We start from the raw sequence: 57671 nt of genomic DNA on the forward strand, positions 1-57671 counted from the left end.
AAATTTTATATTGCCCTTTTTATTATATATGTAATTTTTTGATTTTTCAATTACTTTTTCCCAGTAAAGTGTTTTTGAGGCTTTAGCACTATTTAGTCGCTGAATTTTATAGGTCTATTGACTTATGTCAACAAACAACGATTATCTAACCGGAAAAGATAATAAGAAGAGAGGCCTTCCCTAAATCTAGGGAGCCCTCCTTTTTATCATTCTCATAAATTTATTTTTTATTTCTTAGTTGCGATTATAAATCATCTCCACCGCATCTTCATCAGGGTGGTGGTAAATCAGTGCCAAACGGTCCTCATCCACCCAGTGAATACTATAGTGGTACCTGGCATCAAGATCACCTTCAAAGGTGGTTCCACTCTCTCCGGTCTCCAGTACGGGGGATACCACAAAGTCGTAATCCGCCTCCTCGGAGCTTTTTACTTCCATTACCTTTTCCATCGGGAAAAAGGCGGAGCCCGGGTATCCGAAACGAATGTACTCAAAAGCCTCTTCCTGATCCTCGGCTTCCTCCGCCTCGGCCATGCCGATTTCCAGAATCAATGGATCTCCCGTTTCCTCTGTGGCCTCCTGTTCCCATCGGCCGTAAAAACTTTCTAAGTTCAGCTCCCCTTCAGCGGTGTCCCTTTCCTCGGGATCCTCTTCCGGATCTTTCTCGGTTTCCTCATTTGTATCCTCTTCATCGGTATCCTCTTCCTCGGAGACCTCTTCTTCCGTATCATCCGCCGGTTCTTCCTCTTCTTCTGCTACTTCTTCCTCGGCCACCCCGTTTTCATCTTCTGCTTCTTCCCCGGGATCCTCCGTGGTACTGTTACAGGCGGCTAACAAAAGCATGAACCCCACAACTAGCAAAACTAAAATTTTTTTTATCAATGTCATCGCTCCTCTATTTGTTTTTCATCATGAATTTTACTCATAGATCTTATTAATGAATTTTATCATAGGCATCAATCATTACCCGATTACTGATGGCTCCCTGTCCTCCGAGTAAATAAAAATGCTCCCATTGTTCCAAGTAGGAAGTCGCCGATTCATACAGCTCATTGCTGCGGGTATAAAGAATGGGTTTTTGAAGAATGGATCCCGCCACGGCGTCCACAAAGGATGTGCCGTTTACCAGTAACACCTCCGGCGCTTCGGAAAAATACTTATCCGCCATATGAAGGCTGGTTAGGTAGCGGTTATCTCCACTGATCCGTTCCACCGTTCCCGGAAGCAGATCCGTTAGCTCTTTTTCCACAGTTTCCGACACCACCGACGCTCCTCCTACAATCTTGGCATTTTCCACCCTCTGCTCCGTTAGAAAATCCTCCAGGGACGCCCCCACTTGATCTCCAACCAGTAGGATCGGGTACCCGTTCTTATGGGATAGGGGTCCGGCCACTAAACTGTCCACCAAGGCATGGCCTCCGGTTATGATCACGGTTTCAACCAAGGGTTTTATTTCCTCTTCTTCCTTCGATTCTTCTTCCTCCAAGGCCTCTTTCTCTACTAAGGCCTTATTCTCGGCTTCTGTAACCGCCGTCATCTCCTTTGCCACTTTAAGGGCGGTGGCGTATCGATTTTCGCCGCTGATTCGGGTGACTTTAATCTCCCTATCTTCCAGGGTGGCGCTTACCTCTTTTGACACTGCATTTTCCCCTCCGATGATGATCACCTTTGATGCTTCTAAGGACTCCATCGTCTCTTTTACCGAGTCCGGCAAACGTTGAGAGGGGGTTAACAGTATCGGCGCGTCCAAGGCTCCCGCCAAACCGCTGGCGGATAGTGCGTCGGCTACCTGAGGAATATCCTGGTCACTGTCTCCACGAACCAGCAGTATGGTCTCTGCCTTCTGGTACTGTTTTTGGGCGATGGCCTCGGCGGTTCGGTAGCGGTTGCTACCGAAAATTCGGTAGTCCTCTTCGGGAAAATCCGGTTCTGGCTCCGGTTCCGGCAAAGTGGGATCCCTGTGCTCCGGCGGTCCGCTGTACTCTAATACATATCCGCCAAACTTGTCCGCCTTGGCTTCCGCGTATTCCTTTAGTAAAAAGTCCCGGACGTATTCTCCGTCCCGGTACAGTTTATAGTCATGATAACCGGTGCACTGCCCTTCTTCCCATAAATAAAGGGGTAAGTGCCGAATAGCCCGGTACACCCCGCTGTACTTGCTTCGAATCGTAGGCAGGACCGATTGGTGGGAGGTGGTCTCCACGGTGACCGTGGGTTTGAAGGTCATGGCGGCGGTAAAGTCGGAAAAATAACCGCTGCCCCTTCCGCTGGAAAGCCCCGCTACGGTATAGCCGTTAACGGAACGAATGATATTTGCCATCCTTCGGGTTTGATCGTTATAGGCACTGGGGTAAAAATATTTATGCCAGTAGGTTAAATTTCCCCGGGAATGAAAGCTTACGAATTGGCGAAAATCATACTGTAAGATATATTCCATGTTGGCCTTAACTTCCGGCTCCGAGGCGGCATAGGGGCCACCGTAGTAGGCCTCGGAGGGCTGGTGATTATCGAGCCAACTGGGATATTTCCCCCAAATATCTCGCCACTTTCCACGGTCAAAATCATATACCAAAGCGGGATAGTTTCGATTATGGTCCACCCCGCTGAGGCCGGACTTAAAATGGGAATACCGGGTGCTGTTTACCCTTCTGATGGCCTCCCATCCGGCATCGGTCTCAATGGAACTGGTGCCGACCTTGGCCAGATCAAAACCGTCGGGATTGGGTAGGGGGAGGAAATGAAAAACCGAGTCCTGTAAAATGCTTTCCAAATCAAAGCCGCTAATATTGCTGATATTATAATAATCCCGGGCATAGTCCTCCACCATTCGAAGGACCAGGGGAGGATTTACCGTTTCCCGGGCATGGTTTCCTCCGTCTATGTAATAATGGGTTCTTTCGGTGTTGGCCTCTTCCTTTTCCATATACTCACCGATGTTCTCCGTCATCTGTACCGCAAATAAGGGTTTGTCATCTAAAGACCTTCCGTATTCCACCACCCGCACAATTTCAGGATAGCGCTCCTCTAACTGAAGTGCCCGCCGGTGTAGATCCTTGGATAAATAATCATAGCTTTCATCCACCCGAACGGACCAGGTATACCCGAAGACCGCCACCGTACTCAGAAGAAATAATACGGCTACCGTTACAATCCCTTTTTTCATCCCATCCACCCCTTATAGTTTTTCCTCATCTTCAATTCTTTACCTGCAATCTTTTTTTTGAAGAAATTTGAAAATATATTTCCATTATATCTTATCCCCTTAACCATTGCCATGTCAAAGGTTAAAAGCAGACTTTTTTCCTAGATTATTGGGTTTTACTAATTTTTTTAATTTTTTGTGTTTTAAATATGATTAGTTAGGTATATACTTAATAAGCGATAATAGTTATCACTACAGATTAAGTCTTACTACAATTTCATCTTTGTACGACACACTTGTCAAAGGCAAACCCGCCGAAAGACGGGGACGCAAAGTTTAGAGTCTACCGTGTATTTACTACACTATGACTGTCTGGCTGCCATGGTTATCCATCGGCAGTCTTTTTTTATTCTCACATCGGAAAATTTTAAGCGAAGGCATACCAGGGAGGGATGTTATGGAGGAAGGGTATTCGCAGGCATATCATGTAGAAAGGTTCGTTATAACATAGGATATAAGAAAGAGGTGACGATGATGAAAAAGATATTTAGAAGCAAGAGTATCGCCGTTTTAGTGGCTGTGGCAATGGTATTTACCATTTCTCTATCACCGGCATTTGCAGCTGAAGGTTCCTCCGATGATTCAGAGGCCATGGACAACAACGGTGAAAACAACGTAGAATCAACAACGTCAAGTTCCATTAGTCTTAATAGTGATCACAAAAACACCTATAGCAACGATACTGATATTAGCGTCAAACCCGATGATGACAACGGATTATTAGATGAAGATGATATCTCGGTTGTTTGGCACTTTGTTTTAACCAGATCAGAAAATGAAGATATTTCAGATATCAAGTTGCATGCCGAATTCGAAAATTCCGGTTCCATAACCGCAGATGCTGAACGGCATGGCGATGGAGGCGGAGCGGTTCACTTCTATATTGGAACCAGTGACCATGACACTCTAATCGATGCGGAAGCCACCGGCGTTATAAAACCGGACCAGGGAAATACCAAACTAAACTTAAGCCACTTGGCCTACGATGAGGTGGAACCGGATCCTGAAGGCACCTTAGAAATCACTAAGGAAGTCAATGGAGAACCCGGTGATATCGATGACTTTGAGATCACCATCGAAGGAACCGGCGATGTTGAATACTATGAAGAAACAGAACCCATCTCAGAAGATGAAACCATTAGTATAACCCTTGCACCGGGCACCTATAAGGTTTGGGAAAGTGATGCACAGGGTGCGGATATGGTAGAGTATGATGGGGACATCGAAGATACCAACGATGATTACGTAGAGGTAGTAATTTCAGATGACAGTACTACTGAATTGACTGTGATCAATACTTTTGAAGAACCGGAGGATCCTGAAGGCATCCTAAACATCGAAAAAATCATCGAAGACTTATCCGAGGAACTTCCCGGGATTGCGATTATAGACCCGATAGAACCGGAAGAAATCTTCGAAGTTACCATCGAAAGCCAAGATAACGATGATACTTGGGTTAAGGAAATCGAAGAAGGCGATAACGAGTTTACGTTACCGGAAGGTAGCTACACCCTATGGGAAAGCGAAACCCTAGGCGCCGACCCCTACTATGAAAATGATTCCGATGGTACATCCGATAATGAAGAAATCGCCTTTACCATTGAAGACGGCGAAGTAACGGATATCATCATCACCAATACCTTCCCAGCAGAGATCGTGGAAGGAGAAATTGAAATCGAAAAAATCGTTGACGGCGACGGACCGGAAGAATATGAGGTCTCCATGCAGTGGTACCCCTTCCTAGAAGGCCCAGCATCCGATGACTTCGATGAAGGATTCGTAGCCGCAGAAATGCCCGAGCTAATCCAAGAGACCATCACCGAAGGAACCAACACCTTTAACCTAGAGCCGGGACTATATCACATTTGGGAAAGCGACGACGGCGGCGCCGATGAGGTGGCCTATAACGGAGACATCGAAGACCTTGATCCACCGGAGGCAGAAGAAGGGGTTATGGTCATGGTGGACCCCGAAGGAACAACCTCCATTTCCATTATCAACACCTTTATAGATGATACCACGCCACCGCCAACGCCCACACCGGACCCAACCGGAAGCATTACCATTGAGAAGATCCTAGTAATGGGAGATGGCGTCATTGAAGAAATCGATCAGGACTTTACAGTAAACGTTACCGACGATGATGAATACGACGAGGACCACACACTAGTGGTTGGAGAACCACTAACCATCAATGACTTGGACCTTGGAACCTATACCATCGAAGAAGTGGACATTCCTGAAGGTTTCGAATTCGTAGAAATCAGTGACGAATCCGTAGAAATCACTCCAGGAAACTTAAACCCCGAGGTCAGCGTAACCAATGAAATGATTTTGGACGACGATCCCGATGATCTCACCGGTAGCATCAACATTGAAAAGATCCTTTTGGATAACGGAGAAGAAGTAAGTGAAAACGACCAGGAGTTCACCGTAAACATTACCAATGGTGATGATTACGATGAAGATCATACCTTCGGAGTAAACGATCCCCTATTGGTAGAGGATCTGGACTTTGACACCTACACCATTGAAGAAGTAGACATTCCTGAAGGCTATGAATTGGAATCCATCAGTTCCGATGAAGTTACCCTGGATGAGGAAAATCAATCGGTTATCCTGTTTATCACCAATACAGTGATACCGGAAGAACCTACCGGAAACTTAACCGTTGAAAAAGCCTTAACCAATGATGAGGTTTCCGATGATGACATGGACCAGGAATTCACCGTACGGATCACCGCCGAAGATGGCTCAGAAGAAGAGTACACCTTCAGTGTCAATGACCCCGCTGAAATATCCGGATTGGAACTTGGAACCTATCAAGTAGAAGAGGTCAACCTTCCAACAGGATATGGTTTCGAATCCATCAGCGAAAGTGAAGTCACCTTCACCGAAGACCTGTTAGACATCACCGTGGTCATTGAAAACAGCATCGCCGAAGAAGATATCGACGATCTGGATCCACCGGAAGGACCTGAAGATGACGTTGATGAACCTGATGATGAGGACGAAGACATCATCCTGGATGAAGAAACTCCTCTTGGTACCGACGAACTACCAAGAACCGGCCAGTATCACCACGCAGTATACGCAGTGCTGGGACTTATGATCACCAGTTTTGGAGTATTCTTAAAACGACGACTAACCTAAGTACACTAGTACAATAGCACAAAGGGGACGGAGGTATTCGGTTCATATTATAGCCCGAATACCTCCCTATATAATCTTAAATATGCTTCGTTTTCCTCGCAATAGCTTAGATTTTCATATATATCAAACAGGCGACTTTATGAATAACAGTCATTTCAGTGAGAAGGGAACTACATCATGGGTTTTTTTGCACCACAAATAAGCGTCCTTACCTACTTATTTGGCGGTATAAACCCACATTCACTTATGGAAGCAAACCTCCCATGTCTAACCGGATCATTCTCTGTCGAGACGTCCTAAATTCCCTCGTTCTGCCTATCCATAAAGTGGGCGTCCTCCTGCTCCGTTACCGAGTCATTGCTCTAATGGTGTACGATGGACTACCTGCCTGTTTTGATAACTCTTTTGGTACTTCCGATTGCTAGGTTCTCCAAGACGCAGCCTAGCGCTACATATTCATTTTCAAACGGTTATCCTGTCAATTAATCCTAATACTTTCTGTTTCAATCATCTATTGGTAAGAGATCCTAATCGGCTACTTTTATTGGGGAAACCTTTATTATGCGGCGAGTGGAGGAGATGGTCTTTGAATATCCTCCAGCATTTTCTCCCCGTCAAAAGCAATATCTTTGGTCAGTATCGCATAAAATACACGAATAAGTTTACAACAAAGGGCCACAATCGACTGTTTCTTCTTCATCGGGTTCGGTTTTTCTTTGATATTGTATTGATGCAGGGCTTGAAAAGCTTCATTGTTGGAAACAAGGGAAAGTACCGCCTGGAACAGGGTGGTTCGAAGAAGTTTTCTTCCACGACGATTAATTTCCGTTTTTCCTTGATGATCCCCGGAACTGGATTCTTTGATCCCAAAACCTGCATACTTTTGAATCTGTTTCGGTGATTGGAACCGTCGAATATCTCCGACTTCTGCCAGGAAGCCGGCGACGGTAATCGGTCCAATCCCTTTGATCGGAGATAACGTCTCTGCCGATGGAATGCTCTCACAAAGGCTTTCCATCAGTTGTTCAATCTTCTCTATTTGCTTTTCTTTCATACGATATTCATCGATCAGCATCTCGATTTCCATGCTTGCTGCCACCGGTTCCGTTTTACGGCCGATACTTCCTTTAGCGGCCTCAATTAGGCGCTGGGCACGCTTAACTCCTACCGCTCGTATCTTCACATCTCGAAAGATTTGATTGATGGACCGGGCGTCCATTTTCTTGATCTGTGAAGGCAGTGCCAACCGGGAGAGTACTTCGATACTGGCTTCACCAAAAGGATCTTTAAATACCTCTTTATACTCCGGAAAGTAGATCTTTAGCCAGCGCTGCACTTTGTTTTTCATCCGGCTTATATCCCTTTTTAAGCGAACATGATTGTTGTTGGCAATCCGCAGCTCGGCGTAGACTCCTTCCGGGATATGGGGATAGCTGTACCGCCCATCAATTACTAGTTTTGCGATGACTTTCGGGTCTTTTTTATCACTTTTGGATGGATTATTATCATCCAAGGCTTTACTCTGCTTTACATGGGTAGAGTTCACTAAAACCAAGGGGCTCTTTTTAGCTTTTAAATGATCCGCCAAGGCGTACCAGTAATGTCCGGTAGGTTCAGCGCCGAGCAAGAACTCAGATAAGTGATGTTTTTTCTGTAACTCTGCAATCCACCGATCCAATACTTTAAAGCCTTCCGCGGTATTATCAAAGCGTAGATATTTGGTAAGTTCAATGCCTCGCCAGTTGAAGGCACGGGCATAATGCGTCTTACTTCCAACATCAATCCCTACGACCAACGTGTTTTCTGTAACTTGATTAATTTTCTCATTTTGTGTACAATACATTAAGAATGACCTCCAATAGTTTTAGATTTGTCCTTCTCGGGAACACTTATCTAATTCTATCGCGAGGTCATTCTTTTTTCAAATCCTATTTAAGACGATTACGGGAATGCTCCGTCCCCTTTGTGCTAATTTTCTTTGACAATTTTTATCAATTTCTGTTTAAATCATCCGGTTTAGGATATATATCTATTACATAAACACGGTCACAAATAGTTTCCTTTTTATCATTTATTATATTTTTGATAAAGGCAAACTCATCGAAAGATGAAGACGCAAAGTCAAGAGTCTACGGTGTAACCCTCTTTTCGTTACACTAGGATCGTCCGACTGCCAAGGTTATTCCTGGCGGTCTTTTTTAGGTCCTGATTTAACTATTCAATGGGAAGTTTCCAACAGGACCCTTAAGGGAGGGATGTTATAATACAAACAAACATAATCTTACAAAAGGCTAAGATCATTTAAGAAAGGTTGGGTTTTATCCATTGGTTCCTCTGAAAGGGGTGAAAAATAATGAAACTTACTAAAAGTAGATTCATAGCATTGACCCTGGTGTTTTTGATGGCATTCTCCTTTAGCCTGTTCAGTGCTTTTGCAGTATCCAATGGCAATGGAGACCAGGAAATTAAAGCAATAAAAGTTGATAATTATCCCGAAGGCAATAATGAGATTAAGGATTCCAATCAACCCCAAGCTCTGATCCCATGGTTGGAAGATAAGTTTGAAATAGAAATTGAAGCCTATTATATTAAAGCCGCTTCCGAACAAGCAGGCGGCGGGATTTTCACCAGCCAAGGTATGCTAATTGATGACCCTGTAAACGATCCTATAATTGGAAAATATATTGATAATCAAGGTCAGGCCTTTAACCGCAACCTCCATGCTACTGTAGAGTACAAAGATATTCCTTCCGAGGCATTCGTAGCTTTTGATCCAGGCGAACCGATTCCCTTTGGCATCTCCCATGTATTGTTTCTAGGGAAGACTCCCACGGATCCGGAGGATCCTGAGGGCATCTTGAGAGTTATCAAGCGTGTTGAAGGTGAAGGACCTTCGGAAGGCTACGAGATAGCTATCGAGGCCTATGAATCCGGTAATGGATCTGAAAATATGAAGACGACTTCAAACAACGGTCCTATGTTTGTCCCCATTGTGAAAAATACCAATGGAGATACGAATCCGGATATTATATTAGCGCAGGGTACGTATCGTGTTTGGGAAAGTGATACTCAAGGAGCGGACCGCGTTGAATACTCCAAGCCCGTCCCTGAAAATAATGACGGCCCCGATTACGTTGTGGTGGAAATCAAGGAAAATATGGTAACCGAGCTTACCATCACCAACATCTTTGATGAACCGGTGGTTCCGGAGCGAGGGGTAACAGTAACCAAGGTGGTTGAGGGAACGCCCACCGAGGATGGAGATTTTGAAGTGAGTATCGAGCCCTTTGAGATGTGGGAAAGAAACGGCAAAGCATTAGATTTCACAGAACCGGACGACTCCTTCCCCATTGTTGAAGCCATTGAAGTAGATGCCCCTAACACCATCGACTTAGAACCCGGATTATACCGACTTTGGGAAAGCAACACCCGTGGAGCGGACAACGTCAGCTATAGCGGTGACATCGAGGAGATTTCCCTTCCCGATGAATTAGAAGGGGTTGTTATTCGAATCCCCGAGGATGGCTACAAAGAGATTACCATCACCAATACCTTCGATGCTCCCCCACCACCTCCTGTCTTACGAGGCTCAGTAACCGTAGAACATGTGGAAGTGGATGGTGATTTTAATGTCATCAGCATCTTACAACCTCGAAGCAATGTGGTAACCAACGCTGTTGTAGGTACCTCCTACAGCACAGAATCATTGGATTTCCCCGGATTCCAATTTGTACGGGTGGATCCCAATGGAGCCGCAGCCAGTGGAAATGTAACCGTAGCTACGAAACACGTGGTGTTTCAGTATACTCGCATTGATGATGAACCACCGGAAACCGGCTCCGTAACCGTGGAATACGTGGAAATCGACGATGACGGGGAAATCGTAAGCATTCTTCAGGAAAAAGAATTCGTCGTGGAAAATGCGGAAGTGGGCACCCCCTACGACACCTTAGAGCTCTCCTTTGAAGGTTTCGAATTCGTACAAGTGGATCCCGAAGGAGCCCCTGCATCAGGTACCGTTACTGCAGAGGATCAACACGTAGTTTATCAGTATATTAGAATCGATGACGTTACGCCTCCCGAACTGGGTTCCGTAACCGTGGAATACGTGGAAGTTAACGAAGAATGGGAAATCGTAAGCATTCTTCAGGAAAAAGCCTTTGTAGCGGAAAACGTGGAAGTGGGAACTCCTTACGAAACCACAGAACTGGCCTTTGAAGGTTTCCGTTTCGAACGAGTGGATCCCGAAGGAGCCCCTGCATCAGGTACCGTTTCAGCGGAAGACCAGCATGTGGTCTATCAATATACGAAAATAGTAGAACGGATCGATGATTTGGATCCACCGGAGGCGCCGGTTGACGAAGAACCTCCCGCCGATGAAACTCCAATTCTCGATGAAGAACCGCCCCTTGGTATTGATCAGTTACCAAGAACCGGCCAGTATCACGTCGCAGTATTTATGGTATTCGGGCTTATGATATCCGGCCTAGGAGTTGCATTAAAGCGTTTCTTAGCCTCATAGTATAGCACAAAGGGGACGGAGGTATTCGGTTCAAAATATGAACCGAATACCTCCGTCCCCTTTGTGCTACTATTTTTCTAATATCTTAGAAAAATGGTTCGTTGTCGATCAAATATTTTATGGGTGTTGGATAGTGCTTCAATGCTTATGTCAAAATAAGTACTTCGAATAGAACCGCTGGTTAATTCTCCGTTTTCATATTTGTTTGTGGAGTTCCACGTAGCGTCCATAACGATCCATCGACCGTCTACATAGGCTTCGTTCCAAGCATGGTTCGAGGAGCTTAAATCCGCGGTTTCCCAGGTAGCGCCCCCTGCTGATGCGCCCAGCGCGTAACCGTTGGCCATTCTTGCGGGGATACCGATGCTTCTTAGTAAGGATGCGGTCAGCTCGGCGTAGCCTTGGCATACGGCGATTCTTCGATCCAAAGTATCCATGGTGTCGTTTCTTCCCCGTTGGTTATACCGTACTCCGTCATGATCATAGTAGATATTTCCCGCTACCCAGTCGTGGATGGCTTTTACCTGATCGTATTCATTATTGATGCCTTCCGTAATTTCTTCCGCTAGCTCTTTAATGATTACTTGGTCTTCCGGCTTTAGATGATTCAAATCCAGATCCTTTGCTACCACTTCATTATTCTCCTGGAAAAGCTCCAGGTTTTCTTCGTATACAAAAGATCGTTGGAATACTAACCCTTCTGATGATTCCTCAAGCATAATGTTCCAATGTACGGAGTTATAGGTGGTGTATCTCTCCGGTGCTGTGAAAATCATAACCTCATACTCTTTACCGCTTCCATTACGGATTCCTAAATCTCCTAGGGAAAACTCTTCTTGATAATTACCGCTCCCACTGATGGAGAAAAATTCGCTTAGTACCCGCTCTCCCGATGGGGTTCTTAATTGGAACCACCCAAACTCATGGCCACTATTGATTTTTCCCTCTACTTCAATTCGGTCGTTGTTGGTAATTTCCATGTTTAGATACGTATCCTGTGCAAAACCGCTTTGGTACTGGGTAGCCTCGCTGCCTACCAGGGTTTCACTGCTGGAAGAAGGTGTATCGCTTACATTGGATAAGCCACCGATTAACCGCACATTACCTTTGCTGGAAATCATTCGACTTATTTCATCGGTAATCCCGTGTCGTTGATTGTAGTAAACCACCGGTCCACCCAAGGAGGAAGCCGCCACGGCATCCACGTATTCATGACCATCCAATAGGGATACGGAGGTCGCGCCGGAAAAGTCCTGATGCTCTCCTAATAGTAAACTAGTCTCTACTCTATTTTTTCCGCCGAAGCGCTCTTCTACGGTAATGCCTGAAATCCGGTTTAACTGTTGTTCCACATCCGCTGATACTACAGCGGTGCCTCCGACTATGATCACACGCTCGATACCTAGGTCCCTTAATGCTTCCTTTGTAACTTCCGGTACAGTTCCCCGGGCATTATTGATCATTAGTATAGGGTACCCTTTATAGGCAAGAGGTCCGGCGACTAAGGAATCCACTACCGCGTTTCCATCTACGATGATGGCGGTGTTATCTTTTGCGCTTCCCATTTCCCTGGCCACATTGGCTGCTGTCTCATAGCGATTGTTACCATAAAAACGGTCGGTATCGATTCCTAAGCTTTTGATTTGATTTTCTACGTTATTACTTACTGCTGCGCTTCCTCCGATAATGACCACTTTTTCAGGATTTAAGCTGGTTAAGGCTTCTTTTGTGGCTTCCGGAATATTGTCCTGTTCCACCAATAGGGTAGAGGTATTTTCTAAGCCTGCGATCCCGCTGGCGGTTAATCCGTCAATTACCTGGGGTACATTTTCGATCTTATCTCCTCGAACCATTACTACCGTATCAGGGTTTTCGTCCTTTTCCTTCGCTACCTGGTAAGCGGTTTCATACTGATCCGAACCTGCAATCTGATGCTCAATACTGCTGATTTCCATTTGTCCGTAGGCTACATCACTAAAGCCTGTCATTACCGCGGTAAACACCATGGCTGCAACCAATACTTTACTGACAAATCCCATTTTTTTGCTAGCATTCTTTCCCTTCAAAGTATATGTATTCATTCGTTTTTCCTCCTTTAACTCCTGTAAGAATCACTGACCAATCGCCATCTTTCACGATAGTAAGGGCAATGACTCTACATTTGCTAAAGGGGTTGTCCACCGATTTTTATGTTTTATTCCAAAACACAAAAAACTAGTCTTTCGGTAGCTGGCTGCCTTATACGGCCCTTTAGCTTTGCGTCCCACAGTTTCCCATGGTTTGCCTTTATCGTGAATAGTTTTTTTCATTAAAAAAGCAGATCTTTCGGTAACTGGCTACCTTATACGGCCCTTTAGCTTTGCGTCCCACAGTTTCCCATGGTTTGCCTTTATCGTGAATTGCTAAGATATTCACTCTATGAATTTTTACGTTTTACTGCTTCTATGCAGGTGTAGTTCTTTTTAGTATTTGCGAATTTTTCTTAGTAGTACATTATGTATATCCATTATATCACCTTTAATCCCATTTTTCAATGAAATTAATAAGTAATTACGTCAACTTATTTAATAGATCGACTTTTTAAAAGCCTGTTTACCGGATAACGGTTTTTCCGTAGGTCTGTCGCCTATTCTACCTGCTATTTGGTAGGTCTCTCAGCATTGAAAAATGAGGAGTTCGGGTCAAAAAAGGAGGGGGTTGAGTCATATTCCTTTACTGATGACTCAAAACCCTCCGTCCCCTTTGTGCTAAGTTATGAACCAAATACCTCCGTCCCCTTTGTGCTATGAACCAAATACCTCCGTCCCCTTTGTGCTATGAACCAAATACCTCCGTCCCCTTTGTGCTATTAGTTTCCTTGTAACCAGGGTAGGGGATCAAAATGATTGTTGTTGTGTCGAACTTCAAAATGCAGGTGATTTCCGGTAGAACTACCGGTGGTCCCTACTAAAGCGATGGTTTCTCCCTTTTCCACCCAATCTCCCACCTTGGCGATATTGGAGGAGTTATGGGCGTAACGGGTGGTGATGCCGTTTCCATGATCGATTTCGATCCAGTTACCGTAGCTTGCTCCGTAATGGGAAACGGTAACCCGCCCCGCCTTGGCGGCAACGATGGGGGTTCCCCCCGGTGCGGGAATATCGATTCCGATATGCATTCGGTGGTCTCCTGTTATGGGATGAATTCTATATCCATAGGGAGAAGAAATTCTGGTATGTCCCGGTACCGGCCAGGCCCGAGTCTTATATACCGATATATCGAAATGCAGACTTTCTTTATCCAGTATTCTATAGGCTTCATGAATTCTTGCTCCAATTTCATCCGCCCACTTTATATTACTGCTGAAGGGATTTTTACCGTTTCTTCCCGGATCCCAACGCATTTTATACAGGGTATCCTGAGGGTTTCTGGGATGGTTGATAAAGTTTTCCGATATCCACTTTGTCCCTTCTAAAATGGCGGCTTCCTTTGTGGTCCAGCCCTGTTCGTAGGCAAATTCCGCTCCGGACTGTACCGGATCGGTACCGTTGGCCTCTATTCCGAACACATTATATACGGTGGTGGGGGCCACACTGCTTCCCTCCACTTCCGTAACTTCAATCCCTTCTAAAAGCACGCTGTTGGGCCCTTCACTTTCTTTTAGGGCATGAACGGTTAAATACAGCTCATTGATGTTATTTTCCCGCCCGGCGGTTCTAAGGGTGTTGGCATAGCCGGTGAGGTTCGGGTCCCCGTCGATCAAGGTGTTAATCTCACTGGCTCTGGCAGGTACTAACCCTTGCAGTTCTAGGAACTGGAAAGTTCTTGCGGGCACATCGTATACCGGTTCCGCAAAATTACCGCTGATCCAACCTTCGGTTCCGAAGTACTGAATTTTGTGCCAGCCGTTTTTATGCTCTCGCAGGGTAAATTCCTCTCCGTCGCTGACCGTTCCGATTCTTTGGAAATTGGTAGAAGGACCGGTTCTCACATTCAAGGTCCCGGTATTCACACGGACACGCACATTGGACACCCCGGTATTTTTACCGATTCGATGTACGTGACTCCCGGCTACCCAACCGTCCTTACCATCCTTTCGAATACGAAACCATCCGTTGGATTCTCCCTTTACGGGATAAATCTCCTCCTGATAGGCGATGCTTAATATATCGTTGCTGGTTGAAGGGCCTTCTCGAACCCTAAGGGTATTACTGGCGATTTGAATGAATTCCGGATCCCTATCCTCTTCCAACCAGTTGGGGATGTAGAAGTTTTGAGGATTTAAGTAGTAAGCCACATCCTCCTCCGAGGGACTTTTCCAATCCGATGCAGACCAAACCGTATGTCTGTTTTGTTGTATCTGCTGTCCTAAAGCGTCCCCAAAGGACTCTCTGTAACGGCTAAAGCGCATATTTAAATCCTGAGAATTCCAGACTACTCGTTGATTTGCGAGACTTGAGTAAAATCTCGCTTCCCCGGCCAAGCCGTCTAAAAGTTCATGTTGGTTACTGCTCTCAATAATCATATTATACCGACCGATGGCTTCATCGAAACTTTTATCCTCATGACGGGCCAGTCCCCAGTTCAGTAGGTCCTCCGCCGCCTTCAGGTATCCGCTGCCGTACTGACCGTGCCAGCCATATACCGAATATCCTTCGGCAAAAGCATTGAATTTCGACGTGACGCTGGTGATGCCCTCCGCTTCTTTCAGGGCCTCTTGAATCGTTTGAATCCCTTCCCGTTCCAGAGCCTTTTGTCGGCTACTTGTGGTAACACTTTCCATATTATCCGGCAACAGATCCCGCTGGGTAAGTAGTAAGTCATAGCTCTTTAGCGCTTTGTCAAAGTCTCCTTCACTGTGGTGATTCTGAGCCGTTAACAATAGGTTCATGGTATTATGGACAAATCCGGTTTCATACCGTCGGATGTTGGGACTTCGTCGATGGAGACTTCCATAGTAGCGAAAACCGATGGCCGGTGTGGCCTTTTGTAACACTTCATCGGTAATAACCGCTTCTCCCCCAATGGCCAACAGCTCTTCCTTATCAAACAGATAATCCTGGATATCGGGATTAATTCCTCCCCGCTCCGTAAAATACACCACGGGTTTTCCCAGGGTAGAGGCCGCCACCGCATCCACATAGGCTCCTCCATTAACAAGACTGACGCCGCTATTGTTGCTAAAGTCCGGATGAGACGCCAGGGATAGACTGGTTTCCACCCGGTTGCTTCCCCCATAGCGCGCCTTTACCGTTACCCCTTCCATATCATTTAAGTCTGTTTCCAGCTCTTCCGATACCACGCCGGTGCCACCGACAATAATCAGGTTATCAATATGTAAGCTTTTAATGGCTTTTTCCGTGGCTTCGGGTATGGTCCCCCGTTGATTGTTTACCATCAGTATGGGATATCCGCGGTGGGCTAAGGGTCCGGCAACTAAGGAGTCCACCTCGGAGTTTCCGTTGACAATGATTGCGGTGTTGTTTCTGGGAGCAGGAACCCGTAATCCCACCTCGGCGGCGGTCTCAAAACGGTTACTCCCTTCAATTCGTTCGGTGCTAAGGCCCAGGCTTTGTAAATCTTCCTTTACCGACCGGCTAACCGCGGCTTCCCCTCCTACGATGGTGGCTTTGGTTGCATTAAGATCTTTAATAATCTTCTCAGTGGTATCCGGCAGACGGTCCTTGGTTACCAACAGGATTTGTGCATCCCGTGCTCCCGCTAGGGCACTGGCCGTCAATCCGTCCACCACCTGGGGGATTCCCTCTACACTATCCCCTCGGACGATGATCACCTCTTTTGATGTGGTGCCGTTTCTTTTCGCAATTTCACCGGCGGTGGCAAAACGATTATCCCCTGCCAGTCGAAAATCCCGATCATCGTAATCTTCAATATAGGCCCGGGAAATCCTCCCCGGTTGATTCACCGGCAGAAATCCTCCCACCACAGCGGATAGAACCATTACTGCCACTAATGCTTTGCAAATCTTTTTCTTCATCCTTCGTCCCTCCTACTCTCCTTAAATAGCTTCCATCCATTTCTCCAAGACTCCCATTACAGTAGTCCCTGTTTTTATAATCTTAAAACCTTTCCATCCGCCCTCTTATTATATCGACGGCTCCCTCTCCTCTTTATAGAGGGCTAAGGTCCTGAAATAATTTCTAGGGCCCGGCGATAGATTTCCTCGGACAGCACACTGGGTCCTCCGATAAAAGAGAAGGTTTCCATTACCCCTAAAATTCCCTGGGCTTCCCGGGATATTTCTTCTTTTCGGGTATATATTATGGGAACCTCTAAAATCGATGCCGCCACTGCGTCCACATAACTGGCTCCGTTCACAAAATTCACTCGGGATCCTTCACTGCCGTAGGCGTTAAACACCATTAGGCTGGTCCCGTATCGATCCTCTCCGTATACCTGATCTCCGGCTATACGCTTTACCTCTCCCTCTACTAAATCCTCCAGGGATTGTTGTACCTCTGGGGATACCACGGCCTCTCCCCCAATGATCACCAGATTTTCAATCCCCTCTTCCCGAATCACCGATTCGGTTGCCTTCGGCACCCCGTCGGATACCAACAGAATCGGATACCCCTTTTTATGGGCAATGGGCCCTGCTAATAGGGCGTCCACCAGAGCATCTCCCCGGGTAATCATTGCGGTTCTTTCCCCTAAGTCCTGTCGGTTTTCCTGCTGCTGTAGACTCAGGGTTTTCTTTGTCACCTCTGCGGCGGTCGTGTATCGGTTGCCTCCTTCAAGGCTTATCCTCTTGGTTTTAACGCCTTCTAGCTGGAGGAAAGTCTCCACCGAGGGCTCTAAGGCCTTTTCTCCGCCGATGAGAATCACTTTCTCCGTACCCAGGTCTTTGATGCCCTGCAGCACACTGGGATGAAGGCTTCCGGCGGCGGTTAGGAAAATCGGTGCCTGAAGCTCACCGGCCAAGGCACTGGCCGTCAGTCCGTCCACCACATTCGGCCGATCTTGGGGACCGTCTCCCCGGACCAGAATTGCGGTGTCTGCTCCTTGGTCTCCGTATTTCTCCAAGGCGATCTTGTAGGCGGTTTCGTAGCGATTTGCCCCGGAAATCCTTCGGTTTTCAGATTCTTCTGTCGGCTCATGGGGCCGTAGGGTCCGTAGGGCGGAGTAACTATCCAGAATTCCCTGGCCGTAATCCAGTTCATTGTACCCCTCGCCCCGGGTAGTATGATCCCGAAGAAGGTTTCGAATCTCCCCGGGGGTAAGATCCGGTTCCATACTTTTAACCAAGCCCACCACTCCACTAATCTGTGGAGCCGCCATGGAGGTTCCGCTGTTGAATTCATATTTTCCCTGCAACACCGTGCTGTAAATCCCTTCCCCCGGTGCCATAACATCCAGTCCCTCTCCGTAATTGGAAAAGACCGACCGTATTCCCTGGGGATTCACGGATCCTACGGAAAGCACCGTGGGATAAGCCGCAGGATACTGCAGCCCTTTTAACCCGTCATTTCCCGTAGCCGCCACCACAGTGATGCCCTCTTCCTCCGCTAATTCCAAGGCACCCTGGATAAGTTGACTGGGTTGTGTGCTTCCGAAGGATATATTAATCACATCGGATTCAATGTCAATGGCATGTAAAATCCCTTCATAAATCCAGTGATTCTTTCCCTTTCCTTCGTCATCCAAAACCTTTATGGGAACCAGGGTAACCTGCTCCATCACCCCGGCGGTGACACCGTAGCCTCCGATAATCCCCGCCACATGGGTGCCGTGTCCGTTGCGATCCATGGGATCCTGAAGAGCCCCGTCATCCACAAGGTTTCTTCCCAAGCTCCGATCAATTCGGTCTCGAACTCCCGGATGAGTATAATCTATGCCGGTATCCAGTACGGAAACCTTTACGGACTCCCTACCGGTTTCAATTTCCCAGGCTTCCTTAAGAAAGAGCATGTCATAATGCCAGCGCTGACTGGGATGAATCGTTCTTCCCGACTCTTGAGAGACCACCACCGACCGATTAGCCTCCACAAAGTTAACGGGAACCTCCTCGGCCTTGGCCGTGGCCTGAAAATGATTTTTTGCCTCTTTCCAGTTCTTCCATCCTTCGTCAAAATCCACTACATATGTAAAACCCATTCGGTTTGTGATTTTTTCCTTTGCTTCCCGGTTTCGGGAGCTGCTTTGCAGTTGAAATCCTTCCTTCTCAAGACTTCTAATGAAACCCTGATAGGATCCGTCTTCAAGGTTACCCGCGGTATTTACAATCAGCTGGGTAATTTCTTTTTCTCCCTGTTCTGCCTCTTCTAGGTTTAGATCCCATTGGTGAGCCTTTTCCCAGTTGTACTCCGCTCCGAAGGGAAAGCCAATGGATGTAAGTAGAAATAGGGTTACAAAAAGAACCATCCACTTTTGTCTTGTTAACATAATCAATCACCTCAAGTATTACTATAGCACAAAATCCTCTTCGGTTTATCTATTTTTTGTAAATTTTTATTATTAATTTAAAAATTGTGACCAATGACTTAGGATGAAAGAGGTGACAAGCAAAAGACCCCACAGCTTTCACTGCAGGGTCTTTAATCAGGAGGACACATCCAAATGATGCCTATGTGTCATATTTCCGTATAAGCTTTTTATATTCCTATATTCTTTCTCATAAATCTACTATATATAGTGTATCATTCTTCCTAAGGTTACACAAGGGGCTAGTCCTAAAAACCTAAGTATCCTTCAAACTGTTTAAGTGTTCTAAATACAAATAGGCCCCGGCTAAAAAAATCGCTCCTGCCATCAACTCTAAAGATTCTTCAAATACAAAGTCCATTAAAAAGAAACCGGGGATGCTTCCACCGAAAAACAGGTCGCTGATTCGATTGCCCACCCGCTGATAGAAGTTATTGATCCACCGAAACAGTGAGGTCCCGGCGGCGGTGGCATAGAAAAGCCCCCCAAGAATTAAATACATACGGGTTTCCACGAAGCGAAAGGCTTTATTCCAATACCGGAGAAAGCCAAAAATAATTGGAAAAATCATCACCCCGAAAAATCCGGCCTCCACAAGATTTCTATTCATATCCCAAAAATGGACGAAGTAACGCCCTTGGATATGTCGGGGGTCTCCCGCATCTTCAATAATCATCATGGCAAAGGTGGCGGCGATCAACAGCCAGAGAATCTTTCCGCTTCGGTCCTTACGCTCTTCATAGATCCCGGCGATACGCCCGCTGGTAACCACCACTAAGGACATCACCGCCCACTGACCGATTTCCACCGGTCCCCGATTACGAAAGGCATGCCACCAAAAACCCCGGTCCGAGGAAATGCCAAAAATGTTTTGAAAATCAATAAGGTACATCCCCGCCCAAAAGATTGATAAAAAGGCCAGACCCATGGCAATGATCCCCAGGGCTTTTTTATGAACGGAAAGCTGAAAGGTGGTAAAAAAGTCTGTGAAAAAAGATAGGGCTTTTCTCATCATTGTGGGCTGTTCTTTTCCGTTGTTTTTTCCATTGTTCTGTTCCGTCGCTTTATTATTCATTATTTCCTCCCGTTTCCTCCATTAATTGAGGCCTTGTTTTATTTTATAAACCCTCGAAGCTTTGCAAGAACCCCTTGGGTAAGAAGAGCCACCTCTTCGATTTTCAGTAGCCTGGCGACAATATAATAAACCACTGCCCCTATAAAGATCGTGGAAAATAGAGCGCTAAACTCTTGCATCCTTCCCTGATAAAGAAAATCCGTAATCCATCGATTGAAAAAATACACCACGGGAAGCATGACCAGGGCGGCGGTGGCGCTTTTAAAGAAACATCTGAGGATTTTTTTTCCCATAATGTGTCCCATTTTCCTTCGAAGGCTCCACAAAAGCAGGGCACTGGCAATAATCCCGGAAAGTCCTGTCGCCAGAGCCAATCCCCCATGGCCTAAGGGTCCGATGAGAATAAAGTTCAAAATAATATTTCCCACCACGGCGATAATCCCCATATTCATGGGAGTTTTGGTATCCTGCAGGGAATAAAACACCCGACTGACAATATCCTTAAAGCTAAAGCCCATCAGTCCCACGGTATAAAACCGAAAAGCCCGGGCGGTCATTGCCGTCGCCCGACTGTCAAACTCTCCCCGCTCAAAGAACAAATAAATCATAGAGGGAGCCAACACGATAATCCCCACCATCACAGGAAGCACCACAATCATGGTGGTGTTTAGGGAACTGCTCATTATTTCCAGGGTGGTATTTTTATCCTCTTTCCGGGTTTCCTTCGATAGCATAGGAAAAATCACCGTTACCACCGCTAGAACAAATACGCTTAAAAATAAAGAGTTGAGCTTTGCCGCATAGTTCAGGGCGGAGATACTCCCCTCGGCCAATCGAGAGGCTAAAGTCTTATCCACCACCGTATTCACGTGAAAGGCCATGGTACCGATAATTACCGGCCCCATCAGTGCGAAAACCTTTTTTATGTAGGGCTTATACTCGGGAAACTCCAATCGGAATTTCAGCCCCAGCTTTCGGGATTTCGGCACCTGAATCAACATTTGTACCGCTGCCCCTAATACTGCGGCGATCATAAGTCCCGTAATACCGAACTGGGAAAAACCCAGTAAAAAGAAGATGTAAACTAAATTAAAGGGCACCCCCACAAAGGCGGGGAGGAAAAAATGCTCTTTATTGTTTAAATAGGCATGTAACACATAGTTGGTGGATAAAAACATCACCATGGGATAGCCGATCCGGGTAAGGCGCACCGCCAAATCAAACTGTTCTCCCTCGAAGCCCGATCCTAAAATCCTGATGATTATAGGAGCGAAGATGATCCCGAGGATACTAAAGGCCATGGAAAGCCCTAAAATAATAATCAAAAGCCACCCGGAAAAAAGGTTTTGTTTCTCCTTCCCTAAGCGGTCTTCCACCTCGGAAAGGACTGGTATCAACGTGGTTTTAATCGCGGCTCCCACCACCGACATCACAATGGTACAGGCGGTCATGGCGATGAAAAAGGCGTCGGTCTCCATACCGCTTCCGAATTGGGCCGCAATTAATATCTCCCGAAGAAATCCTAAAAATTTACTGAGCAACGTAAATACCATAATCACCACTACGGATTTCGCTGCTTTCTCCCCCATACTCATAAGCATCCTTCTTTCTTAATCAGAAACACTTCTTTTTCGAACACGATATCCGTCGTAAATGGCTATGAAAATCACATAGGCCGGAAATAGTTGTAGGTGGTAAAAGCTCCCCGCCATAATGTTAAAGGCCATTAGGGCCGCCGTGGCGGAAAATAGGAAGGTGTAGTACCACTGTTCATCCTTCTCCTTGGGAAATTTGAAAATATTATGGAGATACAGGGCGATAAACAGCGTCAGGCCGATTATCCCGTATCGTCTCAGAATCAACAGATATTCGTTATCCACCGCCGCTTCCTGATACTCCCCTTTTTCCGGACCGTTTCCGATGATAATGGAGCCCTGGGCAATGGCAAAATGCTCTTCCCATACGTTGAACCGAGCGAAAATACTCAGTCCCTCATTGACCGTATCCTGCATTCGGTAAGCCACCCCGTGACTTCCTCTAGAACGCTGGCGATCGTCATCCCGGTCGGCCTTATCCTGATCCCGGTCCCTTTCTTCGTCATCAAAGAAATGATCCCAGGCGGATACCACCGCATCCTCTACGGTATAGCGCACCGCAAAGTATGCCGGGCGTAAATAGTCTTCGTAAGTCGCCATGGTAAAGGTTATAAAAAAGTTGCTGAGAAGCCCGATGATCAAAAAGGCGGCAACCATCCTTCCCAGACTCATAAGGTTCTTTCCTTTTTTCAGGACAAGGTATACCAGGGCTGCCACAAACAGTCCTCCGGTGACCGCAATAATGGCGGTTCTGGAAACCGTAAGCAGTAAGCTCATCCATGTGGCCGCCACTAAGGCGATGTTTTTTCTTCGATCATTCCAAAACCCTTCCCGGTCAAAGAGGAAGTAGGCAAAGTAATAAAGCAAAAACAACATCATCAAGCCCCCGAAAAAGTTGGGGTTCCCGATGGTTCCAATTACCCGGGAGTTTCGAATGATTCTTTCCACATGATGGGCCGGTCCGAATAAGGGACTGAACCATCGATTGAAATATAGAAAGTTAAAATACTGGGCCCAGTTAATGGCCAGTAAAATTCCCACGGTATAGTTAACAAAGGTGGTAATCTTTTCAAAATTCAAGGCTTCTTTTTTGATATCCTTAAACAACACCACAATAAAGGTATACATTACCAAATACTTAAACACCCGGACAAACTCCATCAAATCCCCCATGCGAAGGGGATCTCCAAAGCGGATAATCGCATTCCCCAGGGATATGGCCATGGAAATGCCCAGAAGGATCAAAATAACATTAAACGGTTTTAACACCACCTCTTTTAAGTAGCTTCGCTTATAAAAAAGGTACACCAGCATCACCGGTACAAAAATCTCTTCCAGCCTTACCGCGGGAAAACCGGATATAATATTGATTGACGGTGTAAATAACACCAGGGCAAAAATAAACAGCGTGATTTTCATTCCGTTGTTCTCCATCCATCCCATTAATTCATTGACTTTTCTCATGCATCCCATCCCTTTTTTTATGATCGTCCTATACAATAGCCCCTATGGCTATAATCTTCAAAATATACTCTGCTTATTATATCATTGGAAAGGAAAGGATTCAATCAGTTCCCTGAAGGGATTGTTTTTTCTTTTATGAACCATGAACCAAAGGGGACGGAGGTATTCGGTTCATTTTTTAGCCCGAATACCTCCGTCCCCTTTGGTTCCTTTGGGTTTATTATTCCATAGCCCGCAGGCTCTCGTCTAGGATCCAACCGGGGATTGCCGCTTCTCCGCCGGCGAGATATAGTTTTGATCTCCCTTGTAAATAGGCCCTTACTTGATCATTCAGCCCTCGATTTCCCACAAATAGGATGGGCTTTTCAAAGGCGGAGGCGGATACGGAGTCCACCATGGATATTCCGTTGGCCAGCACAACCTGATCCTCGGACCAAAAAGCCCCGGCCACCTTAACACCGGTTTCATAGCGGTTATTTCCGGCTATCCTTCCTACACTGACCCCGGAAATTTCCTGAAGCTCCTTTTCTACGGATTCTTCAATTACCCCTTCGCCACCGATGATGTGTAGGGTATCTAGACCCAGGCTTTCAATTTGATCCTTCGTTGCCTGGGGTACGTGACTACTTCCCACCAGTAGGATCGGCATTCCCTGCTTATGGGCGACCGATCCTACGGAAAGGGCATCGGCCAAGGCGTTTCCTTGAACAATCAAACCTTCCCGGTGATCCACCGACGCCTCCTCCGCAACTTCTGCGGCGGTTTCGTAGCGGTTATTTCCGGCCACTCTTTTTACCTCTACTCCCAGGTCTTCCAACAGACCGTCGCCCACCGCGGCGGTGCCGCCCATAACGTACACGGTTTCTGCCCCTAGGGCTCTAATCCCCTCTTTTGTAACATCGGGGATTCGGTCGGTCTGGGTCAGGAGAATCGGCGCATCCACACTACCCGCCAATACACTGGCGGCCAACGCATCTACGATTTGTGGTTCTCCGTCCACAGAGTCTCCCCGGGCGATAATCACGGTGTCGGTACCATCGGGATAGGCTTCCTTGGCAATGTTTACCGCAGTTTCGTAGCGGTTGCCGCCATCCACCCGCTGGGGTGTGGTAATAGGCGTTACGGCCTTTTCAGTAGTTCCTTCATCCAGCTGGATTTCTTCGCTGTGGCGGTCCACCAGTTGTACTGTAATTCCTAGATGGTTGGCATCCACCACACCGCTTTCCTTAGCCGTTACCGGGATTCGGTAAGTGGTTTCTTCGGTGTGAAGCACCTGGGGGTTCCCCAACAAGGACTGCACATAGTAAAGCCCCGTACCTTCATCTTTTGTACCGCTCCATTGTCCGGTTTCTTCCAAGGGGTTATTAAAGTTTACAACCTCCCCCCGGGCCTCAAACATGGGGTGATTATCCTCTAGGGCAATGCCTACCGTAAACAAGTTCTCCACATTTTTTAGCTCCACGGAAAAAACATAATCCTCTCCCGCGTTTACCTCCTCGGGATACTTCACCGTCACCTTCGATGAGCCCGAAGGCTTCTCTTCCATGACCACAGGCTCTTGATCGCTTGTTACGTAACGGGCCATCCGGGAGATATCCACGGCATCGATCACGCCGTCGTTGTTATAGTCCAGGGCCCTTTCCCAATCATCCTCTTCCGAGGTTTTTCCCACTGATTCAAACAACCGGTCTAAGTCCTGCTGATCAATGGTGCCGCTATTATTGATATCAAACATCCGGTTTCGGTAAACCCCGTCCATGGTTTCGGGAGAGCCGATGCCCAGACGCCATAGGGAAACCCCTTTCAGGTCGTATTCCTCGGCCAACTCCTTTTTCGCCTGAATACTTCTGGGATCCTCATAGTAGAAATGGTCCTTCAGAATCTCACCGGTTTCGGTGTCTTTTCGCTCCAAATAGGTATAGCCCACCTGCAAGTCGGAATCGAATCGCTCGGTTATCGGGGTGATTTCAATAATTTCCTGATTCGGGGTTTTCCCTTCAAAGGCCCGAAGCATGGCTTCATACCTGGGGGAAAACACCTGATAACCGGAGTCCTGTTCCCTCCACTGAACGGGGTTTAAAGAGATCCCCAGTACCAATTTTTCCGGAGCCACCCCGCGGTCAAGGGCCATTTCAATACTTTCCTCTACCAAATCATAGGGGGCCGAGGCTTTAATCGGCTGGGAATGATCCTTCGTCCCCTGATGATAATCATGACTCATTAATATCAACTGATCCGCAATGTCCCCCAGGGCTTCATGGTCGTAACCGTCAAAGTAACCGATCCCCTCGGCTCTGGTTGGATGCACCGCAATGGAAAGCTTATCCTCCGGGCTCATCTCCCGGCGCAAATCCTCCATAAACCGGGTAAAGGCCTGGCGATAGCCGGACTCTCCCTCCATGGTGTTTTTCAGTCCTTCAAAGTCGATTACAATCCCGTCATACTCCACATCGCTATTGGGATGGAGCCGTCGATCCCCGATGATTTCCTCAATCAACCGACTTTGGACCTCCGGTCGATCCAGGATTTCTTTAAAGATCTCCGGGTCGTCTAAAAATACGGACTTCATCAAGGTGTTCCCTTCCTTTTCCACCTCTTCTAACAGCCTTTCCCCACCACGGCTAGGGATTCGGTAAGTGCTTCCCTGATTGGTATATACAATCTCTCCGTCTTCTCTTTCGATTTCCCCCCAGCCAATGGATACCTGATCCGAGTACTGGGTGTAGTGGCGCTCTGAGTAGCTTTCAATGGCGTAGAAGGTGTTAATAAACTCCTCCGCCGACACCACCAGTGTTCCCATTAATAAAACCCAAACCAAAGTCATTGAAATCATTCTCTTCATTGTCTTCTCCCCCTTTAAGTAGTAGCTTTTCCCTTGTTTAGTAAATGAACACATATCTGAGAATATTGTAACATATTCCCATCTTTTTCCCTAGTATTTACCGGCAATTTTCTATTAGCACTCTTTTCCATTCCCTTTTTTCCTACTGATGTACGCAATAAAACGAGACAAAAAAGGGCTTGGATCCTTATGACCCAAACACCTTTTTTCATCGAACTATAATCTACCAACGGAAGTCATTCCCTCATTCTATGGCATTTTCAATTAATCCATTTTCCACTACGGTTTCTCCTCCAATAATGGTATATGAACTATATCTCTTAATTTCTTCCTGGGCGGACCCTACGATCCGGTTATGTCTTACAAGGATCAACGGTCTTTGTAAAATCGAGGAGGCTACTGCGTCCACCATGGAAACCCCATTGGCAATAGTTACCGCTTCTGCATCATTCCAAAAGGTTTTTCCGATTTCCACACTGGTTTCAAATCGGTTTAATCCTGCCACTCTATTTACGGATCCATCAACCACAGCATTCAGTTCTTCTTCAACCGAATCACTGATCACCGCGGTGCCTCCAATAATGTATATATCCTCAACCCCTAAGGCATTGATGGCGTCCAGGGTTGCCGAAGGAACGGTGTTTTTATCCGTTAATAAAATTGGATTTCCTGTGGCACTAGCCACCGATCCTATGGCCAGAGCATCAGGCAGAGCATCGGCTTGAACAACATAGGCGGTATCTCTGCTTCGACCGGTATGCAGGGCTATTTCCTTGGCCGTTTCATTTAAGTTCCTTCCATAAATCCTTGTGGTACTGTATTCCATTTCTAACTCTCTTTCCACCGATGCGGAAACTTCACTTTCATCTCCGATAATCAAAATATTCCTCGGCCTTAATTCATCTAAGGCGTCAAAGGTAGCGTTGGGCACCCTATCCCGGATCGTTAACAAAATCGGCACATCCATCTCTCCTGTAAGGGAGGCGGATACCAGTGCGCTTGTGATTTGAGGGGTATCATTTTCATGATCTCCCCTTGCTAAAATTACGGTGTCCACACCATCTTTGAAATATTCATTGGCTATATCGCCTGCTGTGCTGTACCTGTTCAAGCCAGAAAGTCGATTTACATTCCCTGTGCTTACCCTATCTTTCTCGACGATTACATCGGCGGATGCTCGTTTCCCTCCGTCATCGGTTCGGACTGTAATTGTAGCCGTTCCTTCCCCTACGCCTTGCACCCTTCCATTGGAATTAACCGTTGCCACGGATTCATCGGAACTTGACCAGGTTACATTTTGATTGGTGGCATTACTAGGACTTATGGTCGCCCTCAAAGTTTTACTTCCCCCTTTAAGCAGAGTTGTATTGCTTTTATTTAAAGAAACAGAATTAACCGCTACATTCTGCTCTGTATCTTCCGAAGGTTCCAGTTCCACAAACAATGCGTATGCTTCATTTACATATAGGTATCTATAATTCGAGGATTGCATAATATGAATATAATAAGTACCCGGTTCTATCTCTTCAGATAAACGTTGCATTTTGCTTGAACCAGTACCCACAGCCCTCGACCACACAATTATATCACCGGAACTATCTCTTAAGCTAATAGCCAGATCATCCTCCCATCCACGATTCCAAGCATTGCTCCCAGCGCTCCAAAAAGCGTCTGCCTTGATTGTACCGCTGACTGGAACCTCAAAACGGAAATAGTCCATGTCAAAATAGTAATTTGTGATGGTTCCCCTTATTTGATATTTTTTTTCCCCATTAAAATAGTCATCCACCAAGTTTGCTTGTGCCGTTGTATTGTTTGGTTCTTGTTCTACGAATAATTCATAATCCGAACTATGCAAATCCTTAATTTTTTCTTCTGCGGCAAAGCTTAGAGTCGTGACAATACACAATATAAAAACAGTTACCAAAATAATCCTTAAGGCCTTCTGCTTCCTCATATTCATTTCCTCCTCTAATCGCTTTTTTAACCTTTCATTTTTAAAACCCGAAACAAGCTTCTCTTTCCTTCTGCTAGTGCAACTCATTAAGCAACTCTTCTTCAACCACCGCATCCCCTCCTATTACAATGAGATTTCGGAAGTCCTGCAAATAATCTTTTGTGGAGCCGACAAATCGATTGCTTCTGACCAGTATTACCGGTGACTGGATTATTGAAGCGGATACGGCATCCACCATAGTTACGCCGTTGGCAATAACCGGATTTTCACTCTCCTCCCAAAAATACTTTGCCACGGATGCGCTTGTTTCAAATCGATTCAGCCCCCAAATTCTTGTTACACCTCCTTTGACTAGTTGATTCAGTTCTTTTTCCGTGCTTTCTGATATGACAGTGTCTCCTCCGATAATATAAAGCTCCTCTATTGCAGATTTTTCAATTACAGCCTTGGTAGCTTCGGGAATCCGGTTTTTCTGGGCTAATAGAATCGGAATCCCTGTATTACTGGCCACCGTACTGATGCTTAAAGCATCCGCCAAAGCATCTTCACCCACAATAAAAGCTTTATTATGTCTCTTTGAATGCATTAAGGCGATGACTTTTGCAACTCGATCGGAAGAGTGCTCGTTGATCCTTTTTATGGCGTATTTCTCCTGCAAAACCTTTTCAATATTCATAGAAACCTCTGTATAGTCACCCAATATCAATACTTCTTGAGGATTCATTTCATTTATTGCATTCAGAGTATCTTCTGGCATTACATCAGGCCTCGTAAGTAGGATTGGCACATCTAAGACACCGGTTATGGAAGATGCAATTAATGCGTTTGTTATTTGGGGTTCTCCGTTTATGGTATCTCCTCTTGCTAAAATCACCCTATCCACACCCTCCCCAAAATACTCCTTCGCTATCAATCCTGCGGTATGGTAACGATTATATCCACCAAAACGCACTATTTTATCGATTTTCTTTCCATCCTCAAGCTCTGGATCTTTTTTTTCTTCCACTTTTAATTCGCCAAACGTCTTTTCCATATTAATGAGTCCGTACCCATAGAAACTGTTAAAACCTGGAGTTCCTAAATCCATACTTGTGGATATCAAAAGCGTTTTTACTTCATCAGGTGTCATTCCAGGATCCTTTGCTTTTATCAGTGCGGCAACTCCTGAAACAAAAGGTGCGGAAAAAGAGGTTCCCTCATAATAACCATAAGTACCCCCTAAGGTTGTGCTGTAAATGCTTTCTCCCGGAGCCATCACTGTAATGCCGGAATTATAATTGGAAAAACGGGATCGTAATCTGTTCTCATTGATGGAGCCTACAGAGATCACGTTGGAGTAGGATGCAGGATAAAAAAACTGACCGTCTCCTGAATTCCCTGCAGATGCCACCACAACAATGCCGCTATCAATCGCTCTTTGTATTGCCCCGTTTTCAATAGAAGAATACCCCTTGCTACCCATACTGATATTGATAACATCTACCTCTTGTTCAATGGCATAGTTCATAGCTTTTACAAAGTCCGAAAGCCTGCTTTGCCCGGTTTCAGAACTTGTTCTCAGAGGTAAAATATTTATGTCATATGCCCCACTTACCCCTGCAATCCCCATGTAATTATCGGTCTCCGCCGCAATAATCCCCGCTACTGCTGTTCCATGACCGATATGATCCCTAAAGTCATTGTTATCAGAGTAAAAATTATACCCATTGAACAAAACTCGGTTTTTCAAGTCCGGATGCCACCGATCAACCCCTGAATCAATCACCGCTACTACCGCGCTCTTATTCATGGTAGAAAGCTTTTGCCATCCTTCAATTGCTTTAACCTTATCTAGACCCCACTGTTTATGAAAGAAAGAATCATTAGGTGTAGTTGATCGTTGGGTTTCCTTAATAATCTGTTGATTAAGGACTTTATCTTCTTCGATATATAAAACCGACTCCATTTTCTCCAGTTCTTTTACCAGGGCGACTTTCTGTTGCTGGTTATCATAGTTTATTAAAACCGTATTAGATCCTAATTCCTGTACACTGCTATGTTCCAGACTGGGGGGAAATTCTTTTATCTTTGTAAGATCCTTGCTTGCTTCAAACTGGACCAGTATGGAAGCTTTTTCTTCCAGTTCCTTTTCCACACCAAGACTTAACGATGTAACAGCAAAGAATATACTAAACAAAAAAAATAGAGCGACGATATGAATCAGTCTAGGGATCACTTTCATAACATTCACATCCTTTATAGGGTTTTAGCATGGACAACAGTAACGTCATTAAATAATTTATGATATTTGTTTAACTTTTATACTATATATATTCTACAAGACTAAAGGAAAGTCCTTTAAAATCTATAACATTTATAGTATTATTTTCCAACAAAATTCGACATTATTCATACAATGGTTTCCTATCCCGAGGACAACTATCACTATTTTATACTTTCATGAGAACCTCCATCGATTCGTAATAGTTCACAACCTTCTTTTTTATAAAATACTCCCTTTCCCTTCACAGGTTTCAACTGTTTTTCACCCTGTTTTCCTTCTCACCTTGAAAACCCGCCCTAAGTACTATACTTTGAAATAAACCTAGAAATCGGCGGTGATCCTATTGCCCTATGGCCCTTTACCGATCCCTCCCTGGAAAAAGCCGATACGCCGTCTTCCGCCGTCTCATTTAATCTATTTGAAGAGTCTTTATGGACAGTTAATGTTTCTTTTATGGATACACAAAAGGACTTGCCCGAGTATTTTCAGTATCAATCCGTGGATCGGGAAGGTTTACAAAAATGCCTTGCATCCCGGGATTCCCTTTTGAAAAAAGAACCCTATTTTTCCACGATTATTAAGACATCGAAAAAAAACGGCCTCAATCCCCTATTGTTATTTGCCATCGCCGGCCATGAGCAAGCCTTTGTTCCTAGAAGTCACCCCGAGGCTAAGGTTATTGCCAATAATCCTTTCAATGTTTTTCAAAGCTGGCAGATTTATAACACCGATATTCAGAATGCCACGGAGGTTGCCTGTCGAACAATCATAACCCTTTCCAAGGACCGCCCCGTCTTTATGAATCCTTTTATCTGGCTTAACGGAAGGTACGCCGAAGATCCTAACTGGTGGCGAGGGGTTGAAGCCCTATTCAATCGTCTTATGGAAACCCAAAATGAACTAATACCGCCAGTTTAATCCAATGCAAAAGCATAGCCCGGGGGATTATTTCCCCGGGCTTTTTCTATTCCCATTTATATGAAGTTAGCAAGGGTTTTCCTGATCACTAATCCCAGGAATCCAGGTCTTTAAATCGATACCCCCGGGTAAAGATGTCTCCATTCTTATCCGGGTTAGTGATGTGGTAAAAACCGCCCCCTTGTCCCTCTTTTACATCCATCTCTTTTAACACATCCCACTGATTCCCTCGTCCCACCCATACCGTGGGATTATGATTATGGTAGGTATACTTTAGCATCGGCACATAAATCAGTCCGTTTTCTCCAAGGGCCATGTCATAGATCGGCCCTCCATAAAACCCTTCATCCCTTGCCCTTAAAACTTCTTCAAAGGTTTCATCTTCTCTGTTATACCGGGTAATGATTCCTCGGTAGGTATCCTCGCCCCAATAAATACTATCCTCAGTAAAGATCGCCGCCGTGGACTGGGCTTCCCGTATCCATTCCCAGGTTGCGCCCTGGTCTTTGGATCGGTACATCCCTTCATAGTCATCACCGTAAGTAACCCACACATCGTCGGTATAAGGATCCACCGCAACCAGATGAATATGAATGCCGTCTTTTTCCGGGGCTTCAAAAGCAATCTCCCAACTCTTACCTCGGTCCTCGGTTTTCCACACCCGTTTTCCATTTTCCGGATCCCGATTTCCGTATTCACCCACATAAATATTACCTAAGGAATCGGAATCGATGGACCACCACAGAGCGCTGCCCGTGCTTATCTCGTTAATCAGCCGGAAAGATTCTCCCTCATCCTCTGAGAGATATACTTTACTGGGTTGACTGGGATCCCAGTGGTTCTTATCCGTCGCCACAATGTAGTTGCCGTTTCTCATCACATGTATTCCTCTAATACGATCTTCAAAGGAGTAAATCTCCGTAGTCTTATTTCCCCGCTCCTTTATCTGAACCAAATGATTTCCCTTTTGTACCCCCAGTACATTTCCCTCCTGGTCGTTGGTCACATACCCCACTTTTTCCTCTGTTCTTTCATAATTGGGCTTAGCATACACCGCTTCAATTACTCCGGAGGATATGGCACCCGTTCCCCCGGCGATCATTAATCCGGGAGTGCGATTGATGTGACCTCGCACCCTTTCGCTAACGTGATTCTGCCTTGCAAATATGATCGGCCGCTGAAAAGCTGCGGCCCCCACCGCATCCACCAAGGTGTCACCATTTACCAGTATCGGTGGCGCTTCCCCCCAAAAATCATTGGCTATTTCAACGCTGGTATCTGCTCGGTTTTTTCCGGCAATCCGCCGAAGGGTTAACCCGTTTATTTCTTGAAGCTCCTCTTTCACCTTACTATGTATCACCTGTTCTCCGCCAATCAGGATCACCTCTTCAATTCCAAGCTCTATAATAGCCTCCTTCGTTGACTTTCTAAGCTGGTCATGCTCCGTTAACAATATGGGATACCCTTTTTTATAAGCTACGGATCCCACCGCTAAAGCATCGGCTCCCCGCTCACCACTGACCAAAAAGGCCTTTTCAGATCCGGTATCCCCCTCCCTAGCAATGGCCAGCGCTGTCTCATAGCGATTTTTTCCCGCTATTCTTTCCATTTCGATATCAATATTTTCCAAAGACTCTTTTGTTATCGCCGCTTCCCCTCCGATTACATAAATCTTCGAGGGCTCCAGCGCGTCCAGTCCCTTTTTCGTTGCCTCGGGAAGACGATCCTTTTCCGTCAACAAAATCGGTGCCTCCAAGCTTCCTGACAATAAGCTGGCTCCTAAGGCATCGGTTATTTGAGGCTCATCCTCTATGGAGTCTCCACGGGCAAGGATTACCACATCTATACCCTTTTCATGGTTCTCCTGAGCGATGTTCGCCGCGGTTTCGTAGCGGTTTTCTCCAGTAATACGCTGGGGGCTCTCTTCTTGAGCATATGTATTATTCATAAGTACGAATACTATGATGATAATGCCGCTTATCCCTTTAATACAATTTTTCATGAGAAATACCTCCTAATAGTTAGTGATTTATGTGCTATATTTCAACGGCCTCCTTTCAAAAGTCTTATCATTCATGGATCACGAATAAGGCTATCGTACTATTTTTTATCATCTCCGTCAATCATAAAAAAGGGTTTGGATCCCAAAGATCCAAACCCTTTTTTTACCTTAAATTTTAATCCACCCGTCGGGGTCGTAAATCAAACCATACCTCGGAACCTTCCCCTCGGTCCATGGCCAACACGGGATGGTCGTTCTCTCTTACTATAAAAGGAACCCAGCCCTCATGGTATCCTCCCGGATATATTTCCGTATCCAGTCTTGGGTCTAATCCCGCCACGGATAGCCAGTCGTTATATAGTACGCCATCGGAAGAAACCACGTCGAAGTTGGTGAAGTTGATCTCCAAAGGACCTCCGTCCTCAGTGCTTTCCACGTACACACCAAACTTCACTAGAACATATTCTTTCCCGGAAGGGGGCGCTTCATTATACATGTTTGCCCTCTGAACAATCTCCCAGGCCTCCGGTCCCGATACCAGATCCAGCATTTGCATTTCTATCCTGTTCTCTCCGTGCCACCAGTCGTAGCGGTCCAGTGTCCAAACAACTCCTGGGGGACTGGGATCCTGTCTATCACCGATGGTCTCAGGAAGATTCCAGTTTCCCTTATCCCAAATCCCTTCATAGGTAAGAAACCCGTTCATGGAAGCCGTCCCCTGCCCATGTTCTTTACCATCTTCCCAATATCCTTGATATAAATACCCGGATGCCAAGGACAACTCCCCATAACCATGGAAGGTATCATAGTAGTATTCGCCATCATAGCAGTCTCCATTTGGCCACGTATATAAGCCTTCGCCGTGGCGTACCCCTTCCTTCCATTGACCTACATAGCTTCTGCCTTCCTCATCACCAATCCACTCTCCATAACCGTGGGGAATTCCTTCCCGTAAATCACCGGTGTAGGTTCCCATGAAAACATCATCCCGGCCACCGTCCCAGCGGATGGTGCCGTATTCATCCTCTTGCCACACGAAGTCGGGTACCGCATTCTCGCCCCCTAATATCACCATATTCAGTCCGTGATGATCAATATAGCTCCGAACACTTTCGGGCATGGCTCGGTTACTGACCAAGAGTAAACTTGAACGGTTTTTCGCCGCTAATACCCCGCCGGTTACCGCATCGGCAAAATTCAATCCTGTTGCTATATACACCTGTTCTCCCGTTGCCTGAAAGTGCTCCGCAACGGCGAGGGCTGTTTCATAACGGTTCACACCGGCTACCCGATTTCCATCCAGTTCCCTGAGAATATCATCGGAAATTACGGTCTCCCCTCCGATAATGGCCATCTCTTCAACGGATAATTCTTCAAGGGCCACTTCTACTTCGGGATGAATCTCCCGACCATTGGTTAGAAAAATCGGTTGTTCCAGTCTTGCGGCATGACTGGCTACTGCCAGGGCATCGGGAAAGTTCTGTCCGTAAACCATCACCGCTGAATCGAACCCTTCCACACCTAAGAACTGTTGTAATTCATAAGCGATTTTCGTTGCCGTGGTATAACGATTACTTCCACTGATCCGCTCGGTCATAAACCCTTCACTCTTTAGTAGTTCTTGTACCTCCGTGGATACAGCTCCTTCGCCCCCAAGGATGATTACCTTGCTTGCCTGTAAACGTTCCATCTCCTTTAGAGTATCAGGGTTCAAGCGATTGGTTTGGGTAAGTAGAATTGGTGCATCGTAGGCATAGGCTAGAGGCACCCCCGCTAAGGCATCGGCGTATCCGTCCCCCCGGGCAAGCACCACCACCTCCGAGGTCGTCCATCCCTCTTCACTGATTGCCACTGCGGTTTGATAGCGATTGTCTCCCGCAAGGCGAACCACCTCCTCCTGTTCCGCAAAGCCTTGAATCGTCCCTGAAAACACCAAGAGGACCACCAGTACCAACCATACCACTTTTTTCATATTCCCAGCTCCTTTTATGGAATTTTTTGATTCTTCTTAATTATACTATAAATACCAGGTACTGGTGTTATTTTTTTCACTTAGCTCCAGTTTTTTTTACAAAAAAAAGAGCGGAGGTTTTGCCTCGATGCTCTATGGCTCAAAAACCTCCGTCCCCTTTGTGTCATTTACTATATATGCTTTTAATTTTTGAATAAAGATCCTTTCATTTCACAGGAATTTTGTTACAATTAGAAGTGGTTAAGTATTAAAGTTTTTGTTCCACTTTTTCTACTTTCATAACCCAGTTGACCTGCGCACAAAAATCTTGCTTTTATTTTAAGATGTATTCAAGCTGGTAAATTAATCTATCATCTATTATAATATGTAAAAGGAGGGAGTTGTTAGCTTGAGTAAATCAAAGAAATTTCAGAAGAAGAAACACAAGAATAAAACCTATAAGGGGATCTTGGGCATTTTACCCCTTGCTGCGATCCTTGGGATCTTACCTCTTATTGTCTATATGAGAGTTATTCCTGTAGAGCCTGAACTACAAAGCTACTGGACAGATGTAAACAATGTTGATTTTTTCCATTATTACAAATCACAGTTTTTGGTTGCCATGGCAAGTATTACTTTGATAATCCTGGGATTTACCGGAACTTTTCAGTGGAAGGTATACAAAAAGTATTACATACTTACAGGACTACTTGCAGTGACTGCTATTTTATCTACTATTTTCACCAGTACACCTGCCATTGCCACTTCCGGCTTTTATGATCGCTATGAAGGGATTTATGCAACCCTTTCTTATTTAGTGATCTTTTTGGGGGCTATGCACCTGGTTAATACAGAAAAACAAGTGAAATTTTTGATTGGAACCCTTGTTGCTTCTGCTACTGTGATGAGCTTTGTCGGACTTAGTCAATTTCTGAACCGAGACATATTTGCCACTGACTTTTTCAGACGATTAATCCTTCCCCGGGAATACCACCACATTGCCGATGAAGTGTCCATCAATTTTGGTGCAAGAAGAATCTATGGAACCCTATACAACCCAAACTATGTGGGTAGTTATGTAGCCCTTATGTTTCCTTTAGGCGTAGTGGGGATTTATTACTTCAAAAAACTTTGGCAAAAATCCCTGGCTGCTGTCTTTATAGTCCTACAGCTTCTTTTACTCCTTGGCTCTCAGTCTCGAGCAGGTTTTGTGGGTGTGGCCTTTTCCTTTCTAGTGCTACTTCTGTTTTACAGAAAGACGCTAATCGCTCAGTGGAAACAATCCCTTGCAGCTTTCCTTATATTACTGATGGGATTTGTGGGAGTAAACACCGTTACAGAAGGGCTGACCTTCGACCGGATATTTGACTTTTCCATTGGGGAAAGTCGTGCTTATCGAAACTGGGGTTTTGAAGGCATCGATGCGGAGGATAATGAGTTAACCCTAACCATGAGTGGTGAAAGCATGACGATAGAGTATATTGAAGGGGAGCCCATGGCTTTTTATAATGAAAGCGGCGAAGAACTTTCTTATAGTTTAAACAATGAAACGCAGGAAGTAGAGTTTGATAATGAAGACTTAGATTCCTTTGACCTTGCATTGAAACAATACGCTGAAGGGTTAGTTGTAGAACAGAGTATAGGAAGTGGTCGTGATCTTCATTTCTTAGCCCTTAGTAGTGGTTTTTACCTCCTGGGACCCCACGGAGAAACCCCTGCCTATGAAGATGTCCCTTCCATTGGATTTGAAAACAGTGGACAGTTTGCTTCCGGAAGAGGACATATTTGGTCTAGAACTTTTCCACTGTTAACGGAAACCTTACTAATTGGTCATGGTCCCGACACCTTTCCACTGAACTTTCCACAAGAGGATTACATTGGGAAACTAAAGTATCATGCGCGGACCACAATTGTTGTTGACAAAGTCCATAATATGTACTTACAGTCAGCGGTGGAAACCGGTGTACTATCGGCCCTAGCAATGATCATCTTATTCGGTATCTATCTGTGGGAATCTACAGCCCTGTACCTTCACCGTAAAAAGGAATCCTTCATCGAAGCTACGGGATTGATCCTCTTCATTGCTACCATCGGTTATCTTTTAGCCGGAATTTTCAACGACAGTGCGGTATCTGTTGCCCCTATTTTCTGGATTCTTTTAGGGATGGGTGTTGCAGTAAATAAAACCTTAGAAAAGGAAGACACTCTTTAAATCCAATACCGTAATAAAAAAGCGTAACGCGACCAACTCAGTTTGTCGCGTTACGCTTTTTTCATAACTAGGCTATTCTTTTCTTTTTGAAGCTTTATTTTCCTGCTTTCCTGTGCTCTCCCAATAGTGCTTAAAAAATGCTATAAAAACGCCAAGCATTAAACCCAGCACCCCTCCAATCGCTAAGTTTAGGGTGTTGTTAGGTCCAACTTTGCTCTCTTCAAGTTGCGGTGGATTTACCACGGTTACAAGATTCCGCATAGAATTAGATACGCTGTCTCTAAAATGATCGGTATTCAGCGTTTCTTGGTACTTAGTCAGTGCTTCGACCTCCTCTTCCAGTTCATCTAAGCTCTGTTGCACATTATGAAGCTGTACCTCCGTTGCAGAAGCTTCCATCTTCTTTTCTGTCAGCTCTTCTTGCAACCTTAAGTATGGAGGGTTGAGTTCCTGGGTTATTATTTTATCCCCTTCAAGCTCTGAAATATCCAAATCTTGAAGAGAAGATACCATTAAAGAGTACTCTGCTTCACTAATTAATGCATTTTCCAGATTTAGAGCGATGGAAGTCCCTTCTATTAACCCTTCCAAATTCTCTTTGTCTTCCACCAAAGTTTCCAACTCTTTTTCCAGGTTCATACTTTTTGTATTATATTCATTATAAAAATGTTCAATCGCCATTCTTCTTAACATCATCTCGACTTGGGTTAAGTAATTTGCTAAGTGAATACGGTTTAGTTCATAGGCTTCCCCAGGAGAGCTACCGGAGAATGTAAGGTTAAAAGACCCCGTATCCTGAATATTGCTGGTACTCATTCTTCCATCCAAACTTGACCGGGTCAACTCCCCATCATAGTCGCGAAGGGTTTTCTCCATTGTATAGGGATGGTTTAGCACCAGTTTGTATTCATCCATGGTATCCATGGGTATCCTATAACTTCCGTAGGGAGTACTGACCTCCTCTTGTAGGTTCACGGTGATTGTGGATGTGCTTTCATAGGAATCTGATAATACTACTAAAGTATAGAACGCCGCTGCTATAACTACCACCAGAGTTGTGGCAATCACTATGTACTTTTCTCTTACCAGGGTCTCTATCAGTTCCCGTAAACTGATCTCTTCTTCCTGGTATTTGTTATTCTGCTGTTCTTGCTCCATAAAATCCTCCTTCATTATATTTTAAACTTGATCCGTATAAATGGTCAGCATATTTATCATAAAGGAATTTTCCTTTTTTTGCAAGGCTTTGGAAGTAAATATCGATAAAAAGATATATATTCATAGAAATACTGAAGGCTTTGTTAACCGGATGTTATTATAGTTATTGTGCTTTATTGTTGGCTAACAAAAAAAAGAGGGTCTATAATATATGGTGTTGGTGGATAAAAAACCAATACCATATTTTTTTACAAAAAAATGATGAGACAATGATAAAATCCTGATAAAATATAATCGCCAAACCATATCTTAAAGGAGTGATATCATGTCTCATCAATACGATTTTATAACAGATTTATTAGATTTAAAAGACCCTAATATTAAGTTTTTCGATGACTTTTACAGTGAAGAAGTTATCGATGGGGTTCAAAACAAGATTTTCCAAGGGACTCTTACTTACCAGCCCCATGCTTGTTATCAGTGTGGAACCTTATTCGATGAACAGATCACTAAACATGGGTTTAAGGTCTCTACGATCAAACTGGTACATATATCCGGATTACCTAGTTATCTCCGGCTGAAAAAACAGCGGTATTCTTGTAAGCACTGCGAATCAACTTTTACCCTTACGACCCGTGTTGTCGATAAGCATTGCCATATTTCGAGAAATATCAAGTTATCCATTGCACTTAAAGCGAAAGACAAAGTATCTGAAAAGGACATTGCCAAAGAACATAATGTCTCGCACTCTACGGTAAATCGCTTGGTTAATAGTTTTTATAAACACCATAAGCCAAGTTATCATCATCTACCGAAACATTTGTGTTTCGATGAATTCAAGTCGGTTAAATCCGCTGCAGGAGCCATGTCTTTTATCTTTTGTGATGGAGATAACGGAAAAATTGTAGATATTTTAGAAGATCGACGTTTGCCGGCGCTAATCAATTACTTCCTAAAGTATAAAAAGTCGGCTCGAAACAACGTTGAAACCATTGTTATCGATATGTATAGCCCGTATATTTCGCTCATTAAAAAGCTTTTTCCCAGGGCAAAAATTGTTATCGATAAGTTCCATATCGTACAGCTTTTTAATCGATCCTTCAACCAAACTCGAGTTCAAGTTATGAATGCCTCAAAAAAAGATTACAACAAGTTCAAGAAATACTGGAAGTTGCTGTTAATGGATCCCGCTAAATTAACTGATCAGACCTTCCGATACTGTCGCTCTTTTAAGAAACCTATGCGCCCCATGGACATTGTCGACGCTTTACTAGATCTTAGCCCTGAACTTAAAGCCTCCTACGAACTTTACCACGGGGTCCGCATCGCGATGAAAAATCAAGATTTTCATCAGCTACAATTGATATGCCAGAAGTATAAATCAACGGTTTCCAGCTATATGAAAACGTCTATTAAAACGCTTGAAAAGTACGCTGATTATGTGCAAAACACTTTGGAATACTCTTATACCAATGGAATCCTTGAAGGGCTCAACAACAAGATCAAGGTCATTAAACGAATCGCTTTTGGTTATCGATGTTTTTTCCATCTTAAGAATCGCATCATGATTACACAAAACTTAGCCAATTTAAAAACAGCATAAGGAGACTATTTAACTCCCTATGCTGCAGTATTATATTTATTCTGTTTTATCATCCATCATCATAAAAATAGTTTACCAACACTACTTGACAAAGAACCAAAAAAGATCCCCAAACAAGGTCTCCCTTGTTCGGGGTCTTTTTCTAGCTTATTCTTTTTAAGATTGTTTAATAAGAATCTTTAAGAATGATTAGTCTTGATCTTCGATGGTTACTTCAATTACAAAGTCAACAGCGATTTCTGTTTCATCATCCATTGTAATCTTGTCAATATAAAGTGTAGCTTGTCCTTCTACTTCTGCATTAAAACCACTGTCAATAGGATCCTCATCATTTACTACAGAAGTATTCGTAGATACTACGGTGAAGGATTTAATATCATCAGTTTTATCATCGTCACCCTTGGTAATTTCTACAGCGTCTTTAAGTTCACCAAATAATGCTGTACCTGTAGTTGTTGTAATTGTAGCATCAAGTTGCTCTACTTCATACTCAGGTCGAGAGTCGGTTACTTCGAAGCTTTCGGTAAAGGTTAATCCTCCATCTAGCTCTGCAGCAACTGTGTATTCACCAGCTGCTTCTAATTCAATAGCTGCATCAGTAGTTGTAGAAATGTTTAATGCCTGTCCTGTAGTAGTTGTGTTTTGTTCATTATTTTCAACTAAATCACCATCTTCATCTAAAACGGTCCATTCAACATCTTCTTCTGCATCACCAGTTCTTAAGCCGTCAGCATCTACTGGATATAATTCTGCTGTGAATTTATTAGTGTAATCATCTCCAGTTTCTAAATCTAAATCAGTTACACCTCGAAGTTCATAATCTTCTTGTGCACCGTGTTGAATTACATTTACAGTAAGTTCTGCTTCTACATCATCTTGCTCAACAGTTATTACTGCAGTTCCTGCATCTCCTTGTACTTTGAAATCAATAGCTCCTTTAGTTGTATTTACAACTAGGTCTGTAATGACATCTTCGTCTTCGTCATCAGTTTCAACTTCTAAATCGTCAAGATCTGTACTATATTCTTCTCCATATTGATCAAGCAGTTTGACCGGTACAGAAGTTCCATCAGTATCTAACACTGAAAGATCTAATTCAGAAATAGCTTCGTCATCAGAGTCTAAGAACACAATCTCCGTTAACTCAGCAGCTTCTAATACTTCCATGCTGTATACAGTTGAAACATCTCCAGCTTCAACCATTACATCTACTTCACCTTCGCTTCGAGGAGTTAATCGTCCTGATTCCTCATCAACGATTAACACACTTGGATCAGCAGAAGAGAACTCTAAAGCACTTGTAGTAGTGAATGTGTCATTACCATATTGGTCAATTAACTGTGGTACTAGGTAGTATCCGGTTTGTCCCATAGTAATATCTTGCTTTAGTTCTTCTTCATCAATTAGGTCTTCCCAATCGATATCTTCGTTACCGTCATCAGTGTAAGGAGCATCTAGAATTGTAAATGTACCGAACTCGTCGATATCTGTTTCTGAGAATACTACTCTTACTCTTTCACTTTCGAACTCGTTCTCATCTTCGTCTTCGTAAGAAAGTGTGAAGAATACTACTTTACCGTCATCTTGTGCTGGAATAGTTACTTCACCATCTTCAGCGTCAACACCTGTAATATTCGCTTCCACATCAACATCTACAATTGTTGCAACGTCAACATAGGTAGAAGTTAACACTTCATAGTCTACTTTGAATTCTTGATCTGCTGCTGCAGTAAAGTCAGTTCCGTCAACTTCGATTGCAACTACATCACCTTGAAGATACTCAAAGGTATACTCTGCAGTTTCATCATCTAAGTTCACAACGATTGAATATTCTTCTTCATCTTCTAATGCATTAAAGAAGGATACTTCAGCTACGTTGTCTTCCGCGTCTACTCCGCTTGCAAATACTCGCGTACCTGCTTCGTTTCTTACAACTACGTCCGCTCTTTCTAAGTCTTCAACGTCTTTGTTGAATTCCATTTCAAGAGTTCTGGGTGTAAGTGCAGTTACATCTAATACTGCTAAGTCTTGAATGATGTTTGCCATAGCAGCTTCAACAATTGACTCTGGAATAGCTACCGGTCCACCAATAGCTTGGAAACCAGTTTTGGTTTGTAGTAAAGCTAAAGCATCTTCATTTTGATCTGATAACCAGTCTCTATCTTGACGTAAGTCTAAATAAACAACCGGCTCGCCTAAAGTAGAAGCGGCTACTGCGTCTACATAGCTCCATCCGTTAACTAGCGATACTGAATCAAAATCGTCAAAAGCTGCAAATTCAGCAACTTCGATGGAAGTTTCCACTCGATTTTCTCCAGCTAGTCGATTAGCAACAGAAACATCTTCCATTTCATCCAACTCGGTTTCAAGATCTGCAGATACTACATCTTCTCCACCAATGATGATTAGGTTTTCAATTCCTAATTCTTCGATCGCGTCTTTCGTTTCTTGTGGAATTCTGTTTTGTCCATTGTTTACCATAAGGATTGGATGTCCTTGAAGGGCTAAGGGTCCAGCAACTAAAGAGTCAACTTCTGCAAATCCATCTACGATGATTGCTGTGTTGTCTTTTGCTTCTCCCATATCCATTGCAACTTCTGCTGCAGTAGATTCTCGTCGTTCCCCTTCAACTCGTCGGTCTACGTTGTAGTTTTCTTCAAGTTCAGCTTCAACGTTTCCGCTTACTGCTGCTTCTCCACCAACGATGATTATGTTTTCAGGGTCTAAGCTTTTAAGTGCGTCGTTTGTTCCATTAGGGATTCGATCTTCTTGTACCAGTAAGATCTGAGCGTCCTCCGCTCCTGCTAATCCACTTGCAGTAAGTCCATCTACTACATTTGGAGCGTCGGCAGGTCCGTCCCCTTGTACGATAATCACCGTTTCTGGGTCTGGATCGTTTTGCTTAGCGATTTCATACGCGGTTAAGTACCGAGTGTCGCCGGCGATTCGGTATTCATCTGCATCGTGAGCGTCTGCAAATACTGGTGCAGCAAATCCACCCATTACCGCAGCGAATACCATCATGATTGATAATAGTAGTGCTAGTTTTCTTTTCACTGTGTAATTCCTCCTCCTGATATTTTTTTTGCCCGTCAATTTGCCATCTCTTTTCCGTCCTACCCTAAAAACCTTTAAAACTGCAATATGTATTGAGTTTTAAAGTGGACCATAAAACTCATGCGCAAACCGACGTAGCTTATTTCATGATCTTCAGAAATCATGACTTATACATATACTATAGAATTTTTCGCCTTCTGTCAATAGGATAATCCCTAATTTTTCGTGAAATTAAGGGGATTTCATTAAAATTAAGAATATTTAACAAATCCTTAAGGGTTCCATTTTTTGTCGATTTTTATTCGACATTTTTTTCTTATTTTATTAAGGTCCCCGTCCCCGGAAAAAAATATGTTTTCCCATGATTTCTTCCCCCCTTTACTGTTTTAAATTTTTTTATCCTGTTTCACTTAATATTTCTTACAGTAGTATATATTCGCCGTAGTTTTTCAGAATTCCTGCTTTTTTTCTTTATTTTCTCTAATTTAAGTCCCCGGTCACAAAAAACGAAAAAAGAAAAGCCCGGGCATCCTTCTATTTACCCAGGGCTTTTCCTTTTAAAAGGGAATTATTTAAAAAACCAATGATTTTTTTTAACGTTCCAACTTACTTTTACTTATATACCGGGATGTTAAACCGTAGGGGGATGTTGTTTCGAAGGGCGATGTCAAAGACCAGATCCAAGGTGCTGGTCTGCTTGACGGCCCAACCGATGTCCGTTGCGTACTGGGGACTGCCCGTGGTGATGTTGGCAGGATTCCAACGCATTTTATACAGGGTGTCCTGTTTTCTTGTGGGGTTGTTGATATAGTTTCTGGAAATCCAGTCGGCGCCTCCGATGATGGAGTCCTCGGGGGTAAACCACCCCTCCCGAAAGGCCCGCTCGGCTCCGGAACGAAGGGCGGAACTGTCAAAGGCTCCAATTCCAAACATATTGTATACTTTTATTCGCTCCGATGAGGGAACGGAATCGGGATTGGATAGATAGTTTCCTTCGGTGTCCACATACAGGCCGGTGGCCAGTCGGGAGGTTCCGTTTCCGGTTTCCAAGAAAGCATGGGATAGTAAATACACCTCATTGACGTTATACTTTTCTCCCGCTTCCAGGAAGGCCCGCTCCATACCTTCTAGGACTCCTTTTCCTTTAAGCTCGTCCCGCAGGGTGCTTTCAGTGACCCCAGAGCTTCCGGAAAGAATATAGAACTGATACATGCTTCTTGGTACCTGCTGTACCATTTCCACATGATCCCCGGAAATCCATCCTTCGGTACCGTTGGTGCTGATTTTGTACCAACCGTTGGACTGCTCGATAATATGGAAGGTCTCTCCCCGGCTGACACTGGTTAAGTGCTCGTAGGAGGTGCCCGGTCCTTTTCGTACTCTTAAGGAGCTAACATCCACCCGTACGCCGATGGAGGATATGGCCTGGTAGTTATCCTTAAGGGCTACAAAGTCCCCGGATACCCAACCGGTTTCTCCGTCCTTTTCGATTTTATACCAGCCGTTGGACCGGTCCAATACGTCAAACACTTCATTTCGACTGAGAGAGGTGATTACGCCGTTACTGGTGCCCGGGCCGCTTCGCATATTTAAAGAGGCCGTGGTAACCTTTATAATCTCTCCTTGGTTGTTGTTACTCAATAAGCTTTCATTATAGTACCGGGTGGGGTCCAGATGTCTTGCCACATCCGATTCCTTCGCCCGTTGCCATCCTCCGCCGTATAAATCGGTTTGTGGATTTTTCGCCATTTGATTCGCCAGGGCTTCCTCAAAGGTTTTATTGTAGTTGGTAAACATTACGAACATGTTGTCCTCGATAATAATTTCCTTTTCCGCCAACTGACTGTAAAAGGTGACCTGGTTTACCATATAGGCAAGGGGCGGAATATCCGCTGCTCGGTTGATAATGGTTTCATACCGGGCAATGGCGGTGGAGAAATTTTTCCGGTTATGCTGTCGCTCGCTCCAGCCCAGAAGATTTTCCGCAGCGTCTACCATATTGGATACATACTCTTCATGCCACTGATAGATGAAAAAGTCCTCGGTATAGCCGGTAAACATGGAGGTGGCCCCACCGTTTTCTTCGATTGTGGCCATGCGGTCTCTTACCCGTTCAATCCCTTGACCCCTTTCCGCCCGTTCCTTCGATGCCTTGGCCGCATTGATGATCTTTTCATCGATGATCTCCTCGGCGTCGATTAAACGGTTGTATCGGTTAATGGCGGTGGAGAAGTTTTCGTTGTTGTGTTGATTTTGAGACCAGTTAATCAAGCTTCTGGCGCTCTCTTCCAGTCCCTCCTGGAATCGGCTGTCGGCGGGATATGCATTATAGCTGTCCACAAAGGCCTGGAACCTAGAGGATACATTGGTTTGTCCGTCAGCATACTGGAACTGTCTATCCGCCGTGGGGAAGCTGTTGTTTTCGGCAAAGGGTAGCAGGTCCTCAGCCTCCTGTACCGTATCTCGTAGCACCTCGATGTCTCCGGCCTCATCAATGATCCGGCCATAGCTTGTGGCGGCCACATCAAAATTGCCCCGGTCATGGTTTCGCTGGGTCCATCCAAAAAGGTTGTCGGTGGCCTTCTTGGTTCCCTTTACGTACTCTGCATTCCACTGATAGATCTCAAAGCTTCCTACAAAATTTCGAAACAGGGTGGTGGCGGAGCCGGTGTCTTCATTGGCCTGTATTTTTCTTGCCACCCGTTCTATAGCTACCCCGCTTTGTGCTTTCTCTCTACTGGCTTTAACCGCATCCACCAAGGATTCGGGCAACCGGTCCTGTTCTTCCAGTAATAGATCATAACGCTGTATCGCCGTGGAGAAGTTTTCATTGTTGTGTTGATTTTGGGCCCAGTTTAAAAGCATCTCGGCACTTTCCAGGTACCCCTTTTCCATTCGCTCTTCCCCGGGAAAGGCGTCCAACCCTTCACTAAAGGCCGTAAACCGGGAGGTAACCGAGGTTTGTTCATCGGCGTATTCAAACTGTTCATCGGAGGTGGAAAAACTCTGGTCCTCGGCAAGGGCCAAAAGTTCCTGTGCCTTCTTTACAGAGTCCTCGAGTAAAGAAATGCCTTCTCCCCGGTTAATAATGGTTTCGTAGCGCTCGGCCGCGACACTGAAATTACCCCGGTTGTGGTTTCGCTCACTCCACCCCATCAGGTTTTGGGTTACGGAAAGGGTGCGGTCTCGATAGTCTTCATTCCATTGATACAGTTCATACTTGTCCAGATAGTTGGTAAATAAAGTGGTGGCGGAGCCGGTATCATCGTTCTTTGTAATTTGATCCGCTACCCGCTCAATAACCGTACCCGCTTCTGCTTTTTTAAGGCTTTCCTCTACGGACTGTACAATTTCGGTGCGGTGGACCTCTTTATTTTCCAGTATTAATTGGTAGCGCCTTATGGCAGTGTTCAGGTTCCCGTTGTTGTGTTGGTTTTGAGACCAACGGAGAAGATTTTCCGTGCTTTCTTTTAGCCCCTGCTGGAATCGTTCATCCTCGGGATAGTTCAGATGACCGGTTAAGTATGCATTGTACAGGGAAGTAGCATTTACCTGCTCTTGTGCGAAGGCATAAAGTTCATCGGCGGATTTGTCTTCCGCTTCCTTATGGATACTCTCCACCTGTACCGCCAGGGCTTCACTGTCCTTCTCTTCCTCTTCTTCCTTCTCCTCTACATCCTTTTCCTCCTGATCTTCCTTTTCTTCCTTCTGCTCTTTTTCCTCTTGTTCCTTTTCTTCCTTGCTTTCCGACGCTTCATATGTAGCGGATTCCTCTGTGGTCATCTTCGGTGAGGCTTCATCCTCTTTAGGCTTTAACTCGTCGGCAAAGCTGTAGGACGTTAGAAGGGCCACAAAGCAGGTGGTGCAAATCGCCGCCTTGATAGCATCTCCCTTTCGGACATAATCCGATTTTCTGTAGTTTTTCATGGATATTATTCCTCCTAGTCTCGGTTTCTTTGGCTTATCCTCTTTGTCTTCTCCGGGCTGTCAGTTTTTTATACCCTCATTATACACATCTACCAGGGCTTCGGCAATTTTTTTCGGTGAAAAAATTTCCTTCATTTCCTGAGAAAGGGTGCTTGGATCATACTGATCAATGCGTTGAACCATCCGGATCATAGCCTGTTTCAGATCCTCCCGGTCTCCCCCCGGGACCAAAATACCATTTTTTTCTGTTATAAAGCCCTGGGGACCCCCTTTTGCCAGGGAAATCACCGGCAGTCCTGCGGCCATTGCCTCTATAAAGGCCACGCCAAAGGTCTCCAGTTTCGAGGCCAGGACAAAGGCCTGGGACTGCTGCATTTTCTCTGCTATGGTCTCCCGGGGCTGCTGGCCCATTAAAAACACTTGGGTTTCAAGGTTTTTTTCCGTTATCAGGGTTTGCAGGGCCTCCCGTTCCGGGCCGCCGCCGTAAATATACAGTTTTACTCCCTTAGGGGCTAATGGATGCTCCTCGCCGCCCTTCTCCCTAGAAAAGGCTTCAAAGAAAGCTTCGATCAACAGATGATGCTCCTTATGTTTTTGAAGGCTACCCACGGAAATGAAGTGAAACTCAGAGGGAGGGGTCTTTTTCTTATGGGGATCGTACTGAAAACGACCGGTATCTACAATATTGGGAATCACCCGGGGCCTGATTCCGAAATGTCTGTTTAGATTTTCTGCCAGGTACTGACTGACTGCGAGAAATTGATCCACCTCCCGGTAGGTTTCCTCCCCTAGTTTTTGAAGCCTAGGATCCAGCACCTCCTGATTCAGACCGGAGTAATGTTCGGTATAGACCAGGGGAAAATCTCGGTTTTTCAGAACCTTGGTTGCGGCGTGACCCACATTGATAAACTGGGCATGGACCACATCGGGTTTTCCCCGCTCCGTTACCATTTTTTTATAGAGTTTCTCAAGGGCGGTGATTCGAACTTTTTGTGTCAGGTTCTTCCCGATATTTCCCACGGGAAGATTTAAGGCGATTACCGTGACTCCCCGGTGTTGTTTTTGTTCAAATCCCCAGGACCTTTTTTTCCGAAGGGACCGAAGATCCAGGGCCCCGTAGGTCACCCGGTGGCCCAGGTCCGCTAAGGCCTTGGCCTGATCAAACTCAAAAATGCCGTTCATGGGGTAGGCCTCGGTGGGATAGCCCCGGGCAAGGATGAAAATATTTAAGGGTTTCTTTGTCACAGCGGCGTCCTCCTAGGATTCATAGATTTCCATCATTTTCTGAGCAATGGTCTGCCAGTTAAAGTCTTTTGCCTGCTCTTTGCCGTTTCTCCTCAGGCGGTGATAATTATCCAGGATCTTTTCAACTCCCGCTTCAATGGTTTTCGGGTCCTCGGGATCTACGGAGTACCCCACTTCACCTTCGTGGTAAAATCCGTCAAAGCCCCGATCTTTGCTGTAAAGGATAGGCAGACCCTGGCTTAGGGCCTCCACATAGACCAGCCCAAAGGTCTCCCGGTGGGAGGCCATTATGAAAAGATCGCTTGTGGCCATGATTCTTCGAATTTTTTCCGGGTCGGTAACGTAGCCGTAAAAGGTAACCCGGTCTTCCAGGTTTAAGCTTTTGACCTGTTTTTTCAAGTCCTCTTCCAGGGGACCGGAACCGATGATTTTAAGATTCATGTTCTCTCCCCGCAGTGTGAAGGCGGCTAAGGCTTTTAGAATGCTGCCCACGTTTTTGTTTTCATTCAAGACGCCGATGAAAAGCCAGGTGGGATGGTGAAGCTCTTTTTCCCCGTTCTCCTCCTCTAAGGATGCTTCCGGGGGGCCTTCCTCTAACCAGTGGCCTTCAATGCCGTTGGGAATCACCAGGGCTTTTTCCTTAAGACCTTCGGCAACCTTTGGAGGAAGCATGGACAAAAGGTAGTTTTGATAGGCATGGGAGATGAACACCACGGCCTTGGCCTCTTGTAAGATCTTATACATAAAGGGGCGTAAATGAAGGGCCTTTTTATAAAACCGGTTGATATCCGTTCCCCGGACACTGACCACATAGGGAATGTCATGCTTCTTGTGGATCCGGTAGGCCGTACCCCCGTCGCTGAAGATGGTATGGGCATGGATCAAATCCACGGACTCCTTCTTTAACACCTGTTCCTCCAACACCCTTTGTTGCTTTCGGATCTTTTGGAAATAGAAATAACGATGATGTTTTTTGATCATGTGGGGAAAGTAATAATTGACCGAAGGGTAACGGTTTTGATCCAGGGCGTTTACCCCATGGAGCTCCTTTTTCCGAACCGGAACAAACACTTCCTGTTTCAGCCCCTTTTTCGCCAGTTCCTTTACCATATTTTTATATAGCCGGTTGCCGATATAGTAAGAACAAATATGTAACAGTTTCATCCGTCTCATCCTTTTTTTTCAAACAGGGAAGCGACGCATCGCTTCCCTGTGGTTTGTGTTTATTGTTTGATTTTTCGGTATGCTGCCGATTATTCGGTTGTTCACTTTTTCCTTGCTGTTTTCTACAAACTCCAGTAATGATAGTTTTCCTGCTCCATTACATCGGGATCCATGATCCCCTTCACGTCGATCATTACCTTCACAGGATCCCCATACATATTTCCGATGGTTTTTAGGTCATAGTGTTGTTTAAACTCATCATGGGCTACGGCGAAAACCACAGCACTGAGGCCTTTCATCTCTTCCTTGGAACAAAGGGTGATGCCGTATTCCCGCTCCACCTCTTCTCTGTCGGCTACCGGGTCGTGGACAAGAACCTCCAGGTCATATTCCTCCAACTCTTTGATAATATCAATCACCTTGGTGTTTCGAACATCGCCGCAGTTCTCCTTGAAGGTGATGCCAAGAATTCCCACCTTTGAGCCCTGGATGATTTTTCCCGACTTGATCAGCTTTTTAATGGTGTTCTCTGCTACATACTTCCCCATACCGTCATTGATTTTACGGCCGGCTAAAATAATCTGGGAATGATATCCCAGCTGCTCTGCCTTGTAGGTAAAGTAGTAGGGGTCCACGCCGATGCAGTGTCCGCCCACCAGGCCGGGGGTAAACTTAAGGAAGTTCCACTTGGTGCCGGCGGCTTCCAATACCTGTTGGGTGTTGATGTTCATTTTATTAAAGACCATGGCCAGCTCATTCATAAAGGCGATGTTAATATCCCGCTGAGAATTTTCAATGACTTTCGAAGCTTCCGCCACCTTAATGGTCTGGGCGCGGTGTACCCCGGCTTCAATGATGGCCTCGTACACTTTCGCAATCAAATCCAAGGAAGCCTCGTCGGAGCCGGAAACCACTTTAACAATTTTCGTTAGGGTATTGACCTTATCCCCGGGATTGATTCGCTCGGGGGAGTATCCCACTGTAAAGTCCTTTCCAAAGGTGAGTCCCGAAATCTTTTCCAAAATCGGAATGCAAATTTCTTCCGTGGTGCCGGGATAAACCGTGGATTCATAAACCACCACGGAACCTTTGGTAAGATTTCTTCCCACGGTTTCACTGGCTTTAATCACCGGAGTCAGATCCGGGGTTTTATCCGCATTAATCGGTGTGGGTACCGCCACCACATGGAAGCGGCATTCCTTAATATCCTCTTCTTTGTCGGTAAGTACCGCCGTGGAAGCCTGAAGAGCTTCATCGCCCACTTCGTCGGTAACGTCAATCCCCTTATGGTACTGGGCAAGCTTTTCCTTATTGGTATCGTACCCTACCACATCAAACTTTTTCGCAAATTCCACGACTAGCGGCAGACCCACATAGCCCAGTCCGATGACCGAAATTTTTTCTTTCCTGTTTACAATATCCTGATACATGTTCATTGACTGATCCCCCTATTCATTTGGTATTCAATTTATGCCAGGTTTTTTCCTGTTTTGAAGTTGTTTTTACGCTTTATATACCTTGTTGACGATTGCTATCAGCTTTTCCTTGGCTATTTTATCCGAGTATTTTTCTTCGGCCAATTTCCTTGCGTTTCTCCCCATTTTTTGTAGCCTTTCCCGATCCTTTTTTAAGGATGTCACTTCCTCGGCCAGGGCCTCAGGGGTTGTGGCCGCCTTCCCACATTCATGCTGCTCCAGAGCCCTTTTTTGCCATCCACCGTAATTAATCAGCACGGGCAGACCGGCGGCGAGGAAATCGAAAAACTTGTTGGCGCTGTTGTCCTCCAGGATTTTATATTGATTGTCCACACACATCAGACCCAAATCCGCACTGAGGATATTTTTCACCACTTCCGCCTTGGGTTTGGCATCTTCGATGATCACATTGGACAGGCCTTCTTCTTTTACCCGTTGTTGCAGGTGTTCTTTTTGTTTTCCGTCACCGATTAAGAGATAATGAATCCCCGGGTCCATAGCCAGGGTCAGCTTTGCGGCATCCAGTATAAAGTCCAGCCCGTTTACATGGCCCATGGTGCCGGGGTGAATACAGGTAAAGGGTTTTTCCTTTCCCTGGGCATTGTTTTCAGCCAGAGTATTGTTTTCCTTTTCTTCATCGTATAAATATAGATTGGCCATATTCTCAATGGTGGTCAGTTTCTCTTCGGGCACCCCTTTTTTCAGAAGGTTATCATGCATTCCATCGGAAAGCACAATGATATGAGCAGCGTTTTTATAGATCCACTTTTCAAAGACCTGTAGCAGTTTGATTACCACCCTGTTGTTTATGTAGCCCAGGGCAATGGGCACATCCGGCCATACATCCCGTACTTCAAAGATCAGTTTCCTTTTTCTAAGCTTCCCTAATAGCACGGCGGGAAGGCCTATGGTTAAAGGGGTGGAGGTGGCAAAAATCACTTTAGCCTCCTTGTCCTTCCATCCTTTGAAAAAAGCTTTGCGGTTGTAATCCAGAAAAGATAATATTCTTCGGGATTTGGACATTTTATTGTTGTAGGCGGTCCCCGTGGAGGAGACCTTTATCTTCTCATGGTCTAAGGGCTCCGAGGGAATCCCCGTAATCACATGAACCTTGACTCCCCGGTCGCCCAAAAATTTGGCGAACTCATAGGACCTTGTCCCTCCCGAGCTTTGATTGGTCTTAAAATACTGATGCAGGTATAACATTTTCATCATTAGGGCCTCGCCTTTCTTAAATACTCCAGCACCCGGTCCACTTGCTCTTCGGTGAGGTTGGAACTGCAGGGAATATTAATCAGATGTTTTTCATAAAAGGGCGCCTGTTTTACATCATAGGCTTGATTATTTTGGTAGGGCTTTTGTTTGTGGATCAGGCTCCATAGGGGCCGGGTTTGAATGCTTTCATCATTTAAGTATTTCAGCAGCTGATCCCGATTGATGCCGTAAGCCTGCTCATCCACGATAATCGAGTAAAACCAGTGATTGGCCCGGGTATCCTCTCGAAAGGGCAGGAGACGGAGGCCGGGGATTTTTTCGATGCCTTTTTTATATCGCTGATAATTCTTTTGCTTTGTTTCAATAAAGCTCTCCAGTCGATCCATCTGGTCGGATCCGAAGGCGGCTTGGATATTGGTCATTCGGTAGTTATAGCCTACCTCATCGTGGATAAAGTACAGGGAATCGTTCTTTGCCTGAACCCCTAAATACTGAATTTTTTCCAAATGCTCCTTTTTTTTGGCAACCACCATGCCACCGCCGCCGGTGGTGATGATTTTATTGGCATTAAAGGAGAACACTCCGATATCACCGATGGTTCCGCAGTGCCGGTTTTGATATTTCCCTTGGGTATAATAGGACCCCAGGGCCTCCGTGGCATCCTCGATGATTTTTAAGTTATATTTTTCACTAAGTTCCATCAACTTCTCCATATTTCCCGGGTTTCCGAATACATGGACCACAATTAAGGCCCGAATCATCCGATCCGTTTTTTTATTTCGAAGCACGCCGTCTGTAAAGCTGCATTCCTTCTCCAAAAATACTTCCAGTTTATCCATGTCCATGTTTAGGTTCGGATCACAGTCCATAAACACCGGCTCTGCCCCCAGGTATTTTACCGGATTTACCGCAGCCACAAAGGTTAGGGTGGGCACAATCACTTCCTCACCACTTTGCACCCCCAGTACTTTCAATGCCAGGTGCAATCCCGCGGTTCCGCTTTGCAGGGCCACAGCCTGAGGGGTTTTTAGATACTCGGCGATTTTTTCCTGAAATTCCTCAATAAATCGACCCCCGGTGGACACCCATCCGGTTTCAATGGTCTCCTTTACATTTTCCAGAATGTCCAGGGACAAGTTCGGTACAGACAGGGGAATCATCTTATTGTTCATAGTGCTCCTCCTTTTTTGGTTGAAACAAATTGCCGTTTTATTGTCAGTTCCTTCGATGTTCAGTCTTCGGTTCTTTCCTATGACTTTTTCTTTATAAGCTTTGCAGGCACCCCGGCGTAGATGGAGTCTTCCTCCACGTCTTTTAACACCACGGCGCCGGCACCGATGGTGGCCCCTTTTCCAATACGGGAAAGTCCCGTAACCAAGGTGGCACCCATGCCCACAAAGACTTCCTCTTTGATATCGATGGAGGCCCCCACCCCGGAAAGGGTGGAAATTAAGCAGGCTTTTCCTACTTTGGTGTGATGGGCGATTACTACATTGGGACTGATGATACAGTAGTCGCCGATGGTAACTTTTGTCCATACATATACATTTGCTTGAATATAGATCCCTTTTCCAAGGGTTGCGCTCTTATTGATGGTGGCGGCGGGATGGATCATATTGGGAGTGTCTCCCCCGTTATGGTCAATTTCTTCCATGATCTTTCGGCGGATTTTATTGTTTCCAATGGCTACGATAAACCGCTTCCCGGGGAAAAAGTCTTGGCTCAACGCCGAAACCTTTCCCAGCACCGGGGCCCCCATAATGTATGCACCTTGTTTTTCATCGGCCTCGTCATAAAAACCTTTTACGGTATACCCCAGGGTTTCTGCCAACTCGTGCATGGCTTCTCCGTAGGTACCGGCGCCGATGATATAAATTTCCTTTTTATCCATCTTCTTTTCTCCTTCTATTTGCCTCTTTCTTCTTCATTGTTTTTCCCGGTCCAAATCCGTCCCTTGAAACTTCTCCATGGTAACCTGCTGACTTTTGTTTACGTCTTGGCGTTTAAAAACCTTAAACACCGTAAGAAAAAGTATTTTTATATCCAAGGTGATCCGCAGATTGTCCACATACCACACGTCGTAATCAAACTTTTCCTCCCAGGAGATGGTGTTTCGTCCGTTGATCTGAGCCCAACCGGTGATTCCCGGCCGCACTTCATGGCGCCGGGCCTGATGCTTATTGTACCGGGGGAGATACTCCACCAACAGGGGTCTTGGTCCCACCAGGCTCATCTCTCCCTTCAAAACGTTGATCAGTTCCGGAAGCTCGTCGAGACTGGTGCTTCGCATCATTTTTCCGAACCTGGTGTGGCGCTGTTCGTTGGGCAGGAGATTGCCCTGGGCATCCCGGGTATTTAACATGGTACGAAACTTAATCATTTTAAATATTTCTCCATCCTTCCCCGGTCGCTCCTGGACGAAAAAAACCGGGCTTCCCATCTTTTTTCGAATCATCCCTGCGGTGATCAAAAACACGGGACTTAACACAATCAACCCCAGTAAAGACAGGACAATATCCAGTAGTCGTTTGATGCTTAATCTGACTGTTCTCATAACTTCACCTTTTCTGTTTTTCTGGCATTGTGATACATTTGCTCCATGAAACCATATCCCTATAATCATACCTTTTTTTTCCGTTGATTTCAAGATTATTAAGGGTTTTCTCCTCTAATCAAGCTAAGCTCCCAAAAGGGAGCCCGGCTTTAGTCGGTACTTTGTTCCATGGGCTGATCCTCATAGAGGTAAGCTCGCAGTCGATTGGCTGCTTCCGCCCGGTCAAACACGTAGTAGTACACCCCGTTGATCATCTGCCCCTGGGCAAGATCCGAAGTGGGAAACTGCACCTGTTCGATGGTACGAATGTTTTGTGTCACGGCTTTTCTTGCCATATTCAGCATATAGTTCGAAGACATATTTGTGGTCATATGAGGAAAGATGTCGTTCATCATCCCGGGATAAGAGGTCACCGGGGCGTTGAGGCCCTTTTGAATGGTGGCCTCCATAACGTCCCGCTGCCTTCTGGTTCGCTCAAAGTCCGAGTCGATCTTTCGGATTCTGGAAAAATCCAGAGCCTGCCTTCCGGTTAAGGTATAGGTGCCTCCCCTTTCCAGTCCTTTAATTTGGGTTGCTTCCCGGTCGGTAATTTCCTGCTCAATACCACCCATGGCATCAATGATCGCCGGCATGGAATTGAAATTCACGGAAACGAAATCCCGGATATCCAGTCTAAAGTTTTGGTTCAGGGTTTTGATGGCCAGCTCCGGCCCTCCAAAGGCATAGGCGTGGTTTACCTTGTCCATGCCCCGTCCGGGGATCTCCACATAGGAGTCCCGCATAATGGAGGTGATTTTAATCTTATCGTTGTTCTCATCCAAAGTTACAATCATGATCGCGTCACTCCGCCCCCGCATCCCTTCGGCGGAGTCAATACCGAATACGGCGATGTTGGTCACCCCACGGCTCCCTTCCTCTTCAATCCCCAGGGACTCATCGTCCCGGGCAATTTCTTCCCGTTCGATCCGGTCCAGTAGATAAAGAGCGCCAACGTAACCCAGTAATAACACCGCCACCAGCACACCGATGATGATCAGTACCGCCCGTCTTCGCCGCTTTTTTTGACTTAGGCTCGGTTTCTTTTCCGTTGCCTTTGAAGAAGGATCCTGGCCCGGAACAATTTCATAGGGTGATTCCTCTTCCTTCGCCCCTTCCTTTGCCCCGGGGCGCCCTTGTTCACCAAGGCCTCCAGCTCCCATTTCACCCCTTCCTTTCGGGGCCTTTTCTTCTCCGGCGTCCCTTGGTCCACGATCCATCCGCCGTTTTTTCCGGGTTTTGTAAAGGGAGCGCAATAAAAAGATCAAGGCGATAATCATCAGAATTAACAGCAGAAAAACCATGCCGAAAATCGGATTTCTCCACAACCAGGCAAAAAAGCCTCTGCGGCGGTCTTCCTCCTCTTCTTCTTCCTCTTCATCGTCTATAAGCTCGTCGGTTTGCGTGTAGGTAAAGCTGATGGTCTCACGCTGACCGTTTTCTGTGATTTCCATGGCCTTGGACGCTTCGTCGGACAGTTCATAGCCTTCAATTTCAATGGCTTGAAAATGATGGACCCCTGCGGGTAGCTCATCAAAAATATCCTCTTGCCGAATTTCTTCCCCGGCCGCATCCAGGTACTGCACCACAACCGTCCCCTTCACTGCCGGCGCCTGGGAAGGCGGTGTGGGGGCCGGAGCTTCCTCAGCGGGTTCTTCCTCTGCCGGAGCTTCTTCCGGTTCCTCTTCCCTCTCTTCCGGAGCCTCCACATACTCAAAGTCCAATACCAAAAGCTCTCCGTCCCTGGTCAGGGTTACGGACTTGCTTCGGGGACTTACTAAATCATATCCGGAGATGGTTTTCGCGGAATAGCTGTGTTCTCCCAGGGGCAGGTCCTGATGAAGGACAGAATCCCCCACTGGGTTGCCCTCGCTGTCAATATAGCGAATCCGAATGTTGCCCCGGGCCTCCTCTTCCGAAGGTTCTTCCTCGGGGTCCTCCTCGGGTTCTGTCTCCTCCTCGGTTTCTTCTTCCGATTCTTCTTCAGCAGCTTCCTCCGTTTCCTGTTGAAGGGCACGGCTGTCTTCCTCCCCATAAATGTCGGCGATGCCGAAAGAAAGGATCATCGTTAGGATCATTAACAACATAAACCATTTTCTCATTTGTTTATTCATTACTTTTACCTCACAGTTAATCATAGATTTTCCTATCAACGTTTCCAAGTTAAGGTTTATGAACGGTAGTATTCACCAGTTTATTATTTTAGCCATACCACCGGCCATCTTATATATTATACTGGAGTTTTGCATTTTAGAAAAGTTTTTTTCTTTCGTAAAGGGTTTTGCCAAGACCCATGGCCAGGCCGATGTTCGTTAGGACCAGTAGGATAAAGATTCCCATAAGGGTGGGATCCTCTTGTAGCCTACCAAAAAAGCTTTTTTCTTCGATTACCCCTTGAACCTCCACCTCTTGGACAACTTCCACTTCCACCGACCGATCAAAGTAGCGCTGCAGGGTGTTTTCCTCCCCATCATACAAGTAAAAACCCGGTTCTTCATTTTCATATTTGGCGTATACAAGATAGAACTCCGGTTTTTGTCCACCTTCCAGTTGCCAAGCATCCACTGTCATATCTTCTATGGTCAGCTCCGCCTCTTGGTAGCCTTCGGGTAAATCCTCCTTCATGTCCCCTTCCTCGTCATCGTTGAAGGACAAAAGGG

General features: G+C 45.4%; 31 protein-coding genes and 4 riboswitches (1 of these 35 running past the window's edge). Of the genes, 5 read left to right on the forward strand and 26 right to left on the reverse strand.

What is annotated here, in order from left to right:
• Positions 1–234 precede the first annotated feature (234 nt).
• Together ISALK_RS10220 and ISALK_RS10225 are read right to left on the reverse strand one after the other, a co-directional pair.
• Positions 235–882, reverse strand: coding sequence for a hypothetical protein (locus ISALK_RS10220; protein ID WP_160721936.1), 648 nt, complete (start codon positions 880–882; stop codon positions 235–237).
• Between the two features lie 52 nt (positions 883–934).
• Positions 935–3163, reverse strand: a complete 2229-nt coding sequence (locus ISALK_RS10225) for a cell wall-binding repeat-containing protein (protein WP_160721938.1) — start codon at positions 3161–3163, stop codon at positions 935–937.
• A 273-nt stretch (positions 3164–3436) separates the two neighbouring features.
• A riboswitch (cyclic di-GMP riboswitch) is annotated at positions 3437–3526 on the forward strand.
• Between the two features lie 150 nt (positions 3527–3676).
• Here ISALK_RS10225 and ISALK_RS10230 point away from each other — a divergent pair.
• Positions 3677–6355, forward strand: a complete 2679-nt coding sequence (locus ISALK_RS10230) for an MSCRAMM family protein (protein WP_160721940.1) — start codon at positions 3677–3679, stop codon at positions 6353–6355.
• Between the two features lie 559 nt (positions 6356–6914).
• On the opposite strand, the gene ISALK_RS10235 is transcribed toward ISALK_RS10230, so the two are convergent.
• Positions 6915–8198, reverse strand: a complete 1284-nt coding sequence (locus ISALK_RS10235; protein WP_160721942.1) for an IS110 family RNA-guided transposase — start codon at positions 8196–8198, stop codon at positions 6915–6917.
• 237 nt (positions 8199–8435) lie between these two features.
• Positions 8436–8533: riboswitch (cyclic di-GMP riboswitch) on the forward strand.
• Positions 8534–8708: 175 nt separating this feature from the next.
• Here ISALK_RS10235 and ISALK_RS10240 point away from each other — a divergent pair.
• Positions 8709–10877: a MucBP domain-containing protein gene (locus ISALK_RS10240; protein WP_160721944.1), complete on the forward strand. Its 2169-nt coding sequence runs from the start codon at positions 8709–8711 to the stop codon at positions 10875–10877.
• 77 nt (positions 10878–10954) lie between these two features.
• Here ISALK_RS10240 and ISALK_RS10245 read toward each other — a convergent pair whose 3' ends face one another.
• From ISALK_RS10245 to ISALK_RS10285, 9 genes are all read right to left on the reverse strand, one after another.
• Positions 10955–12958, reverse strand: coding sequence for a cell wall-binding repeat-containing protein (locus tag ISALK_RS10245; protein ID WP_160721946.1), 2004 nt, complete (start codon positions 12956–12958; stop codon positions 10955–10957).
• Between the two features lie 140 nt (positions 12959–13098).
• Positions 13099–13172: riboswitch (cyclic di-GMP riboswitch) on the reverse strand.
• A 29-nt stretch (positions 13173–13201) separates the two neighbouring features.
• A riboswitch (cyclic di-GMP riboswitch) is annotated at positions 13202–13275 on the reverse strand.
• 450 nt (positions 13276–13725) lie between these two features.
• Positions 13726–16854, reverse strand: a complete 3129-nt coding sequence (locus ISALK_RS10250) for a cell wall-binding repeat-containing protein (RefSeq protein WP_160721948.1) — start codon at positions 16852–16854, stop codon at positions 13726–13728.
• Positions 16855–16997: 143 nt separating this feature from the next.
• Positions 16998–19259 (reverse strand): S8 family serine peptidase, encoded by a 2262-nt coding sequence (locus ISALK_RS10255; RefSeq protein ID WP_160721950.1) that lies wholly within the window; start codon positions 19257–19259, stop codon positions 16998–17000.
• 295 nt (positions 19260–19554) lie between these two features.
• Positions 19555–20373 (reverse strand): hypothetical protein, encoded by an 819-nt coding sequence (locus tag ISALK_RS10260; protein ID WP_160721952.1) that lies wholly within the window; start codon positions 20371–20373, stop codon positions 19555–19557.
• Positions 20374–20411: 38 nt separating this feature from the next.
• Positions 20412–21968, reverse strand: coding sequence for a murein biosynthesis integral membrane protein MurJ (murJ, locus tag ISALK_RS10265; protein WP_160721954.1), 1557 nt, complete (start codon positions 21966–21968; stop codon positions 20412–20414).
• A gap of 15 nt (positions 21969–21983) precedes the next feature.
• Entirely contained in the window at positions 21984–23432 is a 1449-nt protein-coding gene (locus ISALK_RS10270) for an O-antigen ligase family protein (protein WP_160721956.1), read from the reverse strand.
• Positions 23433–23652: 220 nt separating this feature from the next.
• Complete coding sequence (locus ISALK_RS10275) at positions 23653–26274, reverse strand: cell wall-binding repeat-containing protein (RefSeq protein WP_160721958.1); 2622 nt, start codon at positions 26272–26274, stop codon at positions 23653–23655.
• A 244-nt stretch (positions 26275–26518) separates the two neighbouring features.
• Positions 26519–28231, reverse strand: a complete 1713-nt coding sequence (locus tag ISALK_RS10280) for a cell wall-binding repeat-containing protein (protein ID WP_160721960.1) — start codon at positions 28229–28231, stop codon at positions 26519–26521.
• Positions 28232–28304: 73 nt separating this feature from the next.
• On the reverse strand, positions 28305–30452 hold the full coding sequence (locus ISALK_RS10285) for a S8 family serine peptidase (protein ID WP_160721962.1): 2148 nt from the start codon (positions 30450–30452) through the stop codon (positions 28305–28307).
• A 495-nt stretch (positions 30453–30947) separates the two neighbouring features.
• On the opposite strand from ISALK_RS10285, the gene ISALK_RS10290 reads away from it, so the two are divergent.
• Entirely contained in the window at positions 30948–31412 is a 465-nt protein-coding gene (locus ISALK_RS10290) for a glucosaminidase domain-containing protein (protein WP_160721964.1), read from the forward strand.
• An 88-nt stretch (positions 31413–31500) separates the two neighbouring features.
• Here the strand turns inward: ISALK_RS10290 and ISALK_RS10295 are convergent, their stop codons facing one another.
• Together ISALK_RS10295 and ISALK_RS10300 are read right to left on the reverse strand one after the other, a co-directional pair.
• Positions 31501–33414, reverse strand: a complete 1914-nt coding sequence (locus ISALK_RS10295) for a cell wall-binding repeat-containing protein (protein ID WP_160721966.1) — start codon at positions 33412–33414, stop codon at positions 31501–31503.
• A 175-nt stretch (positions 33415–33589) separates the two neighbouring features.
• Positions 33590–35386, reverse strand: a complete 1797-nt coding sequence (locus ISALK_RS10300; RefSeq protein ID WP_160721968.1) for a cell wall-binding repeat-containing protein — start codon at positions 35384–35386, stop codon at positions 33590–33592.
• A gap of 388 nt (positions 35387–35774) precedes the next feature.
• On the opposite strand from ISALK_RS10300, the gene ISALK_RS10305 reads away from it, so the two are divergent.
• A complete protein-coding gene (locus ISALK_RS10305) occupies positions 35775–37577 on the forward strand; it encodes an O-antigen ligase family protein (RefSeq protein WP_160721970.1) in 1803 nt (600 codons plus the stop codon).
• A 72-nt stretch (positions 37578–37649) separates the two neighbouring features.
• Here ISALK_RS10305 and ISALK_RS10310 read toward each other — a convergent pair whose 3' ends face one another.
• Positions 37650–38735 carry a Wzz/FepE/Etk N-terminal domain-containing protein gene (locus ISALK_RS10310; protein ID WP_160721972.1) on the reverse strand — a complete coding sequence of 362 codons (1086 nt, stop codon included), beginning with the start codon at positions 38733–38735 and terminating at the stop codon, positions 37650–37652.
• A 325-nt stretch (positions 38736–39060) separates the two neighbouring features.
• Here ISALK_RS10310 and ISALK_RS10315 point away from each other — a divergent pair, with 325 nt between their 5' ends.
• On the forward strand, positions 39061–40338 hold the full coding sequence (locus tag ISALK_RS10315) for an ISL3 family transposase (RefSeq protein WP_160721974.1): 1278 nt from the start codon (positions 39061–39063) through the stop codon (positions 40336–40338).
• Positions 40339–40527: 189 nt separating this feature from the next.
• Here the strand turns inward: ISALK_RS10315 and ISALK_RS10320 are convergent, their stop codons facing one another.
• From ISALK_RS10320 to ISALK_RS14945, 11 genes are all read right to left on the reverse strand, one after another.
• Positions 40528–43395, reverse strand: coding sequence for a cell wall-binding repeat-containing protein (locus ISALK_RS10320; RefSeq protein ID WP_160721976.1), 2868 nt, complete (start codon positions 43393–43395; stop codon positions 40528–40530).
• Positions 43396–44007: 612 nt separating this feature from the next.
• Complete coding sequence (locus ISALK_RS10325) at positions 44008–47322, reverse strand: N-acetylglucosaminidase (protein WP_160721978.1); 3315 nt, start codon at positions 47320–47322, stop codon at positions 44008–44010.
• 60 nt (positions 47323–47382) lie between these two features.
• Positions 47383–48567, reverse strand: coding sequence for a glycosyltransferase (locus tag ISALK_RS10330; protein WP_160721980.1), 1185 nt, complete (start codon positions 48565–48567; stop codon positions 47383–47385).
• Between the two features lie 12 nt (positions 48568–48579).
• Positions 48580–49731 carry a glycosyltransferase gene (locus ISALK_RS10335; protein ID WP_160721982.1) on the reverse strand — a complete coding sequence of 384 codons (1152 nt, stop codon included), beginning with the start codon at positions 49729–49731 and terminating at the stop codon, positions 48580–48582.
• Positions 49732–49853: 122 nt separating this feature from the next.
• Positions 49854–51167, reverse strand: coding sequence for a nucleotide sugar dehydrogenase (locus ISALK_RS10340; protein ID WP_160721984.1), 1314 nt, complete (start codon positions 51165–51167; stop codon positions 49854–49856).
• Positions 51168–51233: 66 nt separating this feature from the next.
• Entirely contained in the window at positions 51234–52421 is a 1188-nt protein-coding gene (locus ISALK_RS10345; RefSeq protein ID WP_160721986.1) for a glycosyltransferase family 4 protein, read from the reverse strand.
• Positions 52421–53593 carry a LegC family aminotransferase gene (locus tag ISALK_RS10350; protein WP_160721988.1) on the reverse strand — a complete coding sequence of 391 codons (1173 nt, stop codon included), beginning with the start codon at positions 53591–53593 and terminating at the stop codon, positions 52421–52423. The genes ISALK_RS10345 and ISALK_RS10350 overlap by 1 nt, the downstream gene beginning before the upstream one ends.
• Positions 53594–53670: 77 nt before the next feature.
• Positions 53671–54312 carry an acetyltransferase gene (locus ISALK_RS10355; protein WP_160721990.1) on the reverse strand — a complete coding sequence of 214 codons (642 nt, stop codon included), beginning with the start codon at positions 54310–54312 and terminating at the stop codon, positions 53671–53673.
• 33 nt (positions 54313–54345) lie between these two features.
• On the reverse strand, positions 54346–54975 hold the full coding sequence (locus ISALK_RS10360; protein ID WP_160721992.1) for a sugar transferase: 630 nt from the start codon (positions 54973–54975) through the stop codon (positions 54346–54348).
• Positions 54976–55124: 149 nt separating this feature from the next.
• Positions 55125–57125, reverse strand: coding sequence for an LCP family protein (locus ISALK_RS10365; RefSeq protein ID WP_160721994.1), 2001 nt, complete (start codon positions 57123–57125; stop codon positions 55125–55127).
• A 136-nt stretch (positions 57126–57261) separates the two neighbouring features.
• On the reverse strand, positions 57262–57671 hold the end of the coding sequence (locus ISALK_RS14945) for a cohesin domain-containing protein (RefSeq protein WP_201756898.1). The gene runs 937 nt beyond the window's last position; 410 of the gene's 1347 nt are visible here — the last part of the coding sequence; its start codon lies off the right edge, out of view; it ends in the stop codon at positions 57262–57264.

The sequence above is a fragment of the Isachenkonia alkalipeptolytica genome, from assembly GCF_009910325.1.
Taxonomy (GTDB): domain Bacteria; phylum Bacillota; class Clostridia; order Peptostreptococcales; family T1SED10-28; genus Isachenkonia; species Isachenkonia alkalipeptolytica.

Coding starts and splice junctions, on each gene's coding strand:
- ISALK_RS10255 (WP_160721950.1), bottom strand. CDS start 19,259: ATGTTAACAAGACAAAAGTGGATGGTTCTTTTTGTAACCCTATTTCTA.
- ISALK_RS10275 (WP_160721958.1), bottom strand. CDS start 26,274: ATGAAGAGAATGATTTCAATGACTTTGGTTTGGGTTTTATTAATGGGA.
- ISALK_RS10225 (WP_160721938.1), bottom strand. CDS start 3,163: ATGAAAAAAGGGATTGTAACGGTAGCCGTATTATTTCTTCTGAGTACG.
- ISALK_RS10315 (WP_160721974.1), top strand. CDS start 39,061: ATGTCTCATCAATACGATTTTATAACAGATTTATTAGATTTAAAAGAC.
- ISALK_RS10300 (WP_160721968.1), bottom strand. CDS start 35,386: ATGAAAAAAGTGGTATGGTTGGTACTGGTGGTCCTCTTGGTGTTTTCA.
- ISALK_RS10345 (WP_160721986.1), bottom strand. CDS start 52,421: ATGATGAAAATGTTATACCTGCATCAGTATTTTAAGACCAATCAAAGC.
- ISALK_RS10230 (WP_160721940.1), top strand. CDS start 3,677: ATGAAAAAGATATTTAGAAGCAAGAGTATCGCCGTTTTAGTGGCTGTG.
- ISALK_RS10295 (WP_160721966.1), bottom strand. CDS start 33,414: ATGAAAAATTGTATTAAAGGGATAAGCGGCATTATCATCATAGTATTC.
- ISALK_RS10325 (WP_160721978.1), bottom strand. CDS start 47,322: ATGAAAAACTACAGAAAATCGGATTATGTCCGAAAGGGAGATGCTATC.
- ISALK_RS10360 (WP_160721992.1), bottom strand. CDS start 54,975: ATGAGAACAGTCAGATTAAGCATCAAACGACTACTGGATATTGTCCTG.
- ISALK_RS10290 (WP_160721964.1), top strand. CDS start 30,948: ATGGATACACAAAAGGACTTGCCCGAGTATTTTCAGTATCAATCCGTG.
- murJ (WP_160721954.1), bottom strand. CDS start 21,968: ATGAGTATGGGGGAGAAAGCAGCGAAATCCGTAGTGGTGATTATGGTA.
- ISALK_RS10355 (WP_160721990.1), bottom strand. CDS start 54,312: ATGGATAAAAAGGAAATTTATATCATCGGCGCCGGTACCTACGGAGAA.
- ISALK_RS10365 (WP_160721994.1), bottom strand. CDS start 57,125: ATGAATAAACAAATGAGAAAATGGTTTATGTTGTTAATGATCCTAACG.
- ISALK_RS10350 (WP_160721988.1), bottom strand. CDS start 53,593: ATGAACAATAAGATGATTCCCCTGTCTGTACCGAACTTGTCCCTGGAC.
- ISALK_RS10235 (WP_160721942.1), bottom strand. CDS start 8,198: ATGTATTGTACACAAAATGAGAAAATTAATCAAGTTACAGAAAACACG.
- ISALK_RS10335 (WP_160721982.1), bottom strand. CDS start 49,731: ATGAAACTGTTACATATTTGTTCTTACTATATCGGCAACCGGCTATAT.
- ISALK_RS10310 (WP_160721972.1), bottom strand. CDS start 38,735: ATGGAGCAAGAACAGCAGAATAACAAATACCAGGAAGAAGAGATCAGT.
- ISALK_RS10285 (WP_160721962.1), bottom strand. CDS start 30,452: ATGAAAGTGATCCCTAGACTGATTCATATCGTCGCTCTATTTTTTTTG.
- ISALK_RS10270 (WP_160721956.1), bottom strand. CDS start 23,432: ATGAGAAAAGTCAATGAATTAATGGGATGGATGGAGAACAACGGAATG.
- ISALK_RS10250 (WP_160721948.1), bottom strand. CDS start 16,854: ATGAAGAAAAAGATTTGCAAAGCATTAGTGGCAGTAATGGTTCTATCC.
- ISALK_RS10340 (WP_160721984.1), bottom strand. CDS start 51,167: ATGAACATGTATCAGGATATTGTAAACAGGAAAGAAAAAATTTCGGTC.
- ISALK_RS10240 (WP_160721944.1), top strand. CDS start 8,709: ATGAAACTTACTAAAAGTAGATTCATAGCATTGACCCTGGTGTTTTTG.
- ISALK_RS10280 (WP_160721960.1), bottom strand. CDS start 28,231: ATGAGGAAGCAGAAGGCCTTAAGGATTATTTTGGTAACTGTTTTTATA.
- ISALK_RS10260 (WP_160721952.1), bottom strand. CDS start 20,373: ATGAATAATAAAGCGACGGAACAGAACAATGGAAAAAACAACGGAAAA.
- ISALK_RS10245 (WP_160721946.1), bottom strand. CDS start 12,958: ATGAATACATATACTTTGAAGGGAAAGAATGCTAGCAAAAAAATGGGA.